This is a genomic window from Streptomyces aureus (genome assembly GCF_000725495.1).
Taxonomy (GTDB): Bacteria; Actinomycetota; Actinomycetes; order Streptomycetales; family Streptomycetaceae; genus Streptomyces; species Streptomyces aureus_B.
Genome location: NZ_JNZD01000025.1, coordinates 57672 through 114647, shown reverse-complemented (window position 1 = coordinate 114647; position 56976 = coordinate 57672). Strand labels below are relative to the sequence as shown.

The 56976-nt window shown below is 71.8% G+C and carries 51 protein-coding genes and 1 pseudogene (1 of these 52 cut by a window edge); 26 read left to right on the top strand and 26 right to left on the bottom strand.

What is annotated here, in order from left to right; genetic code table 11:
* Positions 1-510: 510 nt before the first annotated feature.
* Genes IO36_RS27245 through IO36_RS27235 form a run of 3 tightly spaced genes read right to left on the bottom strand, consistent with a single transcriptional unit; the run spans position 511 to position 2412 of the window.
* On the bottom strand, positions 511-1536 hold the full coding sequence (locus IO36_RS27245; protein ID WP_051900985.1) for an iron-containing redox enzyme family protein: 1026 nt from the start codon (positions 1534-1536) through the stop codon (positions 511-513).
* A complete protein-coding gene (locus IO36_RS27240) occupies positions 1533-1745 on the bottom strand; it encodes a CDGSH iron-sulfur domain-containing protein (protein WP_037623621.1) in 213 nt (70 codons plus the stop codon). The genes IO36_RS27245 and IO36_RS27240 overlap by 4 nt, the downstream gene beginning before the upstream one ends.
* Positions 1729-2412, bottom strand: a complete 684-nt coding sequence (locus tag IO36_RS27235; protein WP_037623620.1) for a HemK2/MTQ2 family protein methyltransferase — start codon at positions 2410-2412, stop codon at positions 1729-1731. The genes IO36_RS27240 and IO36_RS27235 overlap by 17 nt, the downstream gene beginning before the upstream one ends.
* Positions 2413-2923: 511 nt before the next feature.
* Here IO36_RS27235 and IO36_RS27230 point away from each other — a divergent pair.
* The 3 genes from IO36_RS27230 (at position 2924) to IO36_RS27220 (ending at position 6929) form a co-directional block, all read left to right on the top strand.
* A complete protein-coding gene (locus IO36_RS27230; protein ID WP_425535554.1) occupies positions 2924-5113 on the top strand; it encodes a SpoIIE family protein phosphatase in 2190 nt (729 codons plus the stop codon).
* Between the two features lie 221 nt (positions 5114-5334).
* Complete coding sequence (locus IO36_RS27225; protein ID WP_037623619.1) at positions 5335-6162, top strand: SigB/SigF/SigG family RNA polymerase sigma factor; 828 nt, start codon at positions 5335-5337, stop codon at positions 6160-6162.
* Between the two features lie 227 nt (positions 6163-6389).
* Positions 6390-6929 (top strand): hypothetical protein, encoded by a 540-nt coding sequence (locus IO36_RS27220; protein WP_037623618.1) that lies wholly within the window; start codon positions 6390-6392, stop codon positions 6927-6929.
* 252 nt (positions 6930-7181) lie between these two features.
* Here the strand turns inward: IO36_RS27220 and IO36_RS27215 are convergent, their stop codons facing one another.
* The gene (locus tag IO36_RS27215) at positions 7182-7745 is read right to left on the bottom strand and encodes a hemerythrin domain-containing protein (RefSeq protein WP_037623617.1); all 564 of its coding nucleotides are present in this window, start codon (positions 7743-7745) and stop codon (positions 7182-7184) included.
* A gap of 277 nt (positions 7746-8022) precedes the next feature.
* Here IO36_RS27215 and IO36_RS27210 point away from each other — a divergent pair, with 277 nt between their 5' ends.
* On the top strand, positions 8023-8280 hold the full coding sequence (locus IO36_RS27210; protein WP_051900984.1) for a hypothetical protein: 258 nt from the start codon (positions 8023-8025) through the stop codon (positions 8278-8280).
* Between the two features lie 36 nt (positions 8281-8316).
* Here the strand turns inward: IO36_RS27210 and IO36_RS27205 are convergent, their stop codons facing one another.
* Positions 8317-8544 carry a hypothetical protein gene (locus tag IO36_RS27205; RefSeq protein WP_037623616.1) on the bottom strand — a complete coding sequence of 76 codons (228 nt, stop codon included), beginning with the start codon at positions 8542-8544 and terminating at the stop codon, positions 8317-8319.
* A gap of 339 nt (positions 8545-8883) precedes the next feature.
* Between IO36_RS27205 and IO36_RS27200 the strand changes: the two genes are divergently transcribed.
* On the top strand, positions 8884-10854 hold the full coding sequence (locus IO36_RS27200; protein WP_158997531.1) for a SpoIIE family protein phosphatase: 1971 nt from the start codon (positions 8884-8886) through the stop codon (positions 10852-10854).
* Between the two features lie 124 nt (positions 10855-10978).
* On the opposite strand, the gene IO36_RS27195 is transcribed toward IO36_RS27200, so the two are convergent.
* The 4 genes from IO36_RS27195 to IO36_RS27180 form a co-directional block, all read right to left on the bottom strand.
* Positions 10979-11551, bottom strand: a complete 573-nt coding sequence (locus tag IO36_RS27195; protein ID WP_078943471.1) for a class F sortase — start codon at positions 11549-11551, stop codon at positions 10979-10981.
* 190 nt (positions 11552-11741) lie between these two features.
* Positions 11742-12188 carry a sortase gene (locus IO36_RS27190; RefSeq protein WP_245173502.1) on the bottom strand — a complete coding sequence of 149 codons (447 nt, stop codon included), beginning with the start codon at positions 12186-12188 and terminating at the stop codon, positions 11742-11744.
* Between the two features lie 457 nt (positions 12189-12645).
* Complete coding sequence (locus IO36_RS27185; RefSeq protein WP_051900981.1) at positions 12646-13929, bottom strand: MFS transporter; 1284 nt, start codon at positions 13927-13929, stop codon at positions 12646-12648.
* Positions 13930-14267: 338 nt separating this feature from the next.
* Positions 14268-15137 carry an acyl-CoA thioester hydrolase/BAAT C-terminal domain-containing protein gene (locus IO36_RS27180; protein WP_037623614.1) on the bottom strand — a complete coding sequence of 290 codons (870 nt, stop codon included), beginning with the start codon at positions 15135-15137 and terminating at the stop codon, positions 14268-14270.
* A gap of 169 nt (positions 15138-15306) precedes the next feature.
* Between IO36_RS27180 and IO36_RS27175 the strand changes: the two genes are divergently transcribed.
* Genes IO36_RS27175 through IO36_RS27165 form a run of 3 tightly spaced genes read left to right on the top strand, consistent with a single transcriptional unit; the run spans position 15307 to position 16826 of the window.
* Positions 15307-15648, top strand: coding sequence for an ArsR/SmtB family transcription factor (locus IO36_RS27175; RefSeq protein ID WP_037623713.1), 342 nt, complete (start codon positions 15307-15309; stop codon positions 15646-15648).
* A gap of 3 nt (positions 15649-15651) precedes the next feature.
* Positions 15652-16161, top strand: coding sequence for an SRPBCC family protein (locus IO36_RS27170; RefSeq protein ID WP_037623613.1), 510 nt, complete (start codon positions 15652-15654; stop codon positions 16159-16161).
* The gene (locus IO36_RS27165) at positions 16161-16826 is read left to right on the top strand and encodes a dihydrofolate reductase family protein (RefSeq protein WP_037623612.1); all 666 of its coding nucleotides are present in this window, start codon (positions 16161-16163) and stop codon (positions 16824-16826) included. The genes IO36_RS27170 and IO36_RS27165 overlap by 1 nt, the downstream gene beginning before the upstream one ends.
* 58 nt (positions 16827-16884) lie before the next feature.
* Here IO36_RS27165 and IO36_RS27160 read toward each other — a convergent pair whose 3' ends face one another.
* Positions 16885-17139: a lipopolysaccharide assembly protein LapA domain-containing protein gene (locus tag IO36_RS27160; protein WP_063764904.1), complete on the bottom strand. Its 255-nt coding sequence runs from the start codon at positions 17137-17139 to the stop codon at positions 16885-16887.
* An 80-nt stretch (positions 17140-17219) separates the two neighbouring features.
* Here IO36_RS27160 and IO36_RS27155 point away from each other — a divergent pair, with 80 nt between their 5' ends.
* Positions 17220-17459: a hypothetical protein gene (locus tag IO36_RS27155; RefSeq protein ID WP_107065821.1), complete on the top strand. Its 240-nt coding sequence runs from the start codon at positions 17220-17222 to the stop codon at positions 17457-17459.
* A gap of 223 nt (positions 17460-17682) precedes the next feature.
* Here the strand turns inward: IO36_RS27155 and IO36_RS27150 are convergent, their stop codons facing one another.
* Together IO36_RS27150 and IO36_RS27145 are read right to left on the bottom strand one after the other, a co-directional pair.
* Positions 17683-18579: an NAD-dependent protein deacetylase gene (locus tag IO36_RS27150; protein ID WP_037623611.1), complete on the bottom strand. Its 897-nt coding sequence runs from the start codon at positions 18577-18579 to the stop codon at positions 17683-17685.
* 159 nt (positions 18580-18738) lie between these two features.
* Positions 18739-19287: a nitrobindin family protein gene (locus IO36_RS27145; protein ID WP_037623610.1), complete on the bottom strand. Its 549-nt coding sequence runs from the start codon at positions 19285-19287 to the stop codon at positions 18739-18741.
* 141 nt (positions 19288-19428) lie between these two features.
* Between IO36_RS27145 and IO36_RS27140 the strand changes: the two genes are divergently transcribed.
* The gene (locus IO36_RS27140) at positions 19429-19962 is read left to right on the top strand and encodes a P-loop NTPase family protein (protein ID WP_037623710.1); all 534 of its coding nucleotides are present in this window, start codon (positions 19429-19431) and stop codon (positions 19960-19962) included.
* A gap of 124 nt (positions 19963-20086) precedes the next feature.
* Here IO36_RS27140 and IO36_RS27135 read toward each other — a convergent pair whose 3' ends face one another.
* From IO36_RS27135 to IO36_RS27110, 6 genes are all read right to left on the bottom strand, one after another.
* Positions 20087-20464 (bottom strand): hypothetical protein, encoded by a 378-nt coding sequence (locus tag IO36_RS27135; protein ID WP_037623609.1) that lies wholly within the window; start codon positions 20462-20464, stop codon positions 20087-20089.
* A gap of 40 nt (positions 20465-20504) precedes the next feature.
* Complete coding sequence (locus tag IO36_RS27130) at positions 20505-22004, bottom strand: MFS transporter (protein ID WP_037623608.1); 1500 nt, start codon at positions 22002-22004, stop codon at positions 20505-20507.
* A 107-nt stretch (positions 22005-22111) separates the two neighbouring features.
* A complete protein-coding gene (locus IO36_RS27125) occupies positions 22112-22930 on the bottom strand; it encodes an ABC transporter permease (RefSeq protein WP_037623607.1) in 819 nt (272 codons plus the stop codon).
* Positions 22927-23694, bottom strand: coding sequence for an ABC transporter permease (locus IO36_RS27120; RefSeq protein WP_037623605.1), 768 nt, complete (start codon positions 23692-23694; stop codon positions 22927-22929). The genes IO36_RS27125 and IO36_RS27120 overlap by 4 nt, the downstream gene beginning before the upstream one ends.
* Positions 23691-24695: an ABC transporter ATP-binding protein gene (locus IO36_RS27115; protein WP_051900980.1), complete on the bottom strand. Its 1005-nt coding sequence runs from the start codon at positions 24693-24695 to the stop codon at positions 23691-23693. Before IO36_RS27115 ends, IO36_RS27120 begins: the two co-directional genes overlap by 4 nt.
* Before the next feature lie 58 nt (positions 24696-24753).
* Positions 24754-25947: a nucleotidyltransferase family protein gene (locus tag IO36_RS27110; RefSeq protein ID WP_037623603.1), complete on the bottom strand. Its 1194-nt coding sequence runs from the start codon at positions 25945-25947 to the stop codon at positions 24754-24756.
* 359 nt (positions 25948-26306) lie between these two features.
* On the opposite strand from IO36_RS27110, the gene IO36_RS27105 reads away from it, so the two are divergent.
* The 10 genes from IO36_RS27105 (at position 26307) to IO36_RS27065 (ending at position 41111) form a co-directional block, all read left to right on the top strand.
* The gene (locus tag IO36_RS27105; protein WP_037623602.1) at positions 26307-27239 is read left to right on the top strand and encodes a nucleoside-diphosphate kinase; all 933 of its coding nucleotides are present in this window, start codon (positions 26307-26309) and stop codon (positions 27237-27239) included.
* A gap of 79 nt (positions 27240-27318) precedes the next feature.
* Positions 27319-28131, top strand: coding sequence for a metallophosphoesterase family protein (locus tag IO36_RS27100; RefSeq protein ID WP_209441272.1), 813 nt, complete (start codon positions 27319-27321; stop codon positions 28129-28131).
* A 174-nt stretch (positions 28132-28305) separates the two neighbouring features.
* Positions 28306-28479 carry a hypothetical protein gene (locus IO36_RS47015; RefSeq protein WP_158997529.1) on the top strand — a complete coding sequence of 58 codons (174 nt, stop codon included), beginning with the start codon at positions 28306-28308 and terminating at the stop codon, positions 28477-28479.
* 50 nt (positions 28480-28529) lie between these two features.
* Positions 28530-29612 carry an alkaline phosphatase family protein gene (locus IO36_RS27095; RefSeq protein WP_037623601.1) on the top strand — a complete coding sequence of 361 codons (1083 nt, stop codon included), beginning with the start codon at positions 28530-28532 and terminating at the stop codon, positions 29610-29612.
* Between the two features lie 37 nt (positions 29613-29649).
* On the top strand, positions 29650-30870 hold the full coding sequence (locus IO36_RS27090) for a tRNA lysidine(34) synthetase (RefSeq protein ID WP_037623600.1): 1221 nt from the start codon (positions 29650-29652) through the stop codon (positions 30868-30870).
* Positions 30867-32987, top strand: a complete 2121-nt coding sequence (locus IO36_RS43375) for an aminotransferase class I/II-fold pyridoxal phosphate-dependent enzyme (protein WP_051900979.1) — start codon at positions 30867-30869, stop codon at positions 32985-32987. The genes IO36_RS27090 and IO36_RS43375 overlap by 4 nt, the downstream gene beginning before the upstream one ends.
* On the top strand, positions 32882-34672 hold the full coding sequence (locus tag IO36_RS27080) for a DUF4910 domain-containing protein (protein WP_037623599.1): 1791 nt from the start codon (positions 32882-32884) through the stop codon (positions 34670-34672). Before IO36_RS43375 ends, IO36_RS27080 begins: the two co-directional genes overlap by 106 nt.
* A gap of 11 nt (positions 34673-34683) precedes the next feature.
* Entirely contained in the window at positions 34684-35721 is a 1038-nt protein-coding gene (locus tag IO36_RS27075) for a GNAT family N-acetyltransferase (protein WP_158997527.1), read from the top strand.
* A gap of 53 nt (positions 35722-35774) precedes the next feature.
* Positions 35775-36320, top strand: coding sequence for a GNAT family N-acetyltransferase (locus tag IO36_RS27070; protein WP_037623597.1), 546 nt, complete (start codon positions 35775-35777; stop codon positions 36318-36320).
* Between the two features lie 516 nt (positions 36321-36836).
* On the top strand, positions 36837-41111 hold the full coding sequence (locus IO36_RS27065; RefSeq protein ID WP_037623596.1) for a discoidin domain-containing protein: 4275 nt from the start codon (positions 36837-36839) through the stop codon (positions 41109-41111).
* A 153-nt stretch (positions 41112-41264) separates the two neighbouring features.
* On the opposite strand, the gene IO36_RS27060 is transcribed toward IO36_RS27065, so the two are convergent.
* From IO36_RS27060 to IO36_RS27045, 4 genes are all read right to left on the bottom strand, one after another.
* The gene (locus tag IO36_RS27060; RefSeq protein ID WP_037623595.1) at positions 41265-41684 is read right to left on the bottom strand and encodes a hypothetical protein; all 420 of its coding nucleotides are present in this window, start codon (positions 41682-41684) and stop codon (positions 41265-41267) included.
* Between the two features lie 54 nt (positions 41685-41738).
* Positions 41739-43850 (bottom strand): hypothetical protein, encoded by a 2112-nt coding sequence (locus IO36_RS27055; RefSeq protein ID WP_037623594.1) that lies wholly within the window; start codon positions 43848-43850, stop codon positions 41739-41741.
* Positions 43851-43977: 127 nt separating this feature from the next.
* The gene (locus IO36_RS27050; protein ID WP_037623593.1) at positions 43978-45537 is read right to left on the bottom strand and encodes a mucoidy inhibitor MuiA family protein; all 1560 of its coding nucleotides are present in this window, start codon (positions 45535-45537) and stop codon (positions 43978-43980) included.
* Positions 45538-45543: 6 nt separating this feature from the next.
* Positions 45544-47601 (bottom strand): DUF4139 domain-containing protein, encoded by a 2058-nt coding sequence (locus tag IO36_RS27045; RefSeq protein ID WP_051900978.1) that lies wholly within the window; start codon positions 47599-47601, stop codon positions 45544-45546.
* Between the two features lie 561 nt (positions 47602-48162).
* On the opposite strand from IO36_RS27045, the gene IO36_RS27040 reads away from it, so the two are divergent.
* The 4 genes from IO36_RS27040 (at position 48163) to IO36_RS27025 (ending at position 51337) form a co-directional block, all read left to right on the top strand.
* Positions 48163-48594 (top strand): NfeD family protein, encoded by a 432-nt coding sequence (locus IO36_RS27040; protein WP_037623592.1) that lies wholly within the window; start codon positions 48163-48165, stop codon positions 48592-48594.
* A gap of 4 nt (positions 48595-48598) precedes the next feature.
* On the top strand, positions 48599-49636 hold the full coding sequence (locus tag IO36_RS27035) for an SPFH domain-containing protein (protein WP_037623590.1): 1038 nt from the start codon (positions 48599-48601) through the stop codon (positions 49634-49636).
* Between the two features lie 157 nt (positions 49637-49793).
* Positions 49794-50033, top strand: a complete 240-nt coding sequence (locus tag IO36_RS27030; RefSeq protein WP_037623704.1) for a DUF5302 domain-containing protein — start codon at positions 49794-49796, stop codon at positions 50031-50033.
* Between the two features lie 194 nt (positions 50034-50227).
* Complete coding sequence (locus IO36_RS27025) at positions 50228-51337, top strand: serine hydrolase domain-containing protein (protein WP_245173501.1); 1110 nt, start codon at positions 50228-50230, stop codon at positions 51335-51337.
* Positions 51338-51380: 43 nt separating this feature from the next.
* Here IO36_RS27025 and IO36_RS48395 read toward each other — a convergent pair.
* Together IO36_RS48395 and IO36_RS27020 are read right to left on the bottom strand one after the other, a co-directional pair.
* A pseudogene (locus IO36_RS48395) lies at positions 51381-51479 on the bottom strand (HAD family hydrolase); the annotation flags it as partial.
* A 145-nt stretch (positions 51480-51624) separates the two neighbouring features.
* Positions 51625-52026: a DUF4913 domain-containing protein gene (locus IO36_RS27020; protein ID WP_037623589.1), complete on the bottom strand. Its 402-nt coding sequence runs from the start codon at positions 52024-52026 to the stop codon at positions 51625-51627.
* A gap of 148 nt (positions 52027-52174) precedes the next feature.
* Between IO36_RS27020 and IO36_RS27015 the strand changes: the two genes are divergently transcribed.
* The gene (locus tag IO36_RS27015; protein WP_037623588.1) at positions 52175-53614 is read left to right on the top strand and encodes a hypothetical protein; all 1440 of its coding nucleotides are present in this window, start codon (positions 52175-52177) and stop codon (positions 53612-53614) included.
* Positions 53615-53954: 340 nt separating this feature from the next.
* On the opposite strand, the gene IO36_RS27010 is transcribed toward IO36_RS27015, so the two are convergent.
* Together IO36_RS27010 and IO36_RS27005 are read right to left on the bottom strand one after the other, a co-directional pair.
* The gene (locus tag IO36_RS27010) at positions 53955-55673 is read right to left on the bottom strand and encodes an acyl-CoA dehydrogenase family protein (protein WP_037623587.1); all 1719 of its coding nucleotides are present in this window, start codon (positions 55671-55673) and stop codon (positions 53955-53957) included.
* A 99-nt stretch (positions 55674-55772) separates the two neighbouring features.
* Positions 55773-56378, bottom strand: coding sequence for a PadR family transcriptional regulator (locus tag IO36_RS27005; RefSeq protein WP_037623586.1), 606 nt, complete (start codon positions 56376-56378; stop codon positions 55773-55775).
* 320 nt (positions 56379-56698) lie between these two features.
* On the opposite strand from IO36_RS27005, the gene IO36_RS43370 reads away from it, so the two are divergent.
* Positions 56699-56976, top strand: partial view of a helix-turn-helix domain-containing protein gene (locus IO36_RS43370; protein WP_051900977.1) — the 5' end (the start) only. Its footprint extends 574 nt past the window's final position; 278 of the gene's 852 nt are visible here — the first part of the coding sequence; its start codon is at positions 56699-56701; its stop codon lies off the right edge, out of view.

Sequence of the window (56976 nt, the reverse complement as noted above, 5' to 3'; positions counted from 1 at the left end):
CCTTCCAAAGGTCGCCCTACAAGTAGAACCAGGAGTTCCGAGGGGTGCCACTGCCCAGGGCCGTGCAGGCGGCGTCGGAGCCATACGAAAAAGAAGCGTGGCATCACGGACGAGAGATACCTGCTCCGCGGACCGAGTGGGTACTGCACGGAGCTGAAGGGACGCGCCGACGCGTCCGTGGGCCCTGCGAGGGGCTGCCGGTGGGAGAGGAACGAGGATGCGGCGTTCCTGGCGCTGGTTCACGCGTGACGGTTCACGGAGTCCGTCGGCAGGTGAGGCGCCCTGAGGATGGGGAAATCCGCTGAGCAGTTGTGGGGTCACCTCTGAGCAGGGGGTGGTCAATTTCAAGGCTCTGACCGTGATTCCGTGAATGATCTTCCGCCCCCCCCGTTGGTGTCCGGTCACGCGGTGGAACTCCCGCGGCCGCTGCTCACCGAGCCGGCCCAGCTTCGACGTCCCTCTCGGACATCCCTGGGAGACCACGACCGCCAACTGACGGACGTGGGATCTTCAGTTCGGATCAGGTGACGTACTGAGGTGCTTCGGTCCGGTCTCCAGGCCGATGCCCCCGAGCGCGGACCCGCCCTCGCGCCAGGCCGTCAGCAGCGGTGCCGCCAGGCGGTCCTCCAGGTGGCCGGTGGTCCGGATCCCGAACACCACGTCTGACTCCAGCCACGGCTCGTCGGCCAGGAGTCCGGCGACGACCTCGTGCCGTACCACCTGTTCGTGCACCGCGTCCGCCTCGACGTGCTCGGTGTAGAAGCGGACGGCGGCGGGACCGGCGTCCATGCGCTCCAGCGCCTGGGCGAGACGGCGGGAGGCGGGGGAGGAGGTCACCTCGACGGTCGCGAAGTGGCCCACGAGCGCTCCGCGCAGGGCGCGGTGCAGGCCGAAGAGGGACATGAGGTTCACGGTGGCCAGTGCCGGCGCGGGCGCGGCGTCCAGATAGCGCCCGTACGACGTGTCCAGGCCCAGGTCCGTCATCAGGTCGGCGAACAGCCGGGCGTGGATCTCGTCCGCGCGGCCCGCGCCGAACTCGTCGAACTCCACCGCCACCATGCCCGCCTTGGCCCGCCCGCGCAGCCGGGGGATCACCCAGGCGTGCGGATCGGCCTCCTTGAGGTGGTAGAGCGAGCGCAACGCCGCGTATTCCCGGGCGTGTTCGAGCGTGCCGTGGTCACGCAGGAAGTGGGAGACGCTGCCGTCGACCTCGCCGACCGGTTCGAGCTGGAGCTCGTCCAGCGCGCGCTGAGCGGTGTCGGACGGGTCGATCGGTACGTCGGCGCGCAGAGCCCTGAGGAAGCGGTCCTCCAACGCGGCGCGCAGGGTGAGGAGTCGTGGGTCCCACTCACGGTCGTCCGGTACGCCGTCGAAGCCGCGGTAGTGGAGTTCGTAGAGGACGTACAGGGCGAGCTGGAGGTCGTCGCCGTAGGCGTCGGCGGGGACGGCCGGGAACGGGGCGTCGGACCCGGCGAGCGCGGCGAGGACCGCGGCCGACAACGGGCCGCGCGGCTGCGGCAGTGGTACGCCCGTCATGACGTGGTGTCCGGCTTCGCGCGGCGGCGGTGACTGGTGTCGCACCAGGGCGGGGTCCGCGTGCGGCGGCAGGTGCAGATCGCCACCACGAAGCGCCGTGACACCGCCGACTCGCCGTTCTCTCCGACGACTTCGACCGGTCCCTCGACCAGGAGTGGTCCGTCGCGCTGGACGCGGACGCGGCGCGGGTGTTCAGGCGTGTTCGGCACGGATCACCACCAGCTCCTCGTTCGTGCGGCCGGCCAACAGCCCCCGCTCGCGCAGCCAGCCGAGCCGGGAGCGCAGGACGGGACCGAAGGGCAGCCGCGTCCGTTCGACGACCTGCGCCCGGAGGCCGCCGTCGCGCAGCCGGGCGAGGGTCTCCTCGACGCCGCTGAGGTGTGAGTGCACCATCAACAGCCGACCGTACGGACGCAGTACGGTCGGCGCCGCCGCGCAGATCCGGTCGATCAGGAGACGGCCGTCCGCACCGGCGTCCCACGCGCGGGCGCTGCCCCGGGGCGGAGCACCGCCGGGGGCGGGTACGTACGGCGGGTTGGTGACCACCAGGTCGAACCGCCGGCCCGGCACGGCGGACGCCAGGTCTCCGTGGCGTACCCGCACGCGTTGCCCGTTCAGCAGCCCGTTGCACCACGCGGCGGCCAGCGCTCGCCAGGAGATGTCCACCGCCGTCACCCGTGCTCCCATGCGCGCCGCCTCGACGGCGAGCGCGCCGCTGCCGGTGCCGAGGTCCAGGACCTCGGTGCGGCCGGAGATCGGCTCCCGGCGGAGCGCCCGTCTCAGCAGTCCGGTGTCCGTCTGCGGGCGGTAGACACCCGGCGGGATCCAGTGACGGAACCGGACGGGGGCCGCCGCGGTGATGGACCCGGTGGTCATCGCGGACTCCTTTCCGCAGGTGATGCGGAGGGTGGGATGCGACCGGCCGTGGGCCGGTCGACGAGGTCCCACGGGTACCCCTGGGCAGCTCATGTAACAGCGGTGTGCGGGAGACGGGTGGACAGGACCGTACGAGGAAACGGAGGGTGGAATGAAGGATTAAGTACGTAATGCGCCTAAAAAGGTTAAATTGCGGAACTTGTGTAGGAGCAGGAGGTAGGAAGATGCGTCGAGTGACGGTGCACAAGAAGCCCGACAGGAAGTCCGAGTCGAGTCGTCGCGGACTGGAGCAGACGGAACAGCGACCGCGCCCCGAGGTGCGAAAGGACATCGCGGGAACGTGGTGGCCGGACGGGTAGAGCCGTAGGCGTGTCGCGCCGGCCCGTGGGGGTGCCGGGGCAGCTGAAGCCCGAGCGTCAAACTTGGCAGGAGGAGGCTCGCCGCTGTGCCGACCGATCCGAGAAGGCCGACGCCGCTCCCGGAGCCGGACGGAGTGGAGGAGCCGGACCGCGTGGAGGAGCTGGACCGCGTGGATGCCACGGCGCCGGACGGTGCGGGGGAGCCGAGCGGTCCCGGAGGGCGCGTCCGTCCGCGGACGACGGGTCCCGCCGGGAAGTCGGCCGGAGTCGAGCCGCTGGAGGAAGCGCTCGCGGTCGCTGTCCGTCGCACCGGCGCGTCGGGCGGCGGGATCTATCTCGTGGACGAGTCCAGACGACTTCTGGGCCTGACGGTGGGGTGCGGGCTGCCCGGCGACGTCGCGGTGTCCTGGCGGCAGGTGCCCGTCACGGCGGCCGTCCCCGTGGGCGACGCGTTCCGCGAGGACCGTGTGGTCTGGGTCGGCTCGCAGGAGGAGATGGCCCTGTCCTATCCGCAGACCGCGGCGGCGCTGCCCTACCGCTTCACCCTTGCCGCGGCACCGCTCACCGGCCGCGGGCGTCATTGGGGAGCGCTGTTCCTGATCTGGCCCGCCGGTCATTCCGGCCGGGCCTCACCCAGGGAGCGGGGCAATCTCGCGGCTCTCGGCCGGCGCGTGGCCCGGGTGCTCGACGCATCGGGCAGGGCGTTCGTCCCGCCGGACGAGCCCCACATGATGTCCGTGGACGGTGCCTCGGAGAGCTCCTCCTTGTCCGCCCACGCGCCCGCCGACCTCATGGCAAGGCTCCCGGAAGGCTTCGTGGCCCTCGATCTGGAGGGCAGGATCACCTTCCTCACCGACCGGGCCGCCTCCCTCCTCGGCTCCCGCGTCGGCCGGCTCCTGGGCACGCGGCCCTGGCAGTCCCTGCCCTGGATGGACCAGGTCCTCGTGGAGGACCACTACCGCACGGCGCTCATCAGCCGCGAGGCCGTCTCCTTCACCGTCCGGCGGCCGCCCGACACCTGGCTCGACATCGCGCTGTATCCCGATTCCAGCGGCATCAGCGTGCGCGTCACGCCCCGGAACGGTCGGCCGGACACCGCCTCCGGGACTGCCGCACCCCCCGGGGCCGCCTCGCCCAGGGCGTCCGTGGGCCGGCTCTATCAGCTGGTGCACCTGGCGGCCGCCCTGACGGACGTGGTCGGCGTACAGGACGTGGTGGACCTGATCGCCGTCCAGATCCTGCCCGCGTTCGGAGCCGACGGCATGGTCCTGTCCGCGGCCGACGCCGGACGCCTGAAGATCGTCGGTCACCACGGCTACGACCCCGAGACCATCGAGCGCCTCGACGGTCTGCCCGTGGACACCAGCGTCACCCCCGCCGGCGAGGCGCTGATCAGCGGGAACCCCCTGTTCTTCGCCGACCCCGAGGAACTCGCCCGGAACTACCCGACCGCACCCCGGATCAGCGGCAAACAGGCCTGGGTCTTCCTCCCGCTCCTCAGCGACGCCCGCCCCGTCGGCTGCTGCATCCTCACCTACGCCCGCCCCCACACCTTCACGGCGGAGGACCGGGCGGTCCTCACCTCGCTGGGCGGCCTCGTCGCCCAGGCCCTCGACCGGGCCCGGCTCTACGACGCCAAGCACGCCCTGGCCCATACCCTCCAGCAGACGCTCCTCCCGCGGAGCCTGCCCACGATCGCCGGCCTGAAGTGGGCGGCCCGCTACCACCCGGCCGGTCACGGCATGGACATCGGCGGCGACTTCTACGACCTGATCCGGCTCGACCACGCGAACGCGGCGGCCGTCATCGGAGATGTGCAGGGCCACAACATGGCGGCCGCCGCCCTCATGGGACAGGTCCGTACCGCCGTCCACGCCACCGCGGGCGCCCGGCCCGACGAAGTGCTCGCCCGCACCAACCGCGTCCTCGCCGACCTGGAACCCGACCTCCTCGTCTCCTGTCTGTACGCGCACCTCGACCTCGCCCACCGTCGGATCAGCCTGGCCAGCGCGGGCCACCTGCCACCCCTGCTGCACCGGCCGGGGCAGCGGGCCCGTGTCCTGGAGATCGACCCCGGGCCGTTGCTCGGCGTCGGCGTCGAGCTGCCGTACCCGATCACCACCGTCCCGATGACCCCGGGAACGACCCTCGGCCTGTACACCGACGGCCTGGTCGAGGTGCCCGGCACCGACCTGGACCGGATGACCAGCGGCCTCGCCCAGCTGCTCGCGGGCGGGTCCCGCCTGGACCGGCTCGTCGACAAACTCATCCACCACTCCTGGCCCCACGGCCTGCCGACCGACGACATCGCGGTGCTGCTGATCAAGACCGACGAGGAGTGAGACCGGCGACCAGGGCGTGTTTGCGGCCATGCGCCGAGGGCACCCGGACGTCCGTGCTTCGGACCGGAGGCGCGCCACTCAGCGGGAGACGCCGGCTGCCACGGTCCTTTCCCGGTCCGAACAGCGCTCTCACGTCGGCAGACCTGCTCCACGTTCAGGCAGGGGTCACGGGCCGCGTCCCGTGGACCGGGCGTGCGACCCACCGATCAGGAGCGAACCGCATGCTCACCGACACGACCACCGGCGGCGGTGTCCACCTGCCGCACGACTCCCCGGCGAGCCGATCGGGACACACGCGTGACGATTGCGTCCGCACTCCCGCGCTCTTCTCTCGCCTGACACGCCTGAAGGAAGGTCCCGAGCGGGACGCCGTGCGTGCCGAACTGGTGGCGGCCTGGCTGCCCATGGCCCGCAGGATCGCGAGCCGTTTCCGCAACCGGGGCGAGGCCGCGGAGGACCTGAACCAGGTCGCCGCCGTAGGTCTGATCAAGGCCATCGACCGCTTCGATCCCGCCCGGGGGGCCTTCGAGAGCTACGCGGTGCCGACCATCACCGGCGAAGTGAAACGGCACTTCCGCGACCGCATGTGGGCCGTGCGCGTGCCCCGCCGGGTGCAGGAGCTGCGCAACCAGGTCCGCACCGCCCGCCGCGAACTGACCGAACGGCCGGGCACCCCGGAACCCAGTACCTCCGAGATCGCCGCCCACACCGGACTGACCGACGAGCAGGTCACAGAGGGACTGGGCGCCCTGGAAAGCTTCAGCACGCTGTCCCTGGACGCCACCGCCGGCGACGACGCTGCCGCCGTCCGCAGCCTGGGCGACACCCTCGGACAGGTGGACCCTTCGTACGACGTCGTCGTCGACCGCGAGGCGGCGAAGCTGGCGCTCCGGGCGCTGCCCGAACGCGAGCGCGCGGTGCTGTACATGCGCTTCTTCGAGGACATGACGCAGAGCCGCATAGCCGACCGGCTCGGCGTCTCCCAGATGCACGTCTCCCGGCTGATCAGCCGCAGCTGCGCCCGCGTCCGCCGCGAGGCACTCCAGTAACGCACCGAAGGCACCCGGATTCCGGCCCACTCACGGACCCACATGGGTCAGGCATGGGCGGGCCGCTCGCAACCGTCGCTGACTGCGCGGGCCGGCACGACCCCGTGGCTCCAGGTGTGTCGGACGGCACGTCGGGGTCGAGGTCTGGGCCACATCGCGCTGCCCCCGGCCGGGGCTACCGTTTCCGGGAAAGGTTCATCGTCCCGGCAGCCCCCGGAGGGCCGGCAGTGCTCGCAGATCTTTCCCCGCTCATCGCCGCGGCCACGGAATGGCTGACGCGCGCCTACCCCGCCTGCGGTGGCGCGCTCGCGTCCGCGCTGTGCGAGGCCCAGGCGCGCCAGGCCGTCACGGTGGCGGCGTGGCTGCGCTACCCGACAGCGATGGACGCCGCGCTGGTCGCGATGGCGGGGCCCGGGGGCGCGGCGAGACTCGACTGGATCGTCGGCGCGGACACCGCCGACACCACACGCTCCGTCGACGGCTCGGAGGACGACGCCTGGCGTACCTGGGTGGACGAGGCCGTGGTGAGCTGGGCCGCGTCACTCCTGACCGACGAACGGCTGGCCGGCCTCGCCGTCTCAGCCTTGGCCGACGGTGAGCACACGACAGCCGCACCCGTGGAATTCGGGCGCCTGCGGTCACCGGACGAGGGTGACCGTCGCGCGGCGGCGCTGTTGCGCCACCCCGACCTGCTCGACCCGGTGGCGTCGCTCCACCGCGAGGAACTGCTCGGCCGGCTGGGAACGGGCCAGACGCTCGTGGCTTGAGGGTGCGGTCGTACGGGCGCCTGCTCGTCCGACACCGCCGATCACCCCGTCGCAGGCTGGGGCGCCTATCCGTCCGACCGGTCCGTGCGCCTTCCGTCGGAGCGGCACCGGCGTCAACCCTCCGAATCGGAACGGGCGCCTCCTGCCGGACCGGCACGGGCGCCCCGTCCGCCGACCTGCGCCGGCCGACCGGACAGGGTGCCGGACGCTCGTGGCGCGGCGCCGCCCGGTCTGTCACGGACTCCGACTCGCTCAGTCCAGCTTTCCCCGGCCGCTCAGCGCGTCGCGCAGCCTGTCGACCATGCCCACGCCCGGTGCGAGGAGCTTGTTGGCGGGCGGGGTGTCGGGAGCGGAGGGATGCGGGCGGGTGGGTGCCACCTTCTTGGCCTGGCGCACCTTGTCGCCGAGGTCGTTCAGGGCTTCCGGAGGGCACGCCGCACGCAGCATGGGGAAGAGGTTCTGTTCCTCGTCGGCGATGTGGGCCCGGATCTCGAGCATCAGCGTCGCGAGGAGCCGCTCGAACTCGGGGTCGCCGGCGTCGTAGCTCTCCAGATCCTTCATGATCTGTTCGGCCTTGGAGTGGTCCTCGATCTCCCGGTCGGCCAGCGCGTCACCGTTCGGCACGTGCTCGCGGACGGCCGGGTACAGATAGGCCTCCTCGGCCACCGAGTGCCGGACGAGTTCCATCGTCGCCTGGTCGGCGTAGACCTTCCGGTCCTTGTCGCCGGGCGCGCAGCGCTCGATGCGCCCGAAGATCTCCTTGACCTCCCGGTGGTCGGTCGTCAGTTCGTCGATGACGTTTCCGCCGTGACCCATGTCCTCAACCTTTCCAGCGGTGACGGCTCCTGGACGGTCCGTCCGGTGCCTTCGAGTGCCCACCGCCGACTGGTTGACACGGCCGCCTCGTGCTTCGGGTGTTCCCTCCCCGGCGACGGGACGCCCCACGTTTGAAGCCGTGGCCGACGGACACTCGGAGGGCCCCTGCCTCCACTACGGCGCCGCTTCCCGCGGACCGTGTGGAACAGGGCGCCTCCGACGACGGGCACGTCCGTGTGCCGCGCGGAGAAGCACGGCGAGACCCGGGAGAGTGGCCATGAGCCAGCGGTCCGTGAGGGTCTGTGCCCCCACCAGACGCGAGGGGCGTGAGGTGTGGGTGGACGGCAGGTCGCTGGGATCGGCCCGGAGTCTGCGCGCCCTGACCGAGCTGCTGAACGCGGCCGGGTGGGAGGGCATGGACGAGGTCGACGTCGCCGAGTGGGCCGTCATCGAGTGGTACGGCGGAGGGCCGGAAGTCTGGTCGCAGCGGTCCGATCCATGGCCCTTGAGTGCGGTGGGGCCTGGAACCGGCTGAGTGCGTTGGAATCCCGAAAAATCAGCCCGACGGGCCTCACCCGACGTTCATCCGGAGGTACTTCACTCCGCAGTCGGGACAGAACGGGTCGGCCGCGTCCGTGCCCCAGGCGCTGGACGGCTGGGTCCAGGCGGCCGGATCGAGCCGCCGCCGACACAGCGTCAAGGTCTCGCCCACCCCCGTCATGTGCCACAGGGCGACCCGGGCCTCCGACGACCCCGGCGGGGCCTGCCCCGCGTATTCGGCGCGCAGCTCGTATTCCACCAGGGGTTCCTCACCTTCTGTTCCGTGCCGCGCCGCTGCTCCTCGCGCGGGGTAATCGCCCGGACGGCGGGCCCCCGGCCGGGCGGAGAGGCAGGGCCCGAGCGGACCCGCACCGGGTTCCCCCGCTGATCCGCGCGAATCACCGGCCCGATCCACGCGGATCACCGGCGGATCGCTGTGAGAGACCGGACGTTCTGGGAACCAGGGGAGTACACCCACGCCGGGGGCACGCCACCGCCCCCTCGTCCAGGTCCTGGGCCTCGGCTCACGCGGAGGTGGGCGCCGTACGGGGCGGACGCTGTTCCGGTGCGCCGGGGCGCGGCCGGTACCACGCATGGGGTGAGCCACACAGTGAACACCCACGACGAAAAGGCCACCGCGGCCGGTGACGCGGACGTCGTCCGTGCCGTGTTCGACCAGATGCCGCTGGTCCTGGCCGGCCTGGAGGGACCCGAGCACCGGGTCGTGGCCGCGACCCGCGCCGCGCGGACCCGTGCGGAGGGAGGTCTGCTGCTCGGCGTGACCGTGCACAGCGTCTTTCCGGGACCTTTGGGCCTTCAGGTGCACGAGGTGTGCGACCGGGCGCTGGCCTCGGGACGGACGGAGTCCTCACGGGACCGGTGCGTCCGGACGGAGATCGGCGGCCGTCCGGTGGAAGGCTTCTACGACTGCACCGCCGCGCCCCGGCTGGCCGCGGACGGCACGGTCGCCGGCGTGTCCGTGGTCGTCACCGACGCGCTCGGCGGGGGCGGCGAACGCCAGGACTCACGCCGGCGGGCGGAGGAGGCGGAGCACCGCTGCGCCCAAGCACAGGAGAGGGTCCTCGAACTTCAGCGCTCCCTCCTGCCCGAGTACGTACCGGTGCTGCCGTCCCTGCGGGTGGGGGCTCGTTACGTGCCGGCCGAGGCCGATGCCGGGGCGGGCGGCGACTGGTTCGACGCCGTCGATCTGCCCGACGGCCGGCTCGCCCTGGTGGTCGGGGACGTCGTCGGTCACGGTGTGGCCGCCTCCACGGTGATGGGCCAGCTCAGGACCGTGGTCCTCGAGCGCCTCCACAGCGGGGAGGGTCCGGCCGCCGCGCTGGCCGCGGCGGACCGTTTCACGGCGCTGGTGCCCCGAGGCCGCGTGGCCACCTGCTGCATCGTCGAGGTGGTGCCCGGCGACGGCCGGCTCGTGTACGCATCGGCGGGACATCCGGCACCCCTGCTGATCGGCCCGGACGGGAGCACGCGCTATCTCTCGCAGGGCGCGGGTCCCTTGGGGACACGGGCGTCGTACCGGGACCGGCACGACGTGGTACCGGCGGACGGCGTGGTCCTGCTGTACACCGACGGCCTCGTCGAGCGCCCCGGCGCCACTCCGGCCGAGGAGCGCGCGGAACTGGCCAGGACGGCCGCCGGAAGCGCCCTGGACCGTGCCTTCCAGCGCGGGTGTCCGCCGGAAGTCGTGGAACGCACGCTGTCCCGCACGCTCGCCTTCCTGCTGCGGGAGGGCGGGAACGGCGACGACGTCACCTTGCTCGCCGCCCACCGCACCCCACCCGCGCCCGCCTTCGAGACGGTGCTGCCCGCGGTCCTCGACAGTGTCCGCGCCGTTCAGTTCGAACTGGGCCGGTGGCTGCTGCTGTTGGGCTGCTGCGACGAGGACGAGACCGCCGTCCAGCACGCCGTCGTGGAGCTCGTCACCAACGCGGTCGACCACGCCTACCAGGACGAGGAGATGTCGGCGGGTGACCGCAGTGTGCGGGTGAGCGCCCGTCTGACGGATGACGGAACGGCGCAGGTCGAGGTCGCCGACGGCGGCAACTGGTCGGACCAGGGCCCGTCGGATCCCCTGCGGGGACGGGGGCTCGCCATGGTCGAGCTGTTCACCGGGGCCTTCACCGTCGACCGCGGCTCCCTCGCCGACGGCAGGGGAACGACGGTGCGGATCAGTCACCGGCTGCGCCGGCACGTCTCCGTCACCATGGGCCCCGCCCACCGGAAGCCCCCGTTCGGGGAGCTGCGGATCGTGGAGGAGCCGGACGCCGTCGGGCGTCTCGCGGTCAGCGGCGTCGTCGACAGCACGACCGCGTCACGGCTGAAGGCCGGTCTGATGGCGGCCTCGCACGGCGGCATCACCGATCTCACCGTCGACCTGTCCGCCGTGACCCGCCTGGCCAGCGCCGGCGTGCGGGTGCTGCACGACACCGTCGCGCTCTGCGCGCGCAACGGGCGCACCGGACTGACCCTGACCACCCTCGCAGGCTCCGTCGCCGCGAGCGTCCTCGACCTGGCCGACCTCCGTTACACCCAGGGCGCGGCACCGTGAGGGACACCGGCTCCGCCCGCGCGCCAGCTACCGGATTCACACCTGGCCCGGCACCCGGCCGTGGCCGCCTCCGTGCTCGCCGCGGGGCTCGTGGCGGCGACGGCCGGACTGGCCGAACGGCTCGCTAACGGGCCGTCGTCGGCCGTACGCCGGTGAGGGTCGCGTACACCACCACGTTGCCGCGGTACCCGGTGCCCCCGGCCGGTCCGCCACAGGTGATCACCCGCAGTTCGGGCCGGCCCGAGCCGCCGTAGACCTTCGCGGCGGGGAACCTGTCCTTGTCGTAGACCTCGACGGCGTCGACGGTGAAGACGGCGGTCCGCCCGTCCGCCCGGTCGATCTCGACCTTCCCGCCCTTGGTGACGGCGCCGAGCCGGTAGAAGACCCCCCGGCGTCCGTCGCGGGTGTCCACGTGTCCCGTGGTGACGGCAGTGCCCCGCGCACCGGGCGCCGTGCCCCCGGCGTACCAGCCGGCGACCTTCGGGTCGCCCTCGGGCGGGGGCCGCAGCGCCCCCGCCTCGTCGAGGCTCAGCCGGGCCAGGGACGCGTCCACACCGATCGCGGGGATCCGCAGGCGAACGGGCGCGGCCGACGTCAGCGGCTGGGCGACGGGGTGCGCCGGCGGGGCGGCACGGCCCGCCGGCGAGGTGGGGAAGGCCTGGTCGGCCGACGGCTGCGGGGGCCGCCGGTCGACCATCGTGCCGAGCACCAGCAGGACGCCCGCCACCAGGGCGAGGACCAGATAGGCGACCGGCGGTACGAACACGCGCGAGGGCGTGCCGGCCTTGTCCCTGGAATCCTTCAACGTCGGGCCTCTTGCCTGGAGGTGGGCGGGTCGGGGTCGGGCCCGGCGGTCCTCGCACCGGGCCCGCGGGGGAGGGGGACGGTCAGGAACGGGCCTCGACCTGCGAGCGGCGGCGCATCCGGTACAGGGCACCGGCCGCGGCCGCGGTGATCAGGCCACCGCCCACGGCGATCTGCGTGTTGCTGTCGCCGGCGTCACCGAAACCGGCCTGGATGGCGCCGTTCGGCTGCCGGTCGGCGATCTCGTACGTGTCCGTGAGCTTGATCCGCGGCGGGCACTTCACGGTGACGGTGTCCGTGCCGGACGCCCCCTCCGCCGGGATCTGGAACTCGCCCGCGAGCACGCCCTTGCGGTTGCCCCCGAACATGTGGAACTGCCCCGCCACCGACGACTCGCCCTTGCCGTACGTCACGTCCGGGCCGCAGGCCGTTGTGGTGACCCTGACCGTGGAGCCCGGCTGGGCGTTGCCCGGGTTGATACGGAGCTGTGTGTCGTCCGCGGCCGTGGCGGCCGGGCTCTGCAGCGCCATGACCCCGAGGATCAGTCCTACACCGACGCCAACATGTGTGTTTCGCAAGGCAATCCTCCGACAAAGCAGTGGCCGGCCTGTCTGCTCGGCGCTCCTGTGGTCTCCACGGACGAGAAAACCGACGCCCCGTCAGCTCCGCAACAGGAAGCCGCGGGAGGGGGCGTCACCCGGGCGGACGCCGCGAGCGCACCGGCCCCGGCGTTTGCGCAGGTCGCGCTTGCGGAGACGGCGTCGCGACGGGAGGCGGATGGGCTAATTGTCTTCATCCCCGAGCGGGCGGAGGACGTACGGCCGTATGTGGCGGGTCCCTCCCGACGGCCCTCCGAAAAACCGAGCCGTCGTCAGAAGCCGCTCGTGCTCCCGCTGTCGGCGTGCCGGGCGGAGGATCGCGGACAGCGGCGGTTCGATACCGCGGCCGGCCCCGCGTCGCGGGACCGGCCGGGGTGCCCAGCTCGTCTCAGGAAGCGCTGACCGCCGCCGGGGTGTCGAGGCCGTCCGCCGCCGCGGTGGGGAGGCCGACGCCGGTCGTCTCCTCGGCCTGTGCCGGGAGGCGGCGGATCGCGGGGACGCAGAGCAGCGCGAGCGCGGAGGGGACCGCGACGAGCGTCATCGCGTACAGCGTGGGGCGCACCCCGAGGGAATCGGAGACCGGACCGGCGAGCGCGACGCCCAGCGGCATGAGGCCCGTCGACAGCAGGTAGTCGTAGGAACTCACCCGGGACAGCGAGGCTTCCGGAATGTGGGCCTGCAGTGCCGTCTCCCAGATCACGAAGAAGAGGGACACGGCGACGCCGGTGACCGCTTCGAGGACGGCGATCACGAGGACGCTCGCGCCGGACCCGATGATCACGGCCTGGCAGGAGCCGACGGCCAGCGCGGCCGCGGCGAGCGCCATCGGGTGCCTGACCTTGAGCCGGTAGGCGCAGACGTCCCCGACGACGGAGCCGATGCCGAAGCCCGCGGTGACGACGGCCCAGCCGGCCGCGCCGCCCCATTCCTTGTCGGCCAGGACCGGCCCCAGCACGAACACCGACGGCAGCACGACGACGTGATAGACCGAGATGGCCACCATGCCCGACCACACCCAGGAGCGACTGCGCACCTGTTCCCACCCGGCACGCAGCTCTCCGAAGAATCCGCCGCGCGGTGAGGTCCTCTCCGTCTCGGGTGCCCGGCCGCGGGGGGTGAGCCGGGCGAGGAACGCCGCACTGGCCGCGAAGGTGAGGGCGTCCATCGCCAGCGCGCCGCCGGGGCCGCCCAGTGCCACCAGCCCGCCGGCCAGTGCGGGACCGACGACCAGCGCGGCCGACTGCACGAACCCGCGCAGGGCGTTCGCCTCCCGCAGCCGGTCGGCCCCGACGAGCAGGGGCGTCAGACCGGTCGCCGCCGGCATGAAGAACGCGTCGGCCGTGCCGAACACGACCATCAGCACCACCAGATGCCGGACCTCGGCGACCCCGGTCAGCAGCAGGACCGCGGCGAGCCCCTGCACGGCGAACCGCACAAGATCGGACACCAGCATGATCCGGTGCCGCGGGAAACGGTCCGCCCACACCCCTCCCAGCAGGGAGAACAACAGCATGGGAACGAGCCCCGCGGCCGCCAGCAGCCCCACATCGGAGGCCGATCCGCCGATCGAGAGCACGGCGAACGGCACGGCGACGAACGACACGCGATCGCCCAGCACCGAGAGGGACTGCCCGATGAACAGGCGGGCGAACTGCGACTCGTCGCGCAGCACGGGAGGAACCAAAGACTTCACGAAAGCGACCGATCAGGAACGGTGGAGCAGGACTGCAGCGCCCGATGGTAAGCAGTGCCCGCCGCTCCGGTCATCTGGATTCCGCCCCAGTCCGCGGGCCGGGGCTGGCCCGGGGGCATACCGTCCGGTGTCGGCGGACCGCCAGGCCGGTCGCCGCTCGGCCGTCACGTCGTACGTACGCATGGAGGCGAGGGCGCGCGGCGTACTGCTCCTGGTGTTCGCAGCGGACTGCGTGGCGGAGGTCGGCGGCCCGGCGAGGCCGGCCGGGCTCCGGATCGCAGCCTGTCAGCGGCCGAGGGGTGCCCGGTCGCCTCCGGTCAGGCGTCGGAGGGTGCCGGGTCGCGGAGCCTTTCGACGATGTGCGGCCACGCGGCGGCGCCCAGCCGCGCGTCGGCCTCGCGTGTGCCTCCGTAAAGGGAGTGCGGGGACGCCGATGCCGGGCTCTCGCCGGGGAAGCGCGGCCGGTGGCCCGCGTCCGGGACGGTGACCAGGTGCGCGGTTCTTCCGGCGTCGCGTCGGCGTTGCACCAGTCGCTCGGCGAAGGGGAGGGAGGGCCACATCGCGTCGTCGCCGCCCGCGACGAGGATCAGATCGGCCCGGGCCCGCTCGACGGGGATCTCCGCCCGGGGGAGCAGATGCGCGGCGGTCCGTTCGCTCCGTTCGTACCACCCGCGGATGGCGAGCGGGCCGTCTGCCGGTTCGTCCGGGGTCCAGGAATCATCGCCGGGGACGAAAGGCAGGGGCTGTCCCCGCCAGGTCCACGACGAGCGGTACGGGCGGTCCTGTCCGTCGAGGCCGGGACCCACGTTGCACCACACGTGCGAGGGCGCCGACAGGGCGACGACCACGTCGACGCGCGGATCGTGCACGGCGGTGAGCAGGGCGGCCTCGGCTCCCTTGGACAGGCCGAGGATCCCGATCCGCCGGGCGCCGCGCGCGGCGAGCAGGTCGACCCCGGCGGTGAACGTCTCCAAGGGGATCTCGCAGATCCCGGGGGACTGTCCGGGCCCGCCGAACCAGCGGACGGCCAGAGCTGTGAGGCCCTGCCGGGCGAGGAGACGCGCCCGCTCCCGATCGACCCGCCCGCTGGACCCGGCCAGCACCAGCACGCCGACGTCACCGCCCCCGTCCGGACCGACCAGAAGCCCTTCCCAGGGATGGCTCAGCTCGTGCTCGACGATGTCCACCGGTATCCCCCCGCAAGGCAGTTGACGCTGGTGTCCGTATCAGGCAACCGCGGGCCGGTGCGGCAGCCTCTCTCCGAACATCCGGTGCAGAAGGCTAATGCCGTACGCCGAGACACGTCTGATCCGCTGCCGGGTTGTCACATGCCGATATGGGAATATGATGGGTGTCATGGCACGAGCAGCGACGACGTCGGACGCGTTCAACGCGATCGCCGAGCCGCAGCGGCGGGACATCCTGATGCTGCTGCGGGCGGGTGAGCGGCCGGTGACCGACCTGGCCCAGGAGCTGGGGATGAGCCAGCCGGGAGCGTCCAAGCATCTGCGGGTGCTCCGGGAGGTGGGGTTGGTGCGGGTCCGCGAGGTGGGCAAGCAGCGGCTCTACGGCCTGGACGCCGACGGGTTGCGGCCCGTCCGCGAGTGGGTCGGTGGATTCGAGCGCTTCTGGAACGAGAGCTTCGACCGGCTGGACACCTATGTGCAGGACCTCAAGCAGGCACGGCAGGAGGACTGACCGATGGCAGGGGCAAGGCAGGAAACACGGGCGGAGCCGTCGACGGCCGACCGGGAGATCGTGATCTCGCGGGTCATCGACGCCCCGCGTGAGCTGGTCTTCGAGGCGTTCACCGAGCTGCGGCACCTGTCGAACTGGTGGGGTCCCGACGGGTTCACCACGACCACGCGGTCCTTCGAGTTCCGCGAGGGCGGGGAGTGGGTCTTCGTGCTGCACGGCCCGGACGGCACCGACTACCCCGAGTGGATCCGCTGGGTACGGATCGCCGCGCCGGAGCGGATCGCGCTGCTGCACGGTGAGTTCCGCGACGACCCGAACGCCTTCGAATCGGCCATCACCCTCGCACCGGAGGGTGCGGCGGCGACCCGGATCGAGATGCGCACGCTGTTCTCCACCAAGGAACTGCGCGACCAGGCGGTCGAGAAGTTCCATGCGGTCGAGGGTGGCCGGCAGACCCTCGACAACCTGGCGGCCTACGCCGCCGAAACCCTCCGGAAGGGAACCGAGAGCTGATGGCCGGGAAAGTGTTCTTCAGTGTGTCCATGTCGCTGGACGGGTTCATCGCACCCGAGTCCCCGTCCGTCGACAACATCTTCGCGCCCGAGAACCAGGACGATCCGCAGGTCCGGCGCTGGATGACGCAGTGGATGGAACTCCAGCAGTGGATCTTCCCGCTCCGGTTCTTCCGGGAGAACCTGAAGCTCGGCGAGGGCGGCGAGGAAGGGCGCGACAACGACATCGCGCGCGAGACGTTCGAGCGCACCGGCGCGAGCGTCATGGGCCGGCGCATGTTCGACTTCGGAGAGCAGTCATGGCCGGAGGAGGCCCCCTTCCACACCCCGGTCTTCGTCGTGACGCACAACAAGCGTGACCCCTGGGAGCGGCCCGGCGGGACCACGTTCCACTTCGTCGACGAGGGGATCGAGCAGGCCCTCGACCGGGCCCGCGACGCCGCCGGGGACCGCGACGTCCGCATCGCCGGCGGTGGCGCGACGATCCTGGAGTACGTCAACGCCGGCCTGGTCGACGAGTTCACGATCGCGCTGGCGCCCGTGCTGTTCGGTACCGGCACCCGTCTGTTCGAGGGCGTGGACGCGTCCCGGGTCGCGCTGGAGCAGGTCCGCGCGGAGCCGACGGGGCGGGTGACCCATCTGACCTACGCCGTGCGGGCGAGGTAGTCGTCGATTTCCAGGCGGCTGACATCGGCAGCGCGCCGCTAGATGAGTGTGGCGAGGGCTAGCGACGGGCCCGGCGGTACGCGATCAACAGCCCCAGCAGGATGCCGACCAGGAGCGTGACGGTGAGGACGATCCACAGGGGGAGGGTCACCTCGGGGATCCAGAGGCGGATGGTCACGGAACTGGTGTTGGCGGCGATGAACCAGATCGCCAGCGCTGCCAGCACGAACAAGCCGATGCTGCGTAGCCGGTAGTCCCGCCCCTTGACCGTCACGGTGGACGGCCCGTGTGTCTTCGCGGTCTTCTGGGCCATGAAACCAGTATCCGGCCGTACATCCGGGCAGGCGACTCGTCGGCTTGAGCCGAAAATCGAACATGTGAGCTAATGGACTCATGGAGTCCGTGTCCCGCATGTCCTTTCCCGACGACCTGGTCCAACTGGAAGTGGCCTGGTGCCGCACCTATGACGCCCTGGCCGTGTCCCGCCCGGTGGCGAACACGAGATTGCGCCGCCGGTTGCTGGTGCTGTCGGCCCGTCTGTGGTGGCACCCCTTCTGGTCCGGGCCGGGCAGGATGCCGGCGGCCCGGCTGGAACTGCGGAGGCGGGCCCGTGGCGTCTGCGCCCACGGGTAGCCACGGGTAGCCACGGGTAGCCAGAGGTGAAGGTTCGCGGCGCCTTGCCGGGCATTGGGCCGGTACGCCGGGCATCCGGCCCCGCCGGGAACGCTCACCCGACTTCGTCGTCGCTCGAGCCACTTCGCCGCTCAGCGAGCCGGTTCCTGCGCCGGTCGCCGGCCTTGACCGGACGGCCGGCCCAGGTCCGGGCCCCGGACTCAGCCCCGGCTGAGGCGACCGCTCAGGCCGCAGCCTCGTCCAGAGAAATGCCGAGCTCCCCGGCCACGGTGGTGAGGGCCGCGCCGAGGGGGAGCGCGACGCGCGCCAGCGCGTGCCGGTCGCCACGGGTCGCGTCCCGGTTGACGATCAGCACCGGCTTTCCGGCCTCGGCCGCCTGGCGGACGAACCGCAGCCCGGACATCACCGTCAGGGAGGAGCCGAGGACCAGCAGGGAGGTCGCCTCACGGACCAGTGCACGGCAGTGCTCGACCCGCGACGCCGGGACGGACTCGCCGAAGAAAACGACGTCCGGCTTGAGGACGCCCCCGCAGACCGTGCAGGGGACCACGTGGAAGTCCCCGACCTGCTCGTCCGTGAGGTCGGCGTCGCCGTCCGGATTGACGGCGGCGACCACCGGCGCGAAGCCCGGGTTCGCCTCCTCCAGCCGCCGGGCGAGTTCACGGCGGGCCGTGCCGTCGCCGCAGGACAGGCACACGACCCGCTCCAGGCTGCCGTGCAGTTCCACGACGCCCTGGCTGCCGACGGCCTGGTGCAGACCGTCGACGTTCTGGGTGATCACTCCCGAGAGCAGACCGTGCCGCCCGAACGCGGCCACGGCCCGGTGCCCGGCGTTGGGGCGGGCACGGCCGAAGGTCCGCCAGCCGAGGTGGCTGCGCGCCCAGTACCGCCGCCGGGCCTGGGCGGTCGCCGTGAAGTCCTGGTAGGTCATCGGGGTGTGCCGGCTCAGGCTCCCGCCCTCGCCGCGGTAGTCCGGGATGCCCGACTCCGTCGAGATGCCCGCCCCGCTGAGCACGAGCACCCCGCCGGCGCTCAGCGCGGCGGCGACCGGCTCCAGGTCCGTGGTGCCGGGCGGCAGGTCCCCGGAGGGGATCCAGCTCAGTGTGGGGCGCATGCGCATGCATCCAGGGTACGGACACGACGGAGCATGGGTACCGGCGCCAGTGAGGCGCCGCTCTTGTCACCGTGAAGGGTTCACCCCGGCGTCGACGAGCACCCCGGCGGAGGCGCCCGGGTCGCGGCGGGGGCGCCCGGAGCTGCGGCGGGCGGCCGACGCTCCTCAGTCGCCGTCCGTGCGGCGGAGCTCCGCGGCCAGATGGTGCCGCAAGGCTTCACCCACCGCCGCCATGTCGTGGAGGAAGCCGAGCGTTCCGGCGTCGGTGAGGGTGTACCGGCGGCGGGTGGCGACGACCTCCTTGGCCGTGGGAGCCAGCGCCACCTGCGTGGTCGCCAGGTCCACGGCGCCGGCCTCCGCCCGGCCGACCAGGATCTCCGCGACGCCCGTCGGCTGGGTGATCAACGCCTCCACGCGTCCGTCCGCCTGCAACCGCCACCAGCCGCTCTCCCGTGCCGAGGGGCGCAGCGGAGCGCCGTCCGCGTCGAGAAGCCAGGCCCGGGCCTCGTAGTGGAGGAACGGGCGGCCGTCGTGGCTGAACGTGACCTCCTGGGCGTAGCCGAACTCCCCGTCCAGCGTCGGATAGCTGCCGCGGCCCTCACCGGCCCAGGTGCCGAGGAGCCCGGTCACGGGCGCGAGCAGCGCGTGCGGTGCGGGTGCCGCGTCCGCTCGCAGCGCGTCGGGGTACGGGTGCCGCCCGGCCGGGTCGACCATGGAATCCACTCCTGGGTTGGGGCCGTCAACGGGTGCCAGCCTAGTGGCCCGCCCGCGCGGCAACGAGGAGGAGACCGCTCCCGGCGGCGCCGTGAAAGGCTCCTGGCGCCCTCAGCTTCCGTCGGTAGGGTGACCGCCGTGATGGTGGGAACGGAAGACACCCGGCTGGTCGTTCTGCGCGGCAACAGTGCCTCGGGGAAGTCGTCCGTCGCCGCCGCACTTCGCGACCGGTTCGGCCGCGGTCTGGCCCTGGTCGGCCAGGACAACCTCCGCCGCGTCGTGCTGCGCGAGCGGGACCGGCCCGGCGCGGCCAACATCGGCCTGATCGACCTGACCGCCCGCTACGCCCTGGACGCGGGCTATCACGTCGTGGTCGAGGGCATCCTCTGCGCCGAACACTACGGCGACATGCTCGCCCGGCTGCGAGCCGACCATCGCGGGGCGACGCACGGCTACTACCTGGACGTGCCGTTGTCCGAGACCCTGGCCCGGCACGCCACGAAGCCGATCGCCCACGAGGTCGACGAGACGTCCCTGCGCGACTGGTATCTGCCGCTCGACCTGCTGCCCGGCGGCGTCGAGACGGTGATCGGCGTCGGCAGCCGTCTGGAGGAGACCGTCGACCGCATCATGCTCGACACCGGGCTCGCCCAGCTGCCCGCGCTCGACCGCTGACCCGGACAGCCGCGCGGGACGCAGGGTCGCGCTCGCCGTCCCGGACCGCGACGCCACGCCCGTCAACGGGCTGCCGGACCGCGACGCCGTGCCCGTCAAAGGGCTGACTGGAGCCGAGTCGTCGTCACGACAGCCAGCGCGCTGCGGCCTCGTACGTCGTGGCCGGGGTGCTGTTGAACGCGATCGCCGCGTCGGGTGCGTGTAGGCGCACCAGGTTGACCACCTGCTCCAGGAGTTCGACCTGGTCGTCCTCGTGGCGCAGTCCGCCGCCGATGGTGACGCACTCCCACGGACGGGAGCGCAGCGCGGCCCCGACGACCGCCTCCACGTCGTCGCTCCCGTCGAGCCCGAACAGGCAGGTCTCCACGCCGACTCCGTGTTCCGCGAACTTGCCCAGCCCCGCCTCGATCGCCTTCGCCACCGGCTCGGGATCCCAGGGGCCGGGAATCCGGTACGGATCGAAACCGATGACGAGGACGCGGGGCGGGCCGACGGTGGTCATACGGGGACCCTACGCGCCGGACGCCGCACCCGTCGGGACGTCAGCCGCCTCGCTTGACCATCTCCTCGGCGTCGCCCTCCTCGAAGCCCCGCCCCACGGCCGGCGCCGTCCGCTCCGGTTCGGGCTCGGCCCGGCGGACGCGCAGATCGGCGACGGACAGGAGCAGGGCGACCATGCTCATCCCGACCGCGGTGAGCAGCCCGAGCTGGATCGCCGTCACGGAGCGGGCGTGACCGGCCTGGTGGGCGAAGTACACCGCGCCGACCACGGCGATGCCCGCCGCCGAGCCGATGCGCTGCCCCGTCTGCAGCACCCCGCCGGCCGCGCCGGCCCGCTGCACCGGGACGCGGGTCAGGGTGAGCGTCGTGTTGGGGGAGACGGTGAGGCCCGAGCCGAGCCCGCCGACGACCATGGGCAGGGCCGTGGCCCATCCGACGCTGTCCAGCGGCACCAACTGCACCGCCACGACCACCCCGAGGAGGCCCACCACCACGGCGAGCAGGCCGAAGACGACCAGTTTGCGTCCGTGGCGCATCACCAGCTTGCCCCCGACGGCCGCGCCGACCGCCGAGGCGGCGGCGAAGGGCAGCACCGAGACACCGGCCGCCAGCGCGCTGTATCCGGCCGTGTTCTGGAGGAACAGGGAGTAGACGAAGAAGACCGTGGTGAAGCCCGCGAAGTAGGTCAGGCTGATCAGGGAGCCGAGCGTGAACGAGCGCAGGGCGAACAGGTCCAGGTCGACGAGCGGGGCCCGCCCGCGCAGCTTCTGGCGCTTCTCCCACGCCCAGAACGCCATGAGCAGCAGCGCGCCCACCGGGAGCAGGGCCCACTTCAGCCGTCCGGTCCACTGCTGCTCCTGCACCAGCGGCAGCATCAGCGCGAGGACGGCGGAACCGAGGAGCAGCACGCCGAACGGGTCGAACTGCTCCCGCCTGCCCGTGGCGGGGAAGCGGGGCAGCAGCCGCAGTCCCGCGGCGAACGCGGCCACGCCGATGGGCAGGTTGACGAAGAACACCCAGCGCCAGCCGTCGTCGGTGCCCACGGCGTCGATCAGCACACCGCCCACCAGGGGGCCCGCCGCCGTGGAGACCCCGATGACACTGCCCAACAGGCCGAACGCCTTCGCCCGTTCGGCGCCCTGGAACATCTGCTGGATGAGACCCGAGGTCTGCGGGGCGACCATGCCCGCCGCCGCGCCCTGGATCAGCCGGAACAGCACCAGCCAGGAGGCGCTGGGGGCCAGTCCGCACGCCCCGGAGGCCAGCGTGAAAAGGGCCAGCCCCACCAGGAAGGCCTGGCGCCGCCCGCGCATGTCACCCAGCCGGCCCGCCGGGACCAGCACCAGACCGAACGTCAGGGCGTAACCGGAGACCACCCAGGACTGAGCGGCCTCCGATGCGGCCAGCCCGTGCTCCATCGAGGGCAGGGCCACGTTCACGATCGAGGTGTCGAGCAGGGAGATGAAGCCCGCCGTCAGACAGACGGCGAGCGCCTTCCACCGCCGCTGGTCGGGGGCGGGCAGGGCTTGGACAGTGGTCATGGGGTCACGCTAAGCAGCCACCCCGCCCAACGCATGGAAGGAGCCGTTCCGCGCGCGTCGTAGATACCGGGGGCGCTGTCTGCGATGCGAGGGTCCGTACGAGTGCGTCAGTCCAGGAACAGTGCCGCCCCGTCCCGTCTGCTCCTGCGGGCCCGCAGCCCCAGCACGGCCAGTGCCGCCGCCAGCCAGCACGCGCCGATCAGCGTCTCCCATCCGGCCAGTGCGGCCGTGTGGGCGTCCGCCCGGCCCGCCAGGACCTCGCGGACCGCGAGCAGCCCGTGGGTGAGGGGCAGCACCTGGCCGAGCCGGGCGAGGACGGGTCCGACGGCGCCCGACGGGACCTCCGGCCCGCACACGATCAGCATCACCGTGAACGCCGCGTTGGACACGACGTTGCGCAGATCCACGGCGGTCAGCACCAGGGAGCCGAGGAACAGGCCGAGGCAGTAGCTGGTCACCGCGACCAGGACCAGCAGTGCCGGGATCAGGGCCAGCGAGACGGCTGTCGGATGGAGGCCCGCCGTCGGTCCGAGGATCAGGAGTGCGCCCAGCCCGCAGGCGACCCCGTCGGGCAGCCAGAACAGGCTCCGCCCGACGAGGACGAGCGTGGGACTGGTGGGCGAGGCGACCAGCAGGGGCAGGGTTCCGTACTGGAGTTCCCAGGTGGTGGACGCGCTGGCGAAGACTCCGTGGAGCGTGACGAGCGCCACCGCGTTGCCGACGAGGAGGTAGCGGGCCTGCCCGGGGCCGAGCAGATGACCGATGGTGGCGAAGAACAGCACCTGGGCGAGCATGCGGACGAACCAGCCCAGCAGCCAGGTCTTCCAGGTGAACACGGTGCCGTAGTCGGCGGCCCCGGCGCGTGCCGCCCAGCCCAGCACGCGTGAGCGGCGTCCCGTCGCGGAGGCGTACGCGGTCCGGCTCATCGCAGGCCCACCGTCCCGTTCTCGCGGACGAGCCGTACGACCCTGCCGAGCAGCAGCCGGCCGAGCGCCCCGGTGAGGAGGCCGAGGCCGAGGATCGTCGAGGTGCGCCAGGCCACGGAGGTGACCGGTGCGGGGGTGAGCGCGTCGCGCAGCAGGTCGGAGCTCCAGGAGAGGTAGATGAGCCGGCCGACGGGATGGGTCCATTCGGGCAGCCGGTCGAGCGGGGCGAACACGCCGCCGAGCAGCAGGACGGGGTAGCTCAGGGAGTTCTGGAAGGTGCGGGCCGTCCGGGTGGCCACGAACAGGGCCGCCATCAGTGTGGCGGTGCCCGCGGTGGCGACGGCCGTGGCCAGGAGCGCCATGGCGAAGACGCCGGGGTGCGGGACGTGGGGGACGGTGCCGAAGCCGAGGACCGCGACGGCGGCGACCTCCAGGACCGTCAGCAGGCTGATCACGGTGGTCACCCAGACCCGGCTGAGGACCACGCGGGCGAAGTCGGCCGGTGCGGCGATCTGGAGTTCCAGGGTGCCGAGCCAGCGGTCGTTGTCCACGACCTCCCCGGAGATCAGCATCGCCATGCTCCACACCCCCATCAGGACGGGGGCCAGGAGGCCGTTGGCAAGCAGGTCGGGGCGGTCGTTGTGCCGGATCAGGAGCAGGAAGACCGCCGCGAGCAGCGGGGTGCGCACCAGGTCGATGAGGTAGTCGCGGTGGGTGAGCACCAGGCGGCCCTGGAACCGGCCGGCCGCCGCGAGCAGGCTCACCGGTTCACCACGCTGCGCGTCTCGTCGCGGTGCACCAGGCGAAGGTAGACCTCTTCGAGACCGGGCAGTTCGGTGCGCACCTCGGTCACACCGCGTTCGACGACGAACGCGAGGACGCGGCCCACGGATTCCTTGTCCTCCACCGTGACGAGCGCGGTCCCGTCGTCGTCGGGTTCGACGCCGAGGACCCCGGGGAGCGCGCGCACGAGGGCGAGGAGGGGTTCCTCGGCGCGGACGCGGACGCGTTCCTGGTGGGTGACGAGGCGGGCGAGCGTCTTCGGGGCCTCCGCCGCGACGACCCGCCCGTGGTTGATCATGGTGACGCGGTCGCAGAGGGCCTCGGCCTCGGCGAGGTCGTGCGTGGCGAGCAGGACGGTACGTCCCTCGCCGGCCAGTCTCCGGATCAGTTCGCGCAACTGCCGTGCGGCCAGCGGGTCCAGGCCGTTGGTCGGCTCGTCGAGCAGCAGGACGCGGGGGTCGCCGACGATGCCGCGGGCGAGGTGGAGGCGCTGGCGCATGCCGACCGAGAAGGTCTCCACCCGGTCGTCGGCGCGCTCGGCGAGCCCGAGTTCGTCGAGCAGCGCGTCGCTGCGGACCGCGCCCTCCCGTCCGGTCAGTCCGTACAAGGCGGCCCAGTAGCGCATGTTCTGACGGGCGGTCAGGCGCGGGTAGAGGCCGCGTTCGCCGCCGAAGACGATGCCGAGCAGGGGCCGGATCCGCCGGTGTTCGGTCGCCAGGTCGTGGCCGAGCACCCGGCCGCTGCCCGCGGTCGGCAGGAGCACGGTGGAGAGGATCTTCATCAGGGTGCTCTTGCCGGCTCCGTTCGGCCCGAGGAGGCCGTGCACCTCGCCCCGCTCGACGGTGACCGAGACGTCGTCGAGCGCGACGACCGCGGGACCGCGCCGGGTGCGGTACTCCCGTCGCAACCCGGTCGTCTCGACGGCCGGTTCGCCGTCGCCCGGGCGGGTGTCGCCGGGCCTGCCGTTCGTGCCGTCCGTCATCGCGCTCCCGTTGCCGTGGGGGTCGTCGGGTCCTCGTCCGAGGGGTGACGCGGGAGGTTCACGTGCCGGACTCCACGGCGGCCCGGCCGCCGCCGGCCGCCTTCTCGAGCCACTCCCGCCGCGCGGCGCCGGAGACCAGCAGGAAGGAACCGAGCGGCGTCCGCGCGACGAGATGGCGTCCCACGTCGTCCAGGCGCAGCGCGTCGGCCGCCTCGTCGTCCAGGGGTACGCCGAACAGCGGCAGTCCCGCGCCGAGCAGCCGCCGGGCGCCGATGGCACGGTGGGTGAGGTCGGAGGCGAGTTCCGTGAGCCGGCCGCCCTCGCCCTCGATGCCCGACTGGGCGATCAGCGCGGGCGCCCGGACCGGGCTGCTCCAGCGTGCCGTCGTGCGGGCGGCCCGCAGCAGCCGGGCGCGGACCGCGGCCGCGCGGGTGCCCGGGAGGGTCACGGCGGGCCGCGGGCCGAGCCGGGCGACGGCGTCCATGGCCTCCCGCCACTCGGGCCACAGTCCCGTTTTGGCGAGGTCGGTACGCAACTGGCGTACGCCCTCGTCGTCGAGGTGCTGGAGCAGCAGCGCCAGGTCGAGCAGGTCGCGGGTGCGGAAGGGGCGCTCCCAGCGTTCCGCCACCAGGGCGACCGCGCAGGCGGCGAGGGGGGAGCGGGAGGGGCGGGTCAGCCGCCGTGCGGGGGCGCGTACGTCGGTCACGATCTCCGCGGTGAACAGTCCGACGGCGTACGGGTCGGGGGAGGATTCGGGAGCCGGGCTGCGGAACTCGGCGCCGAGGTGGACGGGGACGCCGTCACCCTTCCTCGCGGGACTCACGGTGAAGGCGGCCAGGTCCCAGCCGTCCGCGGTCAGACGGCGGGCGCAGCTCCACAGGTCCGCGTGGCCGGCGCAGACGACGTCCAGGTCACCGGCCGCGCGCAGCACTCCGGGCGGATAGAGGCCGGCGATGGTCATGCCCTTGAGCAGAGAGGCCCCGGGCGCCACCGCCCGCAGCCGTGACCAGACCTCGCGGTAGTGCTCGACGCGGGCTCGGTGCAGCCGGAGTTCGGCCGACTCCGCCTCGGTGAGTTCCTCGCCGTCGCGGGCCCACAGGCTCAGCAGGGTCGCGGCGAGCTTGTGCCGGCCGTCGCGGGCGGTGCGCAGCACGGCCTCGCGCGACGCCGTGGGCCCGGTGCCGAGCAGGGCGAGGACGGTCGCGGTCGACACCTCCGCGTCCGTCGCCGTTCCGGTCGGTGCGTCTGTCAACGCCGGCTCCGCCCCGGTGGGTGATGGTGGGTGCGTGCTGGTGGACGAAGTCCCTCGGCCGGGGCTCCGTGAGGGCCGATGACGAATGCGATCAGGACCGCTGCGCGCGGCCAGGCGCGCACCCGGATCCCGATCGCATCCGGGGAACGGCTACTTGCCCGGCTTCGGGCGGACCTTGACCTGCTTGAAGGCGACACTCATGGGACCCTCCTTGATGTGGTCGGTCATGGAAAGTAGCCTCAGCGTATTGCCCTCGAATGGTGCATGACAATGACGCAACTCGCTTTGCATACAGCGGACTTGGCGTGCCCGACAGGTGCCCGCCCAGGCCCGGCGGACGAGCGGAATGCCGGAGGAGCATGACCGTCCACGCGTGGTTGAAGGCACCCCTGACCCATGATCCGGTTCGGCGCCACACCTATCCCGACGACGTCTATTTCCGGGAAATGGCCGCTTTTCTGGACGGCTGGGAACCGGAGCGCACCGACCAGGCATTGCTGGCGTCGACTTTCGTGATGTTCAAACCGGACGCCGTGGTCGGCCGGCGCGTCGAACCGGCGCTCGCCTTCCTGGCCGGGCACGGCTTCGAGCCGCTGGGCGCCCTGACCGTACGGGTGGACGCGCGGGTGTGCCGGGAGCTGTGGCGCTACCAGATCAACGCGGCGCCGCTGGCGGTCATCCGCGCCGTGGACATGATCCTCGAGTCCGGACCGCCCTGCGTCTTCGTCGCGCTCCGCGACACCCGGGGCCCGCGGCGCACCGGAACCTCCGCCGCGGAACGGCTCGCGGAGCTGAAGGGATCGTCCAAGAACCGTGCGGGAAACGGCGGTTCGCTGCGCGGGGCGCTCGGCTGCGAACTGATGTGCCTCAACTTCGCACACGCGCCCGACGATCCCGCCGACCTGATCCGTGAGGTGGGCGTCCTGCTGCCGGGACGGCGGGAGCGGGCGCTGTCCCTGCTGGCCGCCGACGTGTCCCCGCAGGGAGCGGCTGAACCGGGCGCTGTGGCCCGCGCGTTGTACGCGGCCCATCCCGCGCACCCCCTCACCCGGCCCGCGCAGCCCTCCGAGGCTCCGGGCGACCCGACGGTGCTGCTGGCGCGGGTGGAGGAGCTCGCCGCGGGCGAGGACGGACGGCCGCTGTGGGACCGCATCGTGATCGCCGCGGAGCTGGTGGAAGGCCTGCCGTCCGAGGGCCGGCCGCTGGTCGGTCCGCCGCCCGGCAGACACTTCACCCGTCCCCGCGCGGCGCCTCTCGCCGGACCGGCGGCCACGACAGTGGCGGACCGCTGAAGGTCACCGGCCATCCCTGCGACAGCGCGCCGAATCCGCACGGCCGCACCCCGACCGCACACCAGGAGGACAGCCACCCATGGCCGACGCCCAGGTCGAACTGCACGGACCCGCGCACGGAGAGGGGCCGCCCCGCCGGCACGGGCCGGTGGCCCGGGTCGCCGTGCTCTCCGACGTGCACGCCAACATCCCCGCCTTCGACGCGGTCCTCGCCGAACCCGACGTGGCCCGGGCCGACTTCGTCGTCCTGTGCGGCGATCTGACCTGGGGGCCGGAGCCGCAGGAGACGTACGAACGGATCCTCGGGCTGGGCGAGCGCGCCCTGTGTCTGCGCGGCAACGCCGACCGCTACGCCGCGGGGATCGGCACGGCGGCGCTGACCGCCGACACCCCGCGCCAGGCGTGGATCGCGGAGCGGCACTCGCCCGAGGCCATCGCCTTCCTCGACCGCCTGGCCTTCGGTCTCGTCGTCGAGATCGAAGGACTCGGACCGGTGCACTTCTGCCACGGTTCGCCGCGCAGCGACCACGAACTGGTCACCCCGGGGACGCCGTCCGAGCGGTTCGCCGAGCTGTCCGCGGCCATCGACGGCCGAGTCCTGGTCACCGGACACTCGCACCTCCAGTTCGACCGGGCCGTCGCGGGCCTGCGCAGCGTGAACCCGGGGAGCGTCGGGCTGCCGTACCACACCGGTGAACCGGGCACCGCCTACTGGGCGTTGCTCGGACCCGACGTCTCGCTCAGGACGAGCCGCTACGACGTCGAGGACGCCATCGCCCGAGCCCGCGCCGCCGTCGACCCTGACGCCGAGCGCTATTCGGACACCCTCGTGAACGCGCCCGATCCGGAAAAGATCGTCGCGGAGGCGGAAAGGCTGATCTTCGTGAATTGATCCGCGCGGTCGACGGAATTCTCCACTCCGTCAAATAGCAGCAACAAAAAGCGAGTTGGCGGTGCATTTCCGGCATGACGTTGACATGCGAGCACGCCATGTGCTGACCTGTGCATGCAAATTGGCAAGTTGTTTGGCACGTTTCTCTGGCACCGTTCCCGGCAGGAGGAATCCATGCAAACAGCTCCACTTCCCACCGCGAAAACACCCGCCGAGGTCACGTCCGTCTCGACCCCGGCGCCCGTGATGCTGCTGCCCCGCCTGGTCGAGCGCATGATCACCGAGCGGCAGGCCGCGCACATCGTCAAGTTCCGCACCACCTGCACCGACTGCGTGCCGAACTTCTGAGCACGGCGTCGCGCGTCGGCGGACAGTCGACAGCGTCCGCCGACCTGCGCGTGGTCACCGAAGTCGTCGCGGGCACCCTGCGCGCCGCCTCCCGGGGACTGTGCGTCCTCGCGGTCGACGGTCTGTCGCTCGACGTGGCCGAGTCCGCGCTCTCCCACGCGCACATCAGGCCACTGCGCTCCACGTTCCCGAGCACGTCGACGACGGCCTGGCTCACCGCGGTCACCGGCACGGACCCCGGCCGGCACGGCGCCGTCGGCATGGTCTACCGGGCACCCGGCGCCGACCACGTCACCCACCTCGTCACCGGGGAGACGTACGGCTTCGGATCCCCGAGGTCGCCCGGAGACGCGTTGCTGCACACCGCCCCCACCCTCTTCGACCACGCGGCCGCCGAGGGCCGGCCGGCCCTCGCGATCGGCGCCGAACTGGAACGGCTCACAGGTCCATGGGTGGAGGCGGTGCTGCACGGCGCCCGGATCGTGCCCTCACCGGCCGCCGGCGCACCCCTCACCACCGACCCCGTGGCCGTCGCCGAGCGGACCGTCCGCGAGGTCGGGGCCGTCCTCGCGCGCGCCTTCGACACCCCGCCGCTGGTGTGGGCGTACGTGAACCTCGACGACCACATCCACCGGCACGGCTACGACGCCCGGCTGCGCGAGGCACTGCTGCTGCTCGACACCGCGGCCGCCCGCTGGGCCGACGCCGGCTGGAGCGTCCTCGCCCATGCCGACCACGGCCAGGTCGAGGTGACCCCGAGCGAGGCCCTCGCCGACGTTTGGGCCCGCCTCGACGCCCCCGCCCACTGCCGTATGCCCGGCGGCGGCGCCGGCCGCGTCCGCTGGCTCCACCCCCTGCCCGGCCACGAGCGGCGCGTGGCCGACATGCTGCGGGACCGCCTCGCGGACCACGCCCTCGTGCTCACCCCGGACGAACTCCACGCGCGCGGACTGCTGACCGCGACGCCGGCCGTCCGCGAACGCATCGGCGAAGTGGTCGCCCTCGCCACCTCCCCGCACTTCCCCGTCCCCGACCCCGGCGTGGCCTGGGAACACGGATCGGTCTCCGACGGCGAGACCCTCGTCCCCCTCGCCTCCTGGAACCCCGCACCCGACCACTCCGCCCTGCCCTGACCCGCCCCCGGAACCTCACGACACGATAGGAGAACCCGTGAGCACGGTCGTGTTCCGCAACAAGACCGGTGGTTCGGAGACCCTGCACGCCACACCGGGACAGCGACTCCTGGACGTGCTGCGCCTCCACGGAATCCCGGCGAACGCCGTGCTCGTCCACCGCGACGGGGAGGTGATCCCCGAGGCGACCGCCGTCGTCGGCGCCGACGACGTCATCGAGGTCCGCCAGGTGCGCCACTACGACCTCGACGTGCTGCGCCGGCCCAAGGAACACGTCTACGCCGCCCCCGACCCCGTCTACACCAAGTCCGTCCTCTTCGACCACGGCGGCACCCTGGAGCGGCGCACCGAACAGTTCACCGCCGAGACCTTCGTGACCTACGTCGAGGAGACCTTCGTCCAGAGCATCGCCGCCGGCGCCACCATGCGCGCCGGGGACAAGGTGGTCATCGGGCTCTCCGGCGGCCGCGACAGCGTCGCCTACCTCAAGCTGCTCGAACGCACCCGCGGCCGCTGGCCCGAGGTCGACATGACCGCCGTGACCATCACCGGTCTGCCCGACTGGGACGAACCCGCCACCTTCCGTACCGCCCTGGACGCCTGCGCCGGACTCGGCGTCGACCACGTCGTCGTCACCGCCGACGACGTCGCCGAGGTGTTCCGGCTGCGCGAGCCGTTCGTCGACGTCATGAACAAGGTCGTCGCCGGGGAACACCGCAACATGAACATGGTCATCGGTCATCAGGTGCTGCGCCGCATGCTGGAACGGGAGGCCGAACGCCGGGGCGCCCCCGTCGTCGCGTTCGGCTTCAACGCCGACGACCTCGTCGCCAGCATGGTCACCTGGTTCACCACCGGCTACCGCATGGGCGGCATCCCGGTCCGTGAACTCGGTTCCCTGCGGTACGTGTTCCCGCTGTACCGCATCACCAAGAAGGAACTCACCCTCTACCTGGAGCTGGTCGCGCCCGACCTCAACCGGCAGGGGGCACCGGGCCGCTTCACGACCGGGTCCGACGAACGATCCCTCGCCTACGCCGTCGCCGACCACCTCTACGACCTGTGGCCCGGTATCGACTACTACCTCTTCAACGCCTTCGAGAACGTCCAGCGCACCCTGCTGCCCCTGGTCGACGACCTGTGCCGGGTGTGCGACGGCCGCTACGTGCTCCAGGAGGGCGTGGCCAACCCCGCGGGCCTGTGCGACGTGTGTGGATTCCTGCACCGTCAGGAGGCGTTGCGGGCGGACGCGGTATGAGCGATGTCCGCGGGCCGGAGGATCCTCCCTGGTACCTGACCTTCTTCGGGGAGGACTTCTGGGCCGTCGCCGAGCACGAGTACACGCCAGGACGCACAGCGGCCGAGGCCGACTACCTCGCCGCGGTCCTCGACGCCTCGGCTCCCGGGCGCCGCGTCCTCGACCTCGGCTGCGGCACCGGCCGGCACGCCGTCGCCCTGGCCGCGCGGGGGTTCGCCGTCACCGGGGTCGACGCGGGAGCGTGGGCCCTGGAGCGGGCCGAGGCCGCGGCCGTCGCGAGCGGGGTCGACATCGCGTGGGTGCGCCTCGATCTGTTGCGCGAACTGCCCTGGTCCCTGGGCGAGTTCGACGCCGTGGTGTGCGTCCAGTCGTTCGGCTGGGGGAGCGACGAGCAGCAGGTACGGCTGATCCAGGAGGTCCGGCGGGTGCTCGTCCCCGGCGGACTGCTCGTCCTTGACCACTCCAACGTGCTGGCCATCGCCGGGAATTACGTACCGGAGGCCACCTTCGAGACCGAAGGGCTGCGCGCCGACTTCCGCCGCTCCTATCGTCCGGTCTCCGGTCGCAGTGCGGGTGAGATCGAGGTCCGGCGGGGCGACGCGGAGGCGGTGGTCGTCCATGACGACGTCCGGATGTACCAGCCGGCCGAGGTGAGGGAGCTGCTGACCCGGTCAGGCTTCGAAGTCGAGCGCGCCGACGCCGACTTCACCGTCGGCAGGGATCCCGTCACGACGACGCGCTATGTGCAGTTCGTCGCCCGGAGCCTCGCGCGCACGGCGGGGGCGATCAGCGCCTGGGACCGGACGCCGGAAACTCGTACGCGGGAGACCTGGACGCCGGAGACCTGTTCGCCCGAGACCCGGAGGCCGGAGAGCCGTACGCGGGAGACCCGTTCGCCCGGGACCGGCTCGTCGGAGGTCCGGGCGCCCACGCTGGATCTGCGCTGGACGCCGGACGAGATCGCCTTCGTGCGACCGTCCGTCGACGCGGCCTTCCGGCGCGCCTACGAGGAGGGCGGCCTGGCCGACCTCTCGCGCGCCTACTCCCTGTCCGACCCCTACTCCGCGGAATCGGCAGCCCCCGTCCTGTCCGGGCACTTCGGAGCGCACCTCACGCCCGACATGGTGACCGCGGGGGCCGGCGCCACCGGTCTGCTGCACGCCTGCGCCGGACTGGCCGTGCCCGGACCGGTGCTGTGCCTGGCGGGCGGCCACCCGGATCTGCCCCGCTGGGCGGCGCGCCTCGGCGCGAGGACGATCACGACCCGACTGGAGGACCTGGCCGCCGATCTCGCGCGGCACGCCCCCTCACTCCTCGTCCTGGACCGGCCCACGATCACCGGAGACCTCTACGGAAGGGACCGGCTGGACGAGATCGCCGGGACGGCCCGGGCGTACGGCGCGACCGTGGTCCTCGACGAGGCCTACGCCGTGTACGCCGGGCCCGGTGCGAGCTGTGTCCCGGCGGTCGCCGAGCACCCCAACCTCGTCGTGCTCCGAAGCATGTCGAAGGGCTACTGCTGCGGCGGGCTGCGCGTCGGATTCGCCTTCGCGGCTCCGGAGTTGACGCGACGCCTGCGTGAGATCACGCCGCCGCTCGGCGTCGGCGGCGTGGGTCTCGACGTCGCCCTCCGCCTCCTGGCGCAGGGTGATGTGTTCGGGGCGCTGCGGGCCAGGATCGCCGAGGTGAAGCCGATCGTCGCCGGAACGCTGCGGCGGGCCGGACTGAAGGTCACCGAAGGGGACGGCTGTCTGCCGTGGGTGACGGTGGAGGGGGCGTGGGACACGGGCGGGATGTGGGAGAGGCACGGGGTGCGGGTCAAGGAGGTCAGGGGGTTGTGGCCGGCGGACGAGGGGTCGGGAGGTGCCGGGCGGCGTGACGACCCGGTGTACAAGGTCGCCGTACCCCTTTCCGAGGCCCGTCTCGCCGCCTTCCGTGACGCGTTCCCCGATCGGGTAGCCTCACCGACCTCGTCGCCGGGATCCATCACGGCATCGACGCCGACGAGGCGATGCGCTGGGTCGCGCGGCTCACCGAGTGGGATCGCTACCAGGGGTCGGCGGGGATCGCGGACGCTGCCGACTTCGTGGCCGGCGAGGCCGAGCGTGCCGGACTGACCGGGGTGGAGGTCCTGTCCTTCCCCGCCGACGGCCGGACCGCGTGGTGGACGTTCACCGCACCCTTCTCCTGGACCCCTCACTCCGCGCGGCTGTCGGTCCCCGGCCGGGCCGCGCTGGTCGACTACCCCGCCCAGCCGTACGCCCTGGCCGCCCACTCGGCCGCCGCGCACGGCGAAGCACCGCTCGTGCGCGCCCAGGACGACGGGTGGCCGCCCGGCGCGGTGGTCCTCGTGCCGTCGGCGGCGGGACTCGACGGGAAGCTGTTCGCCCGTATGCGCGAGGAGCGGGCGAGTGGCTTCTGCGTGACGACCGGGTCCGGCCGGCGCGACGGAGCGGGGCGCGTCGAACTGCCCGGCGACAGTGGACTGTTCGGGTTCAGTGTGGTCCCGGGGCAGATGGACGCCCTGCTCCGCGCCCACCGCCGGGGCGAACGGGCCCGGGTGACCGTCGAGGTCGACACCGCTCCCGCGCGGATGCCGGTGGTCGTGGCCCGTACGCCGTCGGGACCCGTCGCCCCGCCGCCGAACTCGTCCGACGCCTGCCTGATCACCGGGCACCTCTGCCACCCCGCCCCGGGGGCCAACGACAACGCCTCCGGGGTCGCGGCAGCCCTCGCCGCCGGGCGGGTCCTGGCGGCCCGGGAGTTGCGCCGCCCGGTCCGGTTCCTGTGGGCACCCGAGTTCGTGGGACTGGCGGCCTACGTCCACCGGCTCGTGGAGGAGGGCGGGGGACCGCTGCCGATGATGGCGATCGACCTCGACATGGTGGGCCAGGACCAGCGGCGCTGTGGCGGTCCGCTGATCGTCGAACACAGCCCCGAGTACCTGCCGCACTTCGCCAGCGCCCTGGTCGAGGCTTGCGTGCGTGCCCTGCCGCCCGCGGCCCGTTCCTACAGCGGAGCCGTGGGCTGCGACGTGTGGGCGTGGCGTACGACGCCTTTCGTCGGGGCCTCCGACCACGCGGTCCTCGCCGACCGGGGCATCGGCTGCCCGTCGGTCCAACTGGGCCACTGGCCCGACCGCTTCAACCACTCCGGCGCCGACACGCTCGACAAGGTCGACCCGGGGGAGCTGCGCAGGTCCGCCGCGATCGCCGCGTCCGCCGCCGCGTTCGTTGCGACGGCGGGCCCGCGTGAGGCCGACTGGCTCGCCCATCTCCTCGCCCGCTGGACCGCACGCCGGATGACCGCCTGTCTGCCGCCCGACGAGGGACCGCTCGCCGCAGCCTCGCTGACCCGCCGTGCGCGGTACGGACGCGAGGCACTGGGCACCCTGCGGACGCTCGGTGCCGACCCCGCGGTCCTCGGCCGGCAGACGCACCTCATCGACGGGCTGCACCACACCCTGGCGGGGGCCCTGGACGAAGTTCCCGTCCAAGGGAGCGGGGGCCCGCCGGTGCGTCGGGCCTGGCCGGGGCCCTTCAACCTGCGGGCCCTGATGGGGGCCGTGAGCGAGGCCGACCGGCAGTGGTTCGCGAGCCGGCTCGCCGAGGACCGGGGCCGGTTCTACGCCTCCGCGATGTCCCTGGCCCAGAGCGTCGACGGCGTGTCCGGCACGGCGGAGGTGGTCCGAACCGCCGCACTGGACGCGGGAATCGAGTGGGAGGCGGGCTTCGGTGAACGCTTCCTGGCCGCGATGAAGGGAGCGGACTGGGTGAAGGAAGGCGAGGGGGAGCGGAGTTGAGAATGCGGCGCGTGGCCGTGACCGTCAGCGATTCCATCGACGACGTCGACACCGTCCAGTGGGGCGAGGTCGCCGCGGCGGGGACCGCGCCCGTCCACTACGGTCCCGCGTACCTGCGGGCCTATGAGAAGCACCCGTTGAGTCCGTTCCTCGCGGCCCGCTATCTGGCCGCCGCCGAAGGGGACCGGACCCTCGCCGTGCTGCCGTGCTACCTCCAGAAGCAGGGCGATCCGTACGGGTTCCTGCGCGGCGCCGGCATCGAGGAGGCCGACGGACCGGCGCTCCTCGGGCACAACTGGTACTGCTACGACACCCGTGTGCCCGTACGTGCGACGGGTCCCGGGGAGCGGGCGCGTGTGCTCGGAGCGGTTCTGGACGCCCTGCGCGAGCAGGCCGCCGCCGACGGTGCCCGGACCGCGGGACTCGTCAGCGTCCCCGAGGGCGACCCCGTCCTCGACGTCGCCCGGGACAAGGGCTGGAGGGTGGCCCCGATCGTCACCCGCTTCCAACTTCCCCTGCACGGTGCGGCGGGAGAGCCCTTCCTCTCCTACGACGGCTATCTCACGACGCTGGGCGCCCGCACCCGGCGCACGATCCGCCAGTACCTGCGGCGCGCGGCGGAGGCCGGCGTCATCACGGCCGTCGAGGTGCCCCGGCCCGAGGTCCTGCGTACGGTGGGGGACCTCACCCGTCGCACCGCGGCCAAGTACGACAGCGCGGGCATGTATCCCGAGCCGGCCTTCACCGACTTCGTCCTGGCCCTCGGCGATCACGCCCGGGTGGTCCGCGTCGACCGCGGCGGAGAGACGCTGGCGGCGGCGGTCGTTCTTTTGGACGAGGAGCGTCTGCACATGTGGGCGGGCGGCACGAGCCATGCCACCGTGGACGGCTTCAGCCCCAACTACCTGCTGTGGGCCACGGAGATCCGCACGGCCATTTCCTGGGGGAAACGCTGGGTGGAGGGCGGCCGGAGCAACCAGCCCATGAAGTCCCGCCACGGCATGAGCCCCCTGCGCCTGTTCGCCTGCGTGGCCCCGCCGGCACGCTGACGACGGGCCGACGCGACGTCCGCCGGGTCGTGAGCGTCTGTTAGCTTGCCGGGATGGACGATCTGGGACCCGTGGCGTGGCCGCCGGCGCCGATCCGGACCGAGCGGCTCGTGCTCCGCGGGTCCGAGGCGCGGGACCGGGCGGCGTTCGTCGAGCTGCTCGCCTCGCCGGACGTGCACACCTACCTCGGTGGTCCCCGGTCGCGGGACGAACTGGAGCTTCGGACACCCGAAGTGCCCGAACGGTGGCCCGGGAGTTTCGTCGTCGAGCTCGACGGGGTGATGATCGGCCAGATCCTGCTCAGGAGGGCGACCGCGCACCGGCGGCCCGCGGCGGTGGGGAAGGCCGATCTCGGCTATATGTTCCTGCCCCGCGCGTGGGGCCTCGGATACGCGGGCGAGGCGTGCGCGGCGGCGCTGGCCTGGTTCGACGGTGTTTTCCCGGGTGAGCCGGTGGTGCTCGCCACCCAGACCGCCAACGCCCGTTCGATGCGGCTCGCGGCGAAGCTGGGCTTCGCCGAGGTGGAGCGGTTCGAGGCATGGGGCGCCGAGCAATGGCTCGCCATGCGACCCCCGGTCGGGCCGGCCGGTCGCCGGTAGCACCGGTCGGCCCGTCGACATGATCACCGGCTCCGGTGAGCGGTCATGGTGTCGGGCGTTGTCCACCGGCGGTCTTCGTGACGGGGCAGGTCGGTGACGGTGGGCTGCCCGGTCCGCACGGTGACAGGGCTTCGCGGCGACGCATGAACGCGCAAGAATTTGCGTCGCTTGCGTTCGCTTGCAATCCGCCCCCTCCTCGCGTCGAGGGCCCATGCGGGGGCTCGTTGGCCACAGTATCGATCAGCCGACTCCTTGAGCCGTGTCCTCGGCGCGGAGGCGTGAATGCCGTCGATGAAACTTGTGGTGTCCAGACCGTAGACGCGCTCACACAGCTCTGCAATATTGCGATGAAACAACGCAAGAAGCTGCGTGCGTGATCGGTTCCGTCATCGGGAGTCGTGTACGCCCATGCCGACGCCGTCGCCGATCCCTCGCACCGCTCCACCGCTCTGCCCAGGAACGAGCCGACCCCGCCGCCCCTCCGGCGCGCGAACCTCCGCAGGGAGTGAACCCCGCATGACTCCACACAAGCCGAGATCCTGGAGAAGCCGCGCAGCGACCGCCGCGCTGGCTTCCCTCGTCATGGTTCTGGGCCTGCCCGCCGTCGGCGCCCACGCGGCCGGCGGCCCCGACGCCGCCGCGGAAGCCCCCACCAAGGCCGGCAGTGCCCGCAGCGGCCACACGGCCGCCAGCATCACCGACGGCGACGCCGACACCTACTGGCAGGCCGGAAAGAAGTCGGCCCAGTGGGTGCAGACCGACCTCGGACGGACCGAACGGGTCCGCGAGGTCGTGCTGCGGCTGCCCGCACACTGGAAGGCCCGCAAGCAGACGCTGGCCCTCCAGGGCAGCGCCGACGGAAAGAGCTTCGCCACCCTCAAGTCGTCGGCGCAGTACGTGTTCGGTCCCGCCGACGGCAACACGGTGAAGGTCTCCTTCCCCGCGACCTTAACGCGCTACGTACGAGCCGACTTCAGCTCCAACTCGGTCGCCCCCACCGCCCAGTTGGCTGAGATGCAGGTCCTGACCTCCGCCGCCCAGACCCCCAACCTCGCCCAGGGAAGGCCCTTCACCGAGAGCGGGCACGCCGACGTGTACGGCGCGGCCAACGCCGGCGACGGCAACCGGTCGACCTACTGGGAGAGCGCCAACAACGCCTTCCCGCAGTGGCTCCAGGTCGACCTCGGATCCTCGGTCAAGGTGAACCAGGTGACCCTGCGGCTGCCGAGCGGCTGGCCGAGCCGCAGCCAGACCCTGAAGATCCAGGGCTCCACCGACAACCAGAACTTCACGGACCTGACGGCCTCGAAGGCGTACACCTTCGACAGCGGCAGCGACCAGTCGGCGACCATCGCGCTCGACACGACCACGACCCGCTATGTGCGGGCCCTGTTCACGGCCAACACCGGCTGGCCCGCCGGTCAGGCGTCCGAGCTGGAGGTCTACGGGCCGGCCACCGGCGACACCCAGGCGCCGACCGCCCCGGCGAACCTGGCGTTCACCGAGCCCGCCACCGGGCAGATCAAGCTGACCTGGAACGCGGCGAGCGACGACACGGCCGTGACCGGGTACGACGTCTACGCCAACGGGCAGCTGCGGGCGAGCGTCGCCGGTAACGTCCTGACCTACACCGACACCCAGCCGGCCGGCACCGACGTCACGTACTTCGTCCGGGCCAAGGACGCCGCGGGCAACGTCTCCTCCAACAGCAACAGTGTCACCCGGCAGGGATCGGGCGGCGACACCCAGGCGCCGACGGCACCGGGGGCCCTCGCCTACACGCAGTCCGGCGGCGACGTGAAGCTGACCTGGCAGGCGTCGAGCGACAACGTCAAGGTCACCGGGTACGACGTCTACGCCAACGACCAGCTCCTCAAGTCCGTCGCGGGCGATGTCACCACGTACACCGACACTCCCTCGGCGACGGCCACGGTCACCTACTACGTGAAGGCCAAGGACGCCGCCGGGAACGTGTCGGCGGCGAGCAACAGCGTCACCCGGACCGGCTCGACAGGCTCGGGAACCAACCTCGCCGAGGGCAAGCCGATTGAGGCGTCCTCCTCCACGTTCACCTATGTCGCCGCCAACGCCAACGACGGCCAGATCGGCACCTACTGGGAGAGCGGGGGCGGCGCCTACCCGGCCACCCTCACCACCAAGCTGGGCGCCAACGCCGACCTCAGCCAGGTCGTCGTCAAGCTCAACCCGGACGCCGCCTGGGCGACCCGTACCCAGAACATCCAGGTGCTCGGCCGCGACCAGGACGCGACCGCCTTCACCAGCCTCGTCGCGGCGAAGGACTACACGTTCAACCCGTCGAGCGGCAACACCGTGACCATCCCGGTCTCCGGGTCCGTCGCGGACGTCCAGCTCAAGTTCACGTCCAACTCCGGCGCCCCGGGCGGCCAGGCCGCCGAGTTCCAGGTCATCGGCACCCCGGCCGCCAACCCCGACCTCAAGGTCACGGGTGTCACCAACACCCCCGCCGCCCCGGTCGAGTCGGACGCCATCAGCCTCACCGCGACCGTCACCAACAGTGGCACCAAGCCGTCCAAGGCCACGGACCTCAACTTCACCCTCGGCGGCACGAAGGCCGCCACGGCGGACGTGCCCGCGCTCGCCGCCGGTGAGACGAAGACCGTCACCGCGAGCATCGGGGCCCGGGACGCGGGCAGTTACACGGTCGGCGCCGAGGTGGACCCCTCCAACAAGGTGATCGAGCAGAACGAGGGGAACAACACCTTCACCCGCACCGACCCGCTCGTCGTCAAGCCCGTCTCCAGCTCCGACCTGCTGGCCGCACCGGTCGCCTGGAGCCCGACCAGCGCCTCCGCGGGCGACGACGTCAAGTTCACCGTCGCGATCAAGAACCAGGGCACCGTGGCCTCCGCTTCGGGCAGTCACGCCGTGACCCTCACGATCCAGGACTCCAAGGGCGCCACGGTCAAGACGCTCAACGGCTCCTACGACGGTGCCATCGCCGCCGGCCAGACCACGGCCCCGGTCTCCCTGGGCTCCTGGACAGCCGTCAACGGTAAATACACCGTCAAGACCGTCATCGCCGACGACGCCAACGAACTTCCCGTCAAGCGCACCAACAACACGACCACCCAGCCCCTGTTCGTCGGCCGCGGCGCCGACATGCCGTACGACATGTACGAGGCCGAGGACGGAACGCTCGGCGGCGGCGCCAAGGTCGTCGGACCGAACCGGACCGTCGGCGACATCGCAGGCGAGGCGAGCGGACGCAAGGCCGTGACCCTCAACGGCACCGGCCAGTACGTCGAATGGACCACCCGCTCGGCCACCAACACCCTGGTGACCCGCTTCTCGATCCCCGACGGAACCGACACGACACTCTCCGTCTACGTGGACGGCCAGTTCCTGAAGACGATCGACCTCACCTCCAAGTACGCCTGGCTGTACGGCAACGAGACGGCGCCCGGCAACTCGCCCGGCTCCGGAGCGCCCCGGCACATCTACGACGAGGCCAACCTCCAGCTCGGCCGGACCGTCCAGGCCGGATCGAAGATCAGGCTCCAGAAGGACGCGGCCAACTCCTCCACCTACGCCATCGACTTCATCAACACCGAGCTCGCGACGGCCGTGCCGAACCCCGACCCGGCGGCCTACACCGTCCCGGCCGGCTTCACCCACCAGGACGTGCAGAACGCCCTGGACAAGGTCCGTATGGACACCACCGGCAAGCTCGTCGGCGTCTACCTGCCCGCGGGCGACTACGAGACGTCCAGCAAGTTCCAGGTCTACGGAAAGGCGGTCAAGGTCGTCGGAGCCGGGCCCTGGTTCACCCGCTTCCACGCACCCGCCTCGCAGGAGAACACCGACGTGGGCTTCCGGGCCGACGCCACGGCCAACGGCTCGACGTTCGCCGGGTTCGCCTACTTCGGCAACTACACGTCCCGGATCGACGGCCCGGGCAAGGTGTTCGACTTCGCCAATGTCTCCGGCATCACCATCGACAACATCTGGGCCGAGCACATGGTGTGCCTCTACTGGGGCGCCAACACCGACAGCATGACCATCAAGAACACCCGCATCCGTGACACCTTCGCCGACGGCATCAACATGACCAACGGCTCCACGGACAACCACGTCGTCAACAACGACGCTCGGGCCACGGGCGACGACAGCTTCGCCCTCTTCTCCGCGATCGACGCCGGCGGCGCCGACGAGAAGAACAACCTCTACGAGAACCTGACGTCCACACTCACCTGGAGGGCTGCCGGAATCGCCGTCTACGGCGGCTACAACAACACCTTCCGCAACATCCGCGTCGCCGACACCCTGGTCTACTCCGGCATCACCATCTCCTCGCTGGACTTCGGCTACCCGATGAACGGCTTCGGGACCGATCCCACGACCATCGAGAACGTGTCCCTCGACCGGACCGGCGGCCATTTCTGGGGCTCCCAGGTCTTCCCCGCCATCTGGGCGTTCTCCGCGTCCAAGGTGTTCCAGGGCATCCGGGTCAACGACGTCGACATCGACGACTCCACCTACGGGGGCGTCATGTTCCAGACCAACTACGTAGGAGGACAGCCCCAGTTCCCGGTGAAGGACACCATCTTCACCGACATCTCCATCACCAACTCCAAGAAGAGCGGCGACGCCTTCGACGCCAAGTCCGGATTCGGCATCTGGGCCAACGAGCTGCCCGAACCCGGTCAGGGTCCCGCCGTCGGCGAGGCCACCTTCCGCAACCTGCGGATGAGCGGCAACGCCCAGGACGTCCGCAACACCACCAGCACCTTCAAGATCAACATCGAGTAGCGACTCCGACGGCGCGGAATCCGTCCGCGCCGAAGGACAGGGGCCGCCTCCAGGCTGGGGAGGCGGCCCCGTCGCTGTCCCGGTCGAGGAGCCGCAAGCCGGACACCGGCCGGGAGAACGGCGTACCGCGCCGTTCCGAAAGGCCGGACCCCGTCAGGAGCCGCCGAAACGCCGGTGGAACTCCTGGGCCACATCCCCTCCGGCCGTCGTCACGAGGGCCGTGACCACCGGATGGACGATCAAGCCGGTGACGGCCGCGGCCAGTGCGGGCAGGTGGCGCGAGAACCATCCGCGGGCGTAGTCCATCACCGTCAGGTCGATCTCACCGGTGACGGCTTCCTCCAGCTCGTCGAGCAGTGCCCGGGCGCGATCGCCGGACGGCTCGTCGACGGGGACGAGCCCGCGGACCCGGGCGAACTCCGCACGCAGCAGGCCCCGTTCCTCGTCCGTCACCGGAGTCGTCGCGGCGGAGGCCGCATTCGTGCGGATGACCACGTTCCCCTGGCCGACGACCACCTGCCCGGTGACGTCGTTCGTGCGTACGGTGTAGCGGTCGGGGTCGTTGTCCTGCATGGAGGGTCCTGCCTTCCGTGGCGAGAAGCCGGGTAAGGGACGAGCGGTGGCCGATCAGGTGTCCGTCGGCGTCGGCATCGCGGTGTCGCCGTCGACCGCGGTGCCGGACACGTCCAGCTGGACCGTCGGCCGTCCCCAGTCGTCCAGGACGGTCACCCTGGTCTGGTAGTCGCCGGGACGCGGCGGTCTGAACGTCACGCTGAACACACATCTCTCCTCTTCCAGGGCGGGTGGGCAGGACGTTCGCCGAACCGACCAGGCCGCCTGGTCACGGACCGAGAGGCTCGACTCGTTGTCGCACTTCAGCCATGCGAAGGAGAAGGACACCGATTCCTGGCCCTCACCCGCCGTCACCGGCCCGAACTGCGCATCGCCGGAGTCCGGGACGGCCGTCGCGGGCGGGCAGTACTGGGAGCCGTCGGACACCTTCGACTCCGAGACCGTCGGTGAGGACGGGACCGGACTGTCGGAGCCGGAGTTCGGCACCTTGCTCACGTGCGGACCGGGCCCGTGGGACGGGGGCGGGGTCATCGTCACGGTCATGCCGGGGGACGACCAGGTCGGAAGGTCGGACAGTGAGGGAGAGGGGACGACGAGACGCGGTGAGGCAACGGGAGCCGAGCCCGTCGCGTCCGGCGGCTCGCCGTTCCCGCCGACCGCGAACGCGGTGTAGAAGCCGCCCGCCAGAAGCGCCGCCACCGCCGCACCGAGGACGGCCGGGTTGCCCGCCACGGCGGCCGGCCCGGCTTTGGCGGGCATCGCCGCCGCGTGTCCGAGCGCGGCTCCGCCCGTGGCGGCGGACGTGATCGCCAGCCCGGCGGTGACCCCCAGCACCTTCCGGCGGACCTCCTCTTCGTGCGCGAAGTAGGCCTCGTCCTCCACCGCCCCCGACGCACGTGCCGCAGAACGCCCCAGTTCCAGGACCTCGTGCCAGGTGCCCCAGCGCAGGGTGCGGGCGAGCGCCGGGGCCGCGGCGCGGGCAAGCTCCCGAACGGCGGCGTGATCGTGCGCCCGTGCGGAGGCGTTCAGGGCGTGCCGGATCACGGCGGCCTGCGCGGCGATGGCCCTGCGGTGGCTCCGGGTTCGCACCCACGTGGTGATCGCGGGGGTGAACTCGTCCGCACGGTGGCCGGAGCCCAGCCGGGCCACGACGAGTCCGGCCGACCGGCCGCCGAGCCGGAGGCCGTCTCCCTCCGCCCGCACCAGGCCGAGGGACTCGAGCTCTTCCAGGGCCTGGCGGTTCACGTCCCCCACCATGGCCTCGAGCAGGGTCCCGGAGACCGGCAGGGGACGAAACGCGTCGATCAGGTTCAGGAGGCGCGCGGCCGGCTCGCTCAGCCGGCCGGCGAGCCCGACCGCGACGGACTCCTCGGTGAGGGCGAAACTGGCGGGTTCGGCCGCCCCGGGGTGCCGGTCGGCGGCCCGCAGCGCCGCGGCGGCCTGGACGAGCGCGGACGGATTTCCGTGAACCGCCGCGGTGAAGCGTCTGGCCGAGGCGCGCTCGTCGTCGTCCAGGGAGCGGTCCAGCTTCCGGGCGAGAAGGGCGAGGGCCGCCTCCTCGGGCAGTCCGTCCAGGCGCAGTGCTCGTCCCTCGGCCCCCTCGCGGTGCTCCGCGCAGGCGATCACCACGTCGCAGCCGGGGGCGGCGTCGAGCAGCGCGGCGAGGTCGTCGTCCGAACCCTCGAAGTCGTCGACGGCCAGGAGGGCCTGGACGGAGCCCATCAGACGCCTGCGCCTGTCGGGGTCGGGTTTGTAGTCCTCGGCGTCGTAACAGGCGTGGAAGAGGTCCTCGACGACATCCTCCACGGGGAGTCCGGCGGCCGACAGCAGCACCACCTCGCGGTCGCCGGCCGCGTGGTCCGCGACGAGGTGCCGCAGCAGGGCGGACTTTCCGCATCCGGCCGGGCCGTTGATCTGGACCGGGTACCCCTCCGCCAACCACTCCGCGACGTGCGCCAGTTGCTCGTCGCGCCCCACCAGCGCCACGCCCCGTGCCGGAATCCTCCGTCCGGCCGGGCTGCCGCGGCGACGGATCGGCGGCGGACCTTCGGTCCGCAGCGTCACCGTCGATCCGCGGTCGGCGTGGACGACGATGTTCCGGTAACCGACGACGACCTGCCCCGAGATGCTTCCGTCCGTGTGGACGGAGGCTCCCTTGCCCCCCATGTACGTACTCCCGCCCCCTGCTCGTCGGCCGAGGACAAGAGCCAAGCAAGGGGATCACGCGAGCAGGGCCGGATGTCCGATCCTGACCGACATCAGCCCGGCGCTGACTGTTCGGGCTCGCGGGAATTCAGAGCCCGGTGACCTTTCCGCTCGCGGAGACCTCGTAGACCAGGGTCACCGTCCGGTGTCCGCCCGGGGCCAGCCGTACGTCCCAGCGGGCGATGCCGTCGGCGTCGACCGCGTCGGGTTCCGGGGCGCACGCCTCCTTGCGGAGCCGCACCTCCACCGCCGAGACCTCGGACACCGGGATCCGCTCGCGCAGCGTGACGACCTGCTCGTCCTGCTCCCCGGGGGCGGAGAAGCGGGAAAGGTGGAGCCTGACCGTGCGGGTGACGACGGTCCGCTGGGTCAACGAGGTGGTGTCCCGGGTCTCCTCGGCGTGCCGGACCACCCGGTAGTCGTCGTGGCTGCCGAAGGCGAGCTCTACGGGAGCACCGGGGGCGGTGAAGGGCAGCGTGCCACGGCCGGTGAAGCCGCTGTCGCGCACGAGGTCCACCGGTCCGGCCAGCAGCGCGTGCCCGGAGCCGTTGTCGAACCGCACGACCCGAGTGACCAGCGGTGACAGTTCCGGAGAGGAGGCGTACTCGCTGCGCGCGGCACTGGTCACGGCGGAGACCGGGACCCTGTGCGCACGTCCGTCCGCGGGCACGGAGACCGGTACGGGGGAGTGCAGCACGCGGGCCTGGCCCCCGTCGTCCACGCCCGGCAGGCCGAGCACCGGGGCGGGGCCGATCTCGGCGATCTCCTCCTCCCGGAACTCCACGTCCACCGTGCGCCGTTCGGCGGCGGTCCGGTCCGTCAGCGTGAGGTGGTCCTCGGTGAGCCGGGGCGGTTCGCCGGCCCGGGCCGAGCGGGCCGTCGACAGCGTCAGACGGACGTCCGACCAGTCCTCGCCGGTGCGCTGCCAGACCATCGCGTCGGTCTCCAGGGTCAGCGTGTCCCCGTCGAGCACGGCCCGGTAGGCGGGACGCCACAGCGCACACGGCGTGAGGTGGGTCAGGCGCAGCCGCGCCGGACCTGCTTCCGCCGCCTGCACGGTCAGTTCCACGTGGCCGAGCAGTTCGGCGGGCGGCTCCTCGGCCATGTCGAGGGCCCGGTACGTCTCGTCGATCTCGGTGGACAGGGCCGACAACTCGGCTTCCACGGCGCGCAGTTCCTCGCCGCAGGTGTCGCGCTCGCCGTCGACGCGGTCCAGTTCACGGGTCCATCGGTCCTCGTCGGGCTCGCCGAAGCCGGTCCCCTCGGAGATGTCGCGCAGCAGATCGGTGGTGAGCCGGCCGAGTGCTTCGAGGCGGGCCCGGAGCCGGTCGCGGCGCCTGCCGAGGGTGACTTGCTCGGCCTCGAGCTCGTCGACGCGCAGCCGCAGCGCGGAGTCGTCGTCGGCGGGACCCGGCCCGTGCGGCGTCCAGGCGCGGACGATCCGCACGTCCAGGACACTCGCCCCGTGGCCGCCGGTCAGCTCGGCGTGCAGGGTGCGGTCGACCGCGAGCGCGCTCACCGGGCCGAGGCGCAACTGCTGGATACCGGCGTCCAGTTCGAGGTCGGTGGTGCGCTCGACATGGGCGCGGTCCTCGAGACAGGTGACGGCGGTGACGGGCAGCGGGAGGATCTGGGGGTTGGTGGGCATGGTGGGTCAGCTCCTGCGGTTGCCGCCGACGATGGCCTTGGCGGCCGGGACACGGATCTCGTAGCCGCCGTCGAGGGCGGTGCTGCCTCCGGCGGGCAGGTCCACCCGCCACACACGGGTGCCCGGTGCGAGGCTGTCGGGTCCGGCGTCCTGCGGGGGTGTCGTCCAGTCGGCCCGCTCCTCGATGCGGACCTCCGCGTGCGAGGTGACCGGCACCTGTTCGTGGACCTCGACGGTGACGGGCCGCGCGAGCCGGTTGGCGAGCTCGACGTGCACCTGGTGGTCGAGCACGGTGGTGCTGCCGCGCAGGCCCGAGGTCGACTCGCGCAGGTTCGTGCGCCGGGTGACCCGGATGCCCTCGGCCGGTCCGAGCCCCATCCGCCGGACACCGCCGGGAGGGAGCGTGGGCAGCGCGGCGGTCAGCAGGAACTCGTCGTCGACGGTGACCTCGACCGGGCCGGCGAGCAGGGCCTGGTCGGTGGCGTTGGAGAGCACCAGCGTGGCGTACGTCGTCTGTTCCAGGGCCGGTACGCACAGGTACTCGGTCCGCAGGCCGACCGGCATCTCCGTGACGGTGACCGTGTGCCAGGTGCCGTCCGAGGGGATGTCGGCGCGCGCGGCGGCGTCGAAACGGTGGTCGAAGGAGCCCGCCGACTCGCGGGGTCGCACGGCGTGCCCGGGCAGCGGCAGCGCCGAGACGGTCTCGGCGCGCCGCCGGTACTCGACCGCCACGGGGTCGAAGGGCGTGTGCGGGAACAGCCTGCCCCGGGTGTCCGCCTGCACGTCGGGCCCGTTCAGGACGAGCGCGGCGTAATCGAGCTCCGCGTCGCTCGGCCGCGGGGGCCCGGCCGTGACCGGAGCCTGCCCGGGTGGCGGCGGGGCCGCGCGGCCGGGAGCCGCGGGTGCCAGGGACGCGCTCCGGGCGCGGGCCGCGGGCCTGCCCGAGGGTGCCGCCCCCACCGGCTGCGGGGCAGCGGGCAGGGCGCCGCCGAAGGCCGCGGGCGCGGCACCGGGCGCCGCCATGGGCGCGGCCGGCGGCATGCCGTACATCGGGGGCGGCGGGGGCGGCGCGACCGGGCCGGCGGAGGCCACGGGCGCGGCCCCGGCTCCCGCGGCCCAGGGACGGCCGGTTTCAGGGCGGGGTCCCGCCGCGTCGTACCCGGAGAACAGGTCGGCGAGCCCGGCCGGCGGCTCCCGCCAGCCGGAGGGCGCGGGGGCGGTCTGCCGCCGTCCGACCCGCAGGGAGCGCAGCCGGGGCAGATCGGTGCGGCGCCGCAGGTCCGCGGTGGCCAGGGCGACGCGCACCCCGGTCCAGTCCTCGCCGGTGCGCTGGGCGACCGAGGCGCGCAGCACCAGGGTCCCGGAGTCGTCGCCCTGACGATGGGCCAGACGGTACGCGGGCACCCAGACGGCGCCCGGCACCCCGTACTCCAGCTCCAGTTCGACGTCCCCGGACCCTTCGAGGGTCAGCACCGCGCAGACCGTGGTGTCCACGTGCGCCGGCCCCGCGTCGGTGGAGGCACGGTTCCAGCGGTCCAGGGCGATCGAGAACTCGTGCTCGGCGAGGCGCAGTTCCTCCTCCAGCTCGGCGAGGCGCCGGTGCAGGTTCGTGAGCCGTTCGTCGACGAAGTCGGCGAGCCGCAGCCAGGCGTCCACGGGTGTGATGCGGTGCGGGTCGTCGCGCTTGCGGGCCGGGGGAACCGGGCGCAGCGCCGCGACCTCGGCGATCAGGGCCTCGTGCCGGTCGCGGCGGGCCTGGGCGGCGGCGCTGACCTCGCGCAGCCGCTCCATCTCGCGCCGCAGGGCGTCGGCCGTGCCCGCGGCCGCCGGTTCGGCGTCCACCTCCACCCGTACCTCGGTCACGCGGACCCCGTCACCGCCTGCGACCTTGGCGCGCAACGAGTCCGGGTCCATCGAGCGGGGCAGCCCCGCCACCCGCACCCGCCCGTCCGGCGGTACGGTTCCCCGCGCGACCCGGCTGCAGAGCGCTCCCTGCGCGTACACGACGACCGCGTCGAGTGCCGACGCCCATCGCTGTGTTCCCTCGGATTCCTCGGACTTCATGTGCTGCGCCCCCGTCCTGTTCGTGCCTGGCGAAGCCTACGCGCTCGCGATCGCCCTGAGCCGGTGCAGTCGCAGTCCGAGCCGCAGTTCCAGGTCGTTCTCGCGGCGCCAGTCGGGGCCGCGGTCGACACGGGCCGGGCGGCTCACGACGTGCCAGGCGGGACACGGACGCGGTAGGAGCGGAGTCCCTGGGTAACCGGATCTGGGGCGCGGCGCGATCCCACGCGAAGCGGTCCTGCTCATCGTCCGGGCACGGCATCGCCGGAGGGTCTTCAGGGCCACGGCCCCGCCGCTCGATCACGGGCCGGTCGACTGCGTCGACGTCCCGCTACGGACGGGTGGCGTACAGGGTGACAGAGGTTCGCAGCCAGCCGGCCCACGCTGAGGAGTCCGCGGGTTTCCCTCACGGGTAAAATTGCAGAAAGCGAGAAGCAGCCTGCTCGGGGACACGCCTTGAATGCCTCGGCAGGGTCCTTTTCTCCGGGGATATCCAGCTGACCCGCATCAGGGTGCGGGTGGGATCAGCCCCTTCCGCACCACACCGGTCAGACGAGGCACGCAATGGATCCATGGCTGATCTGGTTGATCATCGCGGCCCTGTTGGCTGCGGCCGAGATCTTCACCGTTACCGCTGCGCTCGGAATGCTGAGTGCGGCCGCGTTGGTCACGGCGGGGTCCGCCGCGGTCGGACTGCCGCTGCCGTTGCAGTTCTTGGTGTTCACCGTTGTGGCTGTAGTCAGCGTGCTGTTTGTGCGCCCCATCGCGCTGCGCCACGTTCGCCGGCCCCAAGCGGAGAGGTTCGGCGTGGAAGCGCTGATCGGCAGGAGCGCGTATGTCGTCTCGGAGGTGACGGGCCTGGGTGGCAGGGTCCGCATCGGTGGCGAGGAGTGGACGGCCCGTGCCTACGACGAGACGTTGGTGATTCCTCCTGGAAGGATTGTCGACGTCATGGAGATCAGCGGCGCCACCGCGATTGTCTACCCCCGGGACTGAGACCATGGAAAATACGGCGTTGTTGATCGGCGGCCTGATCGTCGCGCTGATCGCGGTCTTCACCGTGGTGCGGGCGGTCCGGATCGTGCCCCAGGCGCGCGCTCGCAATGTCGAGCGGCTCGGCCGCTACCACCGGACTCTGAATCCCGGCCTCAGCCTGGTCATCCCTTACATCGACCGCGTTCGACCGATGATCGATCTGCGGGAACAGGTCGTTTCCTTCAAACCGCAGCCTGTCATCACCGAAGACAATCTGGTTGTCGAGATCGACACGGTTCTGTATTTCCAGGTCACCGACCCGCGAGCGGCGTTCTACGAGATCGCGAATTTCCTTCAGGCGGTCGAGCAGCTCACCGTCACCACCTTGCGTAATGTCGTGGGGTCCATGGACCTGGAGAAGACGCTCACCTCACGGGACACCATCAACAGCCAGCTTCGCGGCGTGTTGGACGAGGCCACCGGAAAATGGGGGCTGAGGGTCAACCGGGTGGAGATCAAGGCCATCGACCCTCCGCAGTCCATCAAGGACGCCATGCAGAAGCAGATGCGAGCCGAGCGGGACAAGCGGGCCGCGATTCTCGGGGCTGAGGGGCAACGCCAGTCGCAGATCCTCACCGCCGAAGGCGACAAGCAGGCTGCTGTCCTGCGTGCGGAAGGCAACCGGACCGCTGCGATCCTTCAGGCGGAGGGCCAGTCGCGGGCCATCGACGAGGTGTTCCAGGCCGTGCATCGCAACGATCCCGACCCCAAGCTGCTCGCCTACCAGTACCTTCAGACGCTCCCCCAACTCGCGCAAGGCTCGGGCAACAATTTCTGGGTGATCCCCAGCGAGATCACCTCCGCGCTCCAGGGCGTGTCCCGCGCCTTCAGCGAGGTGCTGCCCCAGTCGCAGGCCACTCGCGAGAAGCCGACGGACGACATGGTCGCCCAGGCCGCCAACGACAAGGCCCAGGCGGAAGAAGCCGCTGCCGCGGCTCTCGCCGACGCAGCCAGGGCCGAGGGTGCCGACCCCGGTGCACTCCCGCCTCACCCGCCCCGCTGAAGGCGGGCGGACCCTGCCTCTTCCCTCCTAGGTCCCCTCGATCCCCACCGATGGCCTACGGCAGCCGCAGGATCGATGCGTCGGCCGCGTTGGCCTGTTCATGGACACCATGTTCCATGACAAGCTGGGCTTCCCACTGCCCGAACCGGAGGTCACCATGACTGCTGAACCCTCGCCGCAAGAAGGTTCGGAGCCGGCCGGCATCGAGGAGCCCGCGTCGGCTCCCGGCGCCGCGCAGGATGATTTGAAACGCAAGTTCCGGGACGCCCTGGCGCGCAAGCGGGGCATGCAGGCCGACGCGACCGCCCTCGCTGCGAATGCCGACACGTCGAAGATCCGTGGAGCGCACGGCCCGGCTGCGAGTCAGAGGTCGTTTCGGCGCAAGAGCGGCGGCTGAGTCCAAACGGCCCGGAGGGGATTGCCGGGACGGGGGCCGGCTGTCGTGCCGGCCCCCTCAGCTCTCGCCTTGGGCCGCCGCCTCACGACCCATTGGGCGAGGCCGTCATCGCCGGCGACGTCAGGCGGTATCGAGTCGAGCCGGCTGTCGGTCGCTTTCGGCAAGCTGCCGACATCCAGTCAGTCCCACTGCACGTGGCCGAGCGGGTGACGATGATGCCCTCACTGCAGCAACAGGTTCAGAGCGTCCTCGACGAGCTCGTGGACACCGGGGCCGAAACCGGCTTGCAGGTTGCCGTTCATCACCAGGGTGCTCTTGTCGTCGATGCCGTCGCGGGCGTCGCCGACGCCATGACCGGGCGCGGCATGACCTCAGCGACCCCGATCTTCAGCTTCTCTGCAGGCAAGGTCATGACGTCGCTGATCGCTCACCTGCTCGTCAAGTCCGGCGTTGTCGGATACGAGACACCAGTGGCCGAGCTGTGGCCGGAGTTCGGTGCCCACGGCAAGGTGACCGCGACTCTTCGACACGTTCTGACCCACTCGGTCGGCGTGCCGGCGATGCCTCGTGACATCGGACCTGCCGACCTGACCGACTGGTCGCGGGTGTGTACCGCGATCGCCGACGCCGAACCGCGGTGGCTGCCTGGGACCGAGACGGGATACCACGCGTTCACCTACGGCTTCCTCATCGGCGAGGTCGCACGCCGGGCCACGGGCAAACCGATGCGGCAACTCCTGCACGAGTGGGTCACCGAGCCCCTGGGTCTCGACGGTGACCTGTACTTCGGCGTCCCCCGAGCCGACCTGGCCCGGCTGGCACGACTCGAAGACGCCGCACCGCACCCCGTCGCCCCACCCGACGGCGATGCCGTCCTTGCGCCCTGGGAACGGCAGCCGGCCGCGGCCATGGGCAACAGCGACGAGATCCTGCAAGCGGACATCCCGTCAGTCGGTACCTTCACCGCGCGGGGAATTGCTGCCATGAACGCCGCACTTCTCGCCGGTTCTCTCATCGACTCACACCAGCTCAGGGAGTTGACGGCGGTGGCCTTCGAAGGCACCGACCAGGTCTTCGGCAACCATGCGCGGCTGGCCCTGGGCTATCCGCTCGGCCGCATCGGTACTCCGCCGGACGAGGCACCCACCACGTTCGGCTGGGTCGGTGGTGGCGGCAGCTACGTCTACGCCGACACCGCCACCGGCACCTCCTTCGCCATGACCAAGACCCGTCTCACCCCCCACTTCAACACGGCACAACGACTCGCAGATCTGACCGCAGCCGAGATCAACCCCCACGCTTGATATTGAGGTTTCCGGGACGATCCATCCCCGGACCGCTGAGCGTGCTGTGGATGCGTCCTGCGAAGTGTTCGTAGAGCCCGGTGCGGCCCAGGGTGTGCCGCACCTTGTCGTGGGAGCCGCTGGAGGCGACGCATGTCGGCAGGGATCGACGACGCTCGGCCGACCCTCTGCGGACCGAGCGACACCGCCCCCGAGGCGTGGAGCACCACCTCGCTCTTGATCTCGCGGCGTCGGGGCAGGGCGAAGGTGTGTTGCCCTCCCTCTGGTGCCGCCGCGTCCCAGGGCGCCTAGTGCGGGAACGGGTCCATCTCGGGTGCCTCCTTCGCGCGGTGCCGGCCAGGCCGGCAGCCCGAGAAGGGGCCGGAGGGGTCCCGCAGGGAGGCCAGCACGGGGCCGAGATGGTCGCGGTGCCAGGTGGAGGGGCCGGTCGCACCCGACCCCGCGCCGGTCAGCTCCTGCCACGCCATCCACAGGCCGTACAGCTGCGCCACCGCCTCCGGGTGCTGCCACCAGCGGGAGCACCAGGCCGCGCCCGAGGTGACCTCCCTGCCGTAGACCGGGAGCAGCAGGTGCCGCACCCACAGGGTCAGCCGGTGCAGTCCGTCGTCGTACTCGGAGCCGTCCATGTAGAGGATGAAGGCGGGCTTGTTCTCCTGATCCTCGGCGGCTCGCGCTTCGAGGGCCGTCATGTCCGTGCTCCGTCCGTCCAGTGATCCTTCGTCACCCACACGACGGAGGGGCGGCGCCGACGGTTCAACCGGTTGAACCCGCCGCTTGCCCGATCCGTTGTTGCTGTCGGCCGAGGGCACGGGGTCATCGGCGCAGGGAGGAACGCACATGCCTGAGCGTGATCCGGCCAGGGAGCCGGAGCGGGTCCAGATGATCTGGTTCGGGGACGAACTCAGCGCGAACGCGCGGGCGGGGCTGCAGGAGCTCAGCACGCGCTTCCCCAACTCCGAGAAACAGCTGGTGGTCATGCCGCGTCGCCGTCCCGGGGAGGCCGGGCAGCAGCGCACGGCGGAGCTGATGCAGGGATACCGGAACGAGGCGCAACAGCACGGCGTCAGCGTCCGCCACATCCGTGACGAGACGCGAACGCTCGCCAGGTTCATGCAGCCCAAGTACAACCACCAGACCGTCGACGACATCTTCAAGATGGAGATGAGCAACGCCGGATACATCGCCGCGAAGGACCTGGCGACGTATCTCCTCCGGGCGAACGAGACCGGCCTGAGTGTGGACCTGTCGCACCACCGCATGACGGACGGGGAGTGGCAGGCGGTCCAGACCGACCGAAACTTCACACCGGAGGCCGTGGCGCCCTTCGACTTCTCGACCGCCGAGCTGAAGGTCGTCGACCTCTCGCACGGCCAGGACGCCAATATGCGCAACGTCCTGCACGCGGGCTTCCAGTCGATGACGGAACACCACGGCGACGCGAACATCGACCCTCAGATGATGCCGCACCTCGACACCTTCGCCCTCTACACACGGGAAGGCACGCGGGGGCAGCAGGCGGCCCAGACGGCGGCGGTGATGCACGTCGGCTATCTCGCGAAGCTGGCCCAGGACGAGGACCTGAAGGGCAACGTCACGTTCAGCCCGGGTGACACGAACAAGCGCTTCAGGCCGGACACCGTCAATCTCCACGAGAGCAACGACCTGGGGGCCAAGTACAACACCCAGGACGGCCGGCGCGCGGACATCATCGGCCGCATGAACATCAGCGCCCTGGCCGACGGCATCCACGCGGCGTACGGGAGACCCGCCACGCCCCCGGGCGGCCCGGGCACGGACATGCCGACGATGCAGGTGGACCAGGAGACCTGGAACGACATCACCATGCGGGCGTTCCAGGTGGACAACGTCCGGGTGCTCCCGCAGCTCAGCCTCGGCAAGGACAACCAGGGAGCCTGGCGCACCGATCCGACCCAGAACCCGGCCGACCTGACGAACATCCAGGGCGAGCGGATCACCCTCGTCCAGGCCAGCAACATCGGCGTCAGCAGGGCGGCCGACCTCGGTTTCGACGGACTGGACAGACCCGCCCACCTGCCCTACCGGGTCGAGCGTTCCTCCTCGGTCGACAACTCGCCCCGGCGCACGCCGAGTCCGCTGTCCTCCTCGGACGAGAGCATGGGGCAGGTCACCAGCCAGGTGGCCGCTCTCCAGATGCCCAGGACCCCGTCTCCCGAGGGCCCGGGGCTCACCGACTCGGCGGCGGTCGCGAGGCCCAACCTGGTCCGCTCCGCGTCGACCCCGGGGCAGGGGCGCTAGGGCCTGTCTGACAATTCCCGTCTGCCCGGCGACGCCATGCACGCCCTCTCGCCGCACCGGCCCCAGACCCGAGTACATCCAGTACGCGGGTCTGGGGCCGGCACGCCGAGAGCACGCACCTGACGCCGCCGGGCCGCCCTCCGGGCGACGACGCGAATTGTCAGACAGGCCCTAGGCGGACAGACGGAGGGGCGAGGACGAACCCGCCCCTCCGTGACGGACGTGACGCCCGCCGCTCCCTTCGCGACGGACAGGACGCCCGCCGTCCCCGGACCGGCGGCCCGGAGACGGCGGGACGGGGACGCGCGCCGGGCCCGTCCCACCGCGTTTTCCGGCGCCGTTACTGCGCCATCTCGTACGCCCCCGACAGCGCCTCGACGCGCTGCCAGATCTCCGCCGCGCGGGCCTCGTCCACGACGGGACGCCGGATCGCGCCGAGCGCCCAGCCCTGCTGCTCCTCCGTGGCCGAGTCCTTGCCGTGCAGTTCGACGCAGTGTCCGGAGAAGTCACGGACCAGGACGGAGAACAGCTCGTCGAGCACGGACTCGTCCAGGTCCGTCAGACGTGCCTGCTCCAGGATCAGCTGTCCGTGCACCACCAGCGCGAACAACTGGCCCACGGACAGCAGGAAGTCGAGGTCGCGGCTCTGCGTCTCGTCGGGGGCCATGGTGGTGACGAACGCGCACAGGGCGTCGGCCTGCTCGCGGAAGCGGGCGACGTTCGGGACCTCGGCGTACGCGTCGTAGGCCGCGCGCCAGTCGTGGAAGCGCACCGAACCCAGGCCGCGGGCCGGACCCTGCCGGAAGAGGAAGTCGTCGTCGGCCGCGTCCAGACGGGTCGGCACGTCGGGGTGGGCGACCGGCTCCAGCAGGTGGTTGCGCATGAACTTGAGGATCAGCGCGAGGTTGACGTGGACCGTGCCCTCCAGCTTGGGCAGGCCGCGGATCTCGATCGCGGCCTGGGAGAAGTAGTTGTCCTTCTCGAAGCCCTTGGCGGCGATCACGTCCCACATCAGGTCGATGACCTTCTCGCCCTCCGTGGTCACCTTCATCTTCGTCATCGGGTTGAAGAGGAGGTAACGGCGGTCCTCGGGACCGGCCGAACGGAAGTAGTCGACGGCACGGTCGCTGAACAGCTTCATGCCCACGAGACGCACGTACGCCTCGGCCAGCTCCCGGCGCACGTGCGGGAACGCGGTGACGGGACGGCCGTAGAGGATGCGGTTGCTCGCGTGCGTGACGGCCTCGTACATCGCGTGCTCGCAGATGCCGATCGAGGCGGTGCAGAGGTTGAACTTGCCGACGTTGACGGTGTTGAGGGCGGCGTCGAAGGCGGCGCGGCCGGTGTGCAGCACGTCCTCGGGGCCGACCGGGTAGTCCTCCAGGCGGAACTCGCTGACGAACTTGGAGGAGTCGACGACGTTCTTCACCAGGTGGTACGACGGGTGGCGGCTGTCGGCGGCGAAGAAGACGTAGCCGTCCGGGCCCTCGACGTCGGTGCGCCGGCCGAACACCGAGACCAGACCGGCCGCGTTGCCGTTGCCGATGTAGTACTTGGAGCCGGTGGCACGGAAGCCGCCGTCCTCGGTGGGCTCCAGCAGCATGTCGGTGGAGTAGATGTCGGCGCCGTGGGCCTTCTCGGAGAGGCCGAACGCGAAGACCTCGCCCTGGTTCAGAAGGTCCGCGGCACGGGTGCGGGCGTCCGCGTTGTCGCTCTGCCAGACCGGGCCGAGACCGAGGATGGTCACCTGCCAGGCGTACCAGTAGTCGAGGCCGTAGAAGCCGAGGATCTCGTTCAGGGCGGCGATCCGGGCCGTGTCCCAGCGCTGGTCCGCGTCCCCGGCGGCGGAGGCCGGGGTCAGGAACGTCGCGAACAGCCGCTCCTTGGCGGCGAAGGCGAGGAAGTCACCGAGCCAGGCGCGGGTGCGGTAGTCCTCGATGATCCGGCGCTTGCCGCGCTCCTCGAACCAGTCGACGGTGGCGCGCAGCAGCCGGCGCGTCTCGGGGTCGAAGTGCGCCGGGTCGTAGGTGTGCGGATTGAACAGCAGGGGGGTGCTCATGAGGGTCCGCCTTCCGGGGGAGGGGGTCGAGGGTGTGCCGTGTGCGGGACGAGGTGGTCGAGGATGTGCCGAGTGCGGGACGGGGCAAGCGGGGGTGGCTCAGGCGGACGGCTCCGAGGAGGCGCCGTCCCGGGAAGCGGCGGTGCTTCCGGCCCGCGCGGCCAGGCCGCGGAGGGTGGCCAGGACGTCGTCGAGCCAGGCGATCGTCATGCGCTCGTACGCGATGCCGCCGCGCAGCACGACGTGCTGCAGTTCCTGGCCGGTGTCGAGAGGACTCGGCGCGTCGGGCCCGGTGAAGTCCCGCAGTTCACCGGCGAGATAGCGCGCGAGCCGGTCGCTGTGGGCCTGATGGTGCCGCCGGACCTCGTCGACGAGCGCGGCCGGATCGTCGAAGGCGGCGCCGCGGATCTTCACCGCCAGTTCGTGCCGGATGCTCTCCGGCTCGATCGGCTCGTGCAGCCACTGGGAGAGGACGGCGCGCCCGGGGGCGGCGACGGAGTACTCCTTCTTGTCCGGCCGGCCCTGCTGCGGCACCTCGAGGACGGCCAGGACGCCCTCGCTCTCCATGCGCTTGAGCACGCGGTAGATCTGCTGGTGCGTGGCGGTCCAGAAGTAGCCGATGGACCGCTCGAACCGCCGGGCCAGCTCGTAGCCGGAACCCGGCTTTTCCAGCAGGGAGACGAGGATCGCGTGTTCGAGCGCCATACCGCACAGCTTTCTATGCAACTCGTTGCATAGGCAAGCGTGACCGCGCGGGTGAGACACGGCTCACCCGGGCGACCGCACACGCCACGGCGCCAAGCGCCCGGGAGGTGCGGGTACGGGGGCATGGCGTGTGCGGGCCGGTCAGCGGGTGCGTTCCGTGATCCGGGTGCGGGCGACCGGTGATCACCGGTTCCTTGCCGGCGCGCAGTTGGGAATTGGCCGGTAATCAGCGGCGCCTGGGCCGATGGCGCGCGGGTCGTCCGGGATCGTAGGAAGCGATCGCACAGCAGTCAGACGGACGCGGCACGGGGGTCGGGTCGATGGATGTCCACGCACGTGTCCACCCGGTGCACCCGGCCCTGCGCGGCCTGGTCACGGGTGGCTATCACCTGGGTTCCGAGCTCCTCGCACCGGGGGAGGTGATCGCGGTGCCCGCCGCTCCGGGCGTCTCGATCAACGTCAACATCGGAGCGGCCCCGGCAGGGTTCCCCTCCGCGTACGCGGTGGGACCCGGCCACCTGTACCACTACGGGGCCCGGGAGTCCTTACCCCCGACGAGAGTCGACTGGGTCGGCCTGCGGCTCAGCCCCCTCGGGGC

What these genes read in the sequence shown, in the direction of transcription:
- IO36_RS27245 (WP_051900985.1), bottom strand. Translation starts at nt 1,536, where the DNA reads ATGACGGGCGTACCACTGCCGCAGCCGCGCGGCCCGTTGTCGGCCGCG.
- IO36_RS27235 (WP_037623620.1), bottom strand. Translation starts at nt 2,412, where the DNA reads ATGACCACCGGGTCCATCACCGCGGCGGCCCCCGTCCGGTTCCGTCAC.
- IO36_RS27225 (WP_037623619.1), top strand. Translation starts at nt 5,335, where the DNA reads ATGCTCACCGACACGACCACCGGCGGCGGTGTCCACCTGCCGCACGAC.
- IO36_RS27215 (WP_037623617.1), bottom strand. Translation starts at nt 7,745, where the DNA reads ATGGGTCACGGCGGAAACGTCATCGACGAACTGACGACCGACCACCGG.
- IO36_RS27210 (WP_051900984.1), top strand. Translation starts at nt 8,023, where the DNA reads ATGAGCCAGCGGTCCGTGAGGGTCTGTGCCCCCACCAGACGCGAGGGG.
- IO36_RS27195 (WP_078943471.1), bottom strand. Translation starts at nt 11,551, where the DNA reads ATGGTCGACCGGCGGCCCCCGCAGCCGTCGGCCGACCAGGCCTTCCCC.
- IO36_RS27190 (WP_245173502.1), bottom strand. Translation starts at nt 12,188, where the DNA reads ATGGCGCTGCAGAGCCCGGCCGCCACGGCCGCGGACGACACACAGCTC.
- IO36_RS27175 (WP_037623713.1), top strand. Translation starts at nt 15,307, where the DNA reads ATGGCACGAGCAGCGACGACGTCGGACGCGTTCAACGCGATCGCCGAG.
- IO36_RS27170 (WP_037623613.1), top strand. Translation starts at nt 15,652, where the DNA reads ATGGCAGGGGCAAGGCAGGAAACACGGGCGGAGCCGTCGACGGCCGAC.
- IO36_RS27165 (WP_037623612.1), top strand. Translation starts at nt 16,161, where the DNA reads ATGGCCGGGAAAGTGTTCTTCAGTGTGTCCATGTCGCTGGACGGGTTC.
- IO36_RS27160 (WP_063764904.1), bottom strand. Translation starts at nt 17,139, where the DNA reads ATGGCCCAGAAGACCGCGAAGACACACGGGCCGTCCACCGTGACGGTC.
- IO36_RS27155 (WP_107065821.1), top strand. Translation starts at nt 17,220, where the DNA reads ATGGAGTCCGTGTCCCGCATGTCCTTTCCCGACGACCTGGTCCAACTG.
- IO36_RS27150 (WP_037623611.1), bottom strand. Translation starts at nt 18,579, where the DNA reads ATGCGCATGCGCCCCACACTGAGCTGGATCCCCTCCGGGGACCTGCCG.
- IO36_RS27145 (WP_037623610.1), bottom strand. Translation starts at nt 19,287, where the DNA reads ATGGTCGACCCGGCCGGGCGGCACCCGTACCCCGACGCGCTGCGAGCG.
- IO36_RS27140 (WP_037623710.1), top strand. Translation starts at nt 19,429, where the DNA reads ATGGTGGGAACGGAAGACACCCGGCTGGTCGTTCTGCGCGGCAACAGT.
- IO36_RS27135 (WP_037623609.1), bottom strand. Translation starts at nt 20,464, where the DNA reads ATGACCACCGTCGGCCCGCCCCGCGTCCTCGTCATCGGTTTCGATCCG.
- IO36_RS27130 (WP_037623608.1), bottom strand. Translation starts at nt 22,004, where the DNA reads ATGACCACTGTCCAAGCCCTGCCCGCCCCCGACCAGCGGCGGTGGAAG.
- IO36_RS27125 (WP_037623607.1), bottom strand. Translation starts at nt 22,930, where the DNA reads ATGAGCCGGACCGCGTACGCCTCCGCGACGGGACGCCGCTCACGCGTG.
- IO36_RS27115 (WP_051900980.1), bottom strand. Translation starts at nt 24,695, where the DNA reads ATGACGGACGGCACGAACGGCAGGCCCGGCGACACCCGCCCGGGCGAC.
- IO36_RS27105 (WP_037623602.1), top strand. Translation starts at nt 26,307, where the DNA reads ATGACCGTCCACGCGTGGTTGAAGGCACCCCTGACCCATGATCCGGTT.
- IO36_RS27100 (WP_209441272.1), top strand. Translation starts at nt 27,319, where the DNA reads ATGGCCGACGCCCAGGTCGAACTGCACGGACCCGCGCACGGAGAGGGG.
- IO36_RS47015 (WP_158997529.1), top strand. Translation starts at nt 28,306, where the DNA reads ATGCAAACAGCTCCACTTCCCACCGCGAAAACACCCGCCGAGGTCACG.
- IO36_RS43375 (WP_051900979.1), top strand. Translation starts at nt 30,867, where the DNA reads ATGAGCGATGTCCGCGGGCCGGAGGATCCTCCCTGGTACCTGACCTTC.
- IO36_RS27080 (WP_037623599.1), top strand. Translation starts at nt 32,882, where the DNA reads ATGCGCTGGGTCGCGCGGCTCACCGAGTGGGATCGCTACCAGGGGTCG.
- IO36_RS27070 (WP_037623597.1), top strand. Translation starts at nt 35,775, where the DNA reads ATGGACGATCTGGGACCCGTGGCGTGGCCGCCGGCGCCGATCCGGACC.
- IO36_RS27065 (WP_037623596.1), top strand. Translation starts at nt 36,837, where the DNA reads ATGACTCCACACAAGCCGAGATCCTGGAGAAGCCGCGCAGCGACCGCC.
- IO36_RS27060 (WP_037623595.1), bottom strand. Translation starts at nt 41,684, where the DNA reads ATGCAGGACAACGACCCCGACCGCTACACCGTACGCACGAACGACGTC.
- IO36_RS27055 (WP_037623594.1), bottom strand. Translation starts at nt 43,850, where the DNA reads ATGGGGGGCAAGGGAGCCTCCGTCCACACGGACGGAAGCATCTCGGGG.
- IO36_RS27050 (WP_037623593.1), bottom strand. Translation starts at nt 45,537, where the DNA reads ATGCCCACCAACCCCCAGATCCTCCCGCTGCCCGTCACCGCCGTCACC.
- IO36_RS27045 (WP_051900978.1), bottom strand. Translation starts at nt 47,601, where the DNA reads ATGAAGTCCGAGGAATCCGAGGGAACACAGCGATGGGCGTCGGCACTC.
- IO36_RS27040 (WP_037623592.1), top strand. Translation starts at nt 48,163, where the DNA reads ATGGATCCATGGCTGATCTGGTTGATCATCGCGGCCCTGTTGGCTGCG.
- IO36_RS27035 (WP_037623590.1), top strand. Translation starts at nt 48,599, where the DNA reads ATGGAAAATACGGCGTTGTTGATCGGCGGCCTGATCGTCGCGCTGATC.
- IO36_RS27030 (WP_037623704.1), top strand. Translation starts at nt 49,794, where the DNA reads ATGACTGCTGAACCCTCGCCGCAAGAAGGTTCGGAGCCGGCCGGCATC.
- IO36_RS27020 (WP_037623589.1), bottom strand. Translation starts at nt 52,026, where the DNA reads ATGACGGCCCTCGAAGCGCGAGCCGCCGAGGATCAGGAGAACAAGCCC.
- IO36_RS27015 (WP_037623588.1), top strand. Translation starts at nt 52,175, where the DNA reads ATGCCTGAGCGTGATCCGGCCAGGGAGCCGGAGCGGGTCCAGATGATC.
- IO36_RS27010 (WP_037623587.1), bottom strand. Translation starts at nt 55,673, where the DNA reads ATGAGCACCCCCCTGCTGTTCAATCCGCACACCTACGACCCGGCGCAC.
- IO36_RS27005 (WP_037623586.1), bottom strand. Translation starts at nt 56,378, where the DNA reads ATGGCGCTCGAACACGCGATCCTCGTCTCCCTGCTGGAAAAGCCGGGT.